This is a genomic window from Streptomyces sp. NPDC001880 (assembly GCF_053594575.1).
The window spans coordinates 1-44,671 of record NZ_JBSFET010000047.1; the positions used below are offsets into that span (position 1 = coordinate 1).

Below are 44,671 nucleotides of genomic sequence, written 5' to 3' on the forward strand. Positions count from 1 at the left end.
GAGTCGGCGGTGGCAGTACCAGTCGACCCACTCGGCCGTCGCGAGTTCGACTTGGCCCCTTCGCCGTGCGCCAGGAGGTCCGCGACGCTCAGCCGAGCAGGCCGCCGATGGGGTTCTGCCCGCCGCCGGACGTGCCACCGGTGGAGCCGCCGCTGTCCGAGCCGCCGGTGGAACCGCCGCCCGTGCCGGTGGTGCCGGAGGAGGACGGGCCGGAGCTGCTGGACGGGGGCTGCTGCGGGACCGTCTGCTGCGGGATCTGCCGACTGGTGCCGGTGCCCTGGGTCTGGCTGGGCTGACCGGCACCGGCCGCCTGGCCGGACTCGCGGACGGTGCCCGCGGCGGGCACGGACGGTGCGGTGGAGGGCGTCGTGGCGATGCCGCTGCGGGACGGCGAAGGGCGCCGGCCCTCCGGCGTGTGCGAGGCCCGGCCGCTGTGGGACTCCTGCGGGAGCGGGGAGCCGGGGAGTTGGTTGGTCGGGTCGCCGTTCGGGCCGGGCACGGTGACGACCTCGGAGGAACGGACCGCGCCGCCGAGCACGGAGCCCACGAGAAGGGTGAGACCGACGACGACGGAGGCGACGACGGCGCCCCGGCGCAGCACCCGGCGGCGCAGGTCCCAGATCGCCGAGCGCGGGCCGAGCCTGCGCCAGGCCTCACCGGCGAGCCGTCCGTCGACGGAGTAGACCGGCGCACCCGCGATGATCAGCGGGCTCCAGGCGGCGAGGTAGATGATGTCGGGCGCGTCGTAGGCGGCGACGGTGCGCCAGCTCACGGTGACCAGCAGGGCGGCGGACAGCAGCGCGCCGACCGAGGCGGCGACCCGCTGCCAGAGGCCGAGGACGGTGAGGACGCCGACGACGACCTGGAGGAAGGCGACCGTGAGTCCGGCACCGACGGGGTGGGAGAGCGCGAAGTCGCGCAGCGGCTCGGCCAGCGCCCAGGGGTGCAGCGAGGTCAGCCACTTGACCATGGAGCCGCGGTCGCCGCCGTCGAAGTAGACGGGGTCGCAGAGCTTGCCCATACCGGCGTAGATGGAGATGAAGCCGAGGAAGACCCGCAGGGGCAGCAGCACGACGCCGAGGTTCATCCGGCGGCCGGGGTAGTACGCGTTCCGTACGGAGTCGCTGCCCTGGCGCGCGCTCCGGGCCTCGGTCCCGTCGTCGAACCCGTCCTCGTCGTACGCGTCCTGTGCGTACGGGGCGCTGTCGGCGATGTCGTAGGCGCCGACCGCCTGGCGCATGGGCGGCAGCAGCGGTCCGTTGTCGTAGCGGCCCGGCTGGTGGGGGGTGGTGATGAGGGGGTTGGGCTGGGTCTCTTCGAGGAGGTCGAGGACCTGGGTGCTGCCCGTGCCGAGCCCGCCGTCGAACTCCGGGGCGGCGTAGGTGTCGTACCCGGTGGCCGGACGGCCCGCGGTCGAGTTCCGTACGGCCTGGAGGAGCCCGGTGGCGCCGGGGTCGCCGGGGGCGGACCTGCCGCTCCACACGACGGGCGAGCGCCTGCCGCGGGCCGCTCCTGCGCCGCTCATGGCGGGGATCCTGGGTGCGCCGGCGGGGGCCAGACCGCGCAGCCGCGGGCGCTGGCCGGGGGCTAGCTGCACCCGGAAGCTGGCGTGGTTGACGATGACCTGCGCAGGGTCGCAGTCCACCTTGGTCATGCTCAGGGCGGGTTGTTCGTCGAACCGAGGCGTTCTGGTGTCCACACTCATCTAACCGAGTGATGTGTGATTAGGACACTGCCTTGACGGGCCCGATCTGTCCGAGACCCGTCAATGGGTTCCGGCGGGGGCGCCAGGGCCCTGTCCGCCGGGCCGACCCTGGTCGGCCGCCCCCGGCCGGGCGGACTTCAGGCCCGGCGCCGTGCGACCTCGTACAGGACGATGCCGGCCGCGACGCCCGCGTTCAGCGACTCCGCGCCGCCCGGCATCGAGATGCGGACCCGGTAGTCGCAGGTCTCGCCGACGAGGCGGCCGAGGCCCTTGCCCTCGCTGCCGATGACGATGACGACGGGCCCGGCGAGCTCCTCCAGGTCCTCGACGGTGTGCTCGCCGTCGGCGGCGAGACCGACGACCGTGAGGCCGGCCTTCTGGTAGCCCTCCAGGGCGCGGGTCAGGTTCGTCACCCGGGAGACCGGCGTACGGGCCGCCGTACCGGCCGAGGACTTCCAGGCGCCCGCCGTCATCCCGGCGGCGCGCCGCTCGGGCACGACCACGCCGTGGCCGCCGAAGGCGGAGACGGAGCGGACGATCGCGCCCAGGTTGCGCGGGTCGGTGACGCCGTCGAGGGCGACGATCAGCGGGTCCTCGCCGTTGTCGTGCGCGGCGGCGGTGAGGTCCTCCGGGTGCGCGTACTCGTACGGCGGGACCTGGAGGACGAGGCCCTGGTGGTTCAGGCCGTTCGTCATCCGGTCCAGCTCGGGGCGCGGGGCCTCCATCAGGTTGATGTTGCCGCGCGCACCGGCGAGCTGGAGCGCGTCGCGGACCCGCTCGTCGTTGTCGATGTACTGCTGGACGTAGAGGGTCGTCGCGGGGACGCCGTCGCGCAGGGCCTCGTAGACCGGGTTGCGGCCGACGACCATCTCGGACGTGCCCTTGACGCCGCCGCGCCGGGGGGCGGGGCGGCGGGCCGCGGCCTGCTTGGCCTGGGCGTTGGCGATGCGGTTCTTCTTGTGTCCCTTGCGGGCGGAGGCGGGCGGCGTCGGGCCCTTGCCTTCGAGGCCACGGCGACGCTGCCCACCGCTGCCGACCTGCGCGCCCTTCTTGTTGGACGTGCGGCGGTTCCTGCGCTGGCTGTTCCCGGCCATGACCTACCTGTTTCGTTGCTTCTCAGACATGCGTACGTAAGTGAAGTGTGCCGCCCGGAACGCCGGACGGCACACGGTGGGGACTACTGGCGCGGGCCGAGTGTCCACCGCGGTCCGGTGGGGCTGTCCTCGATGACGAGTCCGGACTGGTTGAGCTGGTCGCGGATGGCGTCGGCGGCGGGCCAGTCCTTGCGATCGCGGGCCGACTGCCGCTGGTCGAGCACGAGGCGTACGAGCGTGTCGACGACGCCGTGCAGATCGTCGCCGCGGTCGCTCTCGCCCGCCCAGTGCTCGTCGAGCGGGTCGAGACCGAGGACGCCGAGCATCGCACGGACCTCCGCGAGCCGGGCGACCGCGGCCTCCTTGTCGTCGGCGGCGAGAGCGGAATTGCCCTGGCGAACCGTGGTGTGGACGATCGCGAGCGCCTGCGGGACGCCCAGGTCGTCGTCCATCGCCTCGGCGAAGGCCGGCGGCACCTCGGCGGCGGGCTCGACCGTCTCGCCCGCCTTCTCGGTGACGCGCTGCACGAAGCCCTCGATCCGCGCGAACGCGGACTCCGCCTCGCGCAGGGCCTCCTCGCTGTACTCGATCATCGACCGGTAGTGCGGGGTGCCGAGGTAGTAGCGCAGCACGATGGGCCGCCAGGTCTTGACCATCTCACTGACCAGCACGGAGTTGCCGAGCGACTTCGCCATCTTCTCGCCGGCGATGGTGACCCAGGCGTTGTGCACCCAGTACTTCGCGAAGTCGTCGCCGTACGCCTTGGCCTGGGCGATCTCGTTCTCGTGGTGCGGGAAGATCAGGTCGATGCCGCCGCCGTGGATGTCGAAGGCGGTGCCGAGGTACTTGTGCGCCATGGCGGAGCATTCCAGGTGCCAGCCCGGCCGACCGCGGCCCCAAGGGGTCTCCCAGCTCGGCTCGCCGGGCTTGGTCGCCTTCCACATCGCGAAGTCGCGCTGGTCGCGCTTGCCGGTCTCGCCCTCGCCGGACGGCTGGCGCAGATCGTCCAGCTCCTGGTTGGAGAGCTCCAGGTAGCCGGGGAACGAGCGCACGTCGAAGTAGACGTTGCCGTCGGCCGCGTAGGCGTGACCACGTTCGATCAGGCCGCGCATCATCTCGATCATCTCGGGGACGTGGCCGGTGGCACGGGGTTCGCAGGTGACCGGGAGGCAGCCGAGCGCGTCGTAGCCGGCGTTGAACGCCCGCTCGTTCTCGTACCCGATGGCCCACCAGGGGCGGCCCTGTTCCGCCGACTTCGCGATGATCTTGTCGTCGATGTCGGTGACGTTCCGGGCGAACGTGACGTCGTAGCCGCGGTACTCGAACCAGCGGCGCATGATGTCGAAGTTCAGCCCGGACCGGATGTGCCCGATGTGCGGGGCGGCCTGGACGGTCGCGCCACAGAGGTAGATCGAGACACAGCCCGCTGTGAGCGGTACGAAGTCACGGATCTGCCGGGCGCTGGTGTCGTACAGGCGAATAGTCACGCCTCAAGGGTAGTGGGCGCGCACCAGTGCCCCGCGACCCCTTGGGGGATCACGGGGCGAAGTTCGTGCCGGCGAAGCGTCTCAGATGCTTCCGACGACCTTGCGCGGGGTGATCCGGACGACCACGCGCTGGGCGTCGTCGGCGGAGGCGGGGTTGAACTCCGCGTACTTCCTGCCGGTGTACTTCACGGACAGCTCGTCGATGAGCTCCTCGCCGCCCTCGGTGGTCAGGGCGGCGGTGCCGCGGATCTCGGCGTAGTTGTACGGGGCGGCGAAGGGCTGCACGACGACGGAGACCCGCGGGTCGCGGTTCAGGTTGCGCTCCTTGCGGCGGCCGACCGTCGTCGAGATGAGCACGTCGTCGCCGTCGCGCTTGACCCAGACGGGGGAGACCTGGGGGCTGCCGTCGGGCTGGATGGTGGCGACGGTGACGAAGACGGGGGTGTCGAGAAGCGCCTTGAGCTCTTCGGAGAGTGCGGCGGTCATGGCGTACGTCCTCCCAGTGGGATCGGTGGTGCTTCTACCCGTACCCCAACCCCGTTTCATCGCTCCCGCTTCCCGCTCCTGCCCACCGGACGGGTCAAGGCGCGCGCGGCGCCCCGCCGGCGGCACGGCGGCGGGGTGACGCCCGGCGGACCGGGCCGGGCGGCTGGAGCGGCGCCCCGGTGGCGGCGCTGCCGCCGGGTGCAACAAGGTTGTGGACCCGGAGTACCGGCAGGTCAGGGCCGTGAAGGGGTCAGCCGGTGCGGTAAACCAGCGCGGTCGCTATCCCGGCAAGGCCCTCGCCCCGTCCGGTGAAGCCGAGCCCGTCGGAGGTGGCGGCGGAGAGCGAGACGGGCGCCCCCACGGCGGCCGACAGCACCTTCTGAGCCTCGTCGCGTCGCTTGCCGATCTTCGGCCGTGCGCCCACGACCTGGACGGCGACGTTGCCGATCTCGAAGCCCTCGGCCCGCACGATCCGCGCCGCCTCGGTCAGCAGGGTCACACCGGCGGCGCCGGACCACTCGGGCCGCCCGGTTCCGAAGTGCTGCCCGAGGTCGCCGAGCCCGGCGGCCGAGAAAAGGGCGTTGCACGCGGCGTGCGCGACGACGTCGGCGTCCGAGTGCCCGGCCAGACCCGGCCCCTCGCCCTCCCACCGCAGCCCCGCGCACCACAGCTCGCGGCCCTCTTCGAAGGCGTGGATGTCGGTACCGATCCCGACCTGCGGGATCACAGGACCGGTCCGTTCCTCAGAAGCCATCGTTCGCCCTCCTGCGTGCGAGTACCGCCTCGGCCAGCACCAGATCCAGCGGCCGGGTCACCTTGAACGCCTCTTCGTGCCCGGGTACGACCACGACGGGCGCCCCGAGCTGCTCCACCATGCCCGCGTCGTCCGTCGCGCCCTCACCGCTGACGGCGACGGTGGCGTGCGCCCGTACGAGCGTGTCGCGGTCGAAGCCCTGCGGGGTCTGCACGGCACGCAGCCTGGCCCGCACGGGCGTCCCGAGCACCGGCTCCGGCTCCCCCGGCGCACCGGGCTCGACCTCCTTGACGGTGTCGGCCAGCGGCAGCGCGGGGACGACGGCGGGCGCCCCGTCGCGTACCGCCTCGATCACCGCGTCCACCGTGTCGACCGGCACCAGCGGGCGCGCCGCGTCATGGACGAGTACGGCGGAGATGCCTTCCGGCAGCGCGTCGAGGCCGAGCCGTACGGATTCCTGGCGGGTGTCGCCGCCGGGCACGACGAGGTAGTCGGTGCGCTCGGGCAGGGCGTGCTCGTCGAGCAGGTTCTTGACCTCGGGGGCGCCGTCCGGCGGCGCGACGACGACGACCAGGGAGACGGAACGGGATGCCGCCATGGCCCGGACCGCGTGGATGAGCATGGGCGTTCCGCTCAGCGCGCGGAGCGCCTTGGGGGCGCCCGGACCGAGCCGTACACCGCGGCCGGCTGCGGGAATCACGGCGGCGGTGCGGTACGGACGCGATTGATCAGACATCGGTTGCACTCCGAAGCTTCGGCATGTTTGTTTCCACAGCCGACGTGGGTATGGCCAGAAGCGAGCCGGGCGCCACGCCCCGACTCGACCGGGCCCTTTCCGTGACAACCGGTCGATTCGGACAAGCCGCACCGGCCGCTCGGGATCGGCTACACAAGATCGCGAGCAACGTATCGGGGGTATCACCGATGAGGCCAACGCATCGGTGAGTCGAGACGTAATCCGGACAGGCCGCGTCAGAAATGAGACACGCCGCGGCCTGGTTCAGACATGCCGCGGCGCCCGACGACATACCGTGAATACGGTTGTCAGCGGGCACCGCGGCATATTGATTACGACACGGCACAAGCCGGTTCAGGACGCGAGAACCTCGTCGAGCAGAGCCTCGGCCTTGTCTTCGTTCGTGTTCTCCGCGAGAGCGAGCTCGCTCACCAGAATCTGGCGAGCCTTGGCAAGCATGCGCTTCTCGCCTGCGGAGAGTCCACGCTCGCGCTCACGACGCCACAGGTCGCGAACCACTTCGGCGACCTTGATGACATCGCCGGAGGCGAGCTTCTCGAGATTTGCCTTGTAGCGCCGGGACCAGTTCGTCGGCTCTTCGGCATACGGCGCGCGAAGCACCTCGAAGACCCGGTCCAGTCCCTCCTGCCCGACCACGTCGCGCACACCCACGAACTCCGCATTGTCCGCCGGCACACGAACCGTCAAGTCGCCCTGGGCGACCTTGAGCACCAAGTAGGTCTTGTCCACGCCTTTGATCTGGCGAGTTTCGATAGCCTCGATCAGCGCGGCCCCGTGATGGGGATAGACCACGGTGTCGCCAACCTTGAACGTCATGTGACAGGTACCCCTTCCGTGGCTATCAAGGGTAACACGAGAACTGCTTCTCCTGAATGGCGTTTTCGCAGGTCAGGGCATATCTCGGGGCTTGACAACAGCAACACGCACGTGCTGCGGAAGGTTCTCGGAGGGTGGTATTCGCAGGTCGGAGCGGTTGTGCGGGCAGGGCGAAACACACACGTCGCACACATCCGAACCACCCTCCAAAGGGGTCGAACGTCCCGTTTTGCCGGATTCCAGATGGTGAACTTTCCGTACTCCGTTCGGAGATCGATCACCCGTACGGAGGTAAGTGCCGTTGATCAATGGAATTGATCAACGGCCCCGCGCGATCGGTTATGCGCACAGAATGCGCCACGCTCCATGAATTGATCACCGGTGATATGTGAACGGCACCTGTCGGCCCGTTTCCGCATGCGCGGCACTCCGCCCATTACCGGATCCGCAGGCCCGGCCTGATCCAAACGAGACGCCGTAGGGGCGGGTCGGGTGCGAGGCGGGTAGGGCGGCTCGGTAGCCTAAGGCCGCTGACACACCCTTAGGGCGGCTTTACGTCGCCCACCTCCCGTCCGCAGTCCGAACGTTCAAGGAGTTGCCGCCGCCGTGAGCCGCAGCCTTCGACACGGCGCCCTCGCCGCCACAGCCATCGTTTTCTCGATCGCCTCGCTCACCGCGTGCGGTGCGGGCAATGACGCAGCGACGCTCAAGGTCAGGCCGGACTCTGCTGCCACCACCATCGGTGACATCAGCATCCAGAACGCGAACGTCATCACCCAGCCCGAGCTCACCGCCGAGGGCCCGGCCGTCGTCTCCGCGACGCTGTTCAACAACGGCACGAAGCCGCAGACCCTGGAAGCAGTCACGCTGCCGGGTTCGAGCGCCTCGGTCCAGCTGCACGCCGCCAAGGGCTCCGGACAGGTCGTGGTCCCGGCCGGCGGCTCGGTGGTCCTCGGCGGCAAGGGCAACGCCGCCGCCGTGATCGAGAACAGCCGCGAGGCCGCCAAGGCGGGCAATATGCAGCCCGTCGTCTTCAAGTTCAGCTCGGCCGGCGAGGTCCCGCTCAACGCGGCCGTCGTGCCGGCGGAGAGCTACTTCACGGACTTCGGCCCCAGCACGCTGCCGGTGGCTCCGCAGCAGTCGGCCGAGTCGACTCCGACCGACTCCGCCTCCGGCGCACCGGAGGGCGCCGGCGCCCCGGGAGAGTCGGGGAGCGACAAGACCACCCCGAGTGACGCCGCGTCCGCCTCGGCGGAGTCGAACTGACCGCACGCGAACCGCACGCGGGCGCATGACGCGCCGATACGCGGACGAACGGCGGAGGGCGCCCCCCTTTTTTTCGGGGGGCGCCCTCCGCCGTTCGCGTACCCGGGGGTCTACGGCTCGAACTTGTACCCCAGGCCCCGCACCGTCACCAGGAAGCGGGGAGCACCCGGGTCGGGCTCGATCTTGGCGCGCAGCCGCTTGACGTGGACGTCGAGGGTCTTGGTGTCGCCCACGTAGTCCGCGCCCCACACCCGGTCGATCAGCTGCATGCGGGTCAGGACCCGGCCCGCGTTGCGCAGCAGCATCTCCAGCAGGTCGAACTCCTTGAGCGGGAGGTCGACCTTGCCGCCGGCGACCGTGACGACGTGGCGGTCCACGTCCATCCGCACCGGGCCCGCCTCCAGGGCGGCCGGCGTGACCTCCTCCGGCTCGCCCCGGCGGCGCAGCACCGCGCGGATCCGGGCGACCAGCTCCCGCGAGGAGAACGGCTTGGTCACGTAGTCGTCGGCTCCTATTTCCAGGCCGACGACCTTGTCGATCTCGCTGTCCTTCGCCGTGACCATGATCACGGGGACATTGGACCTGCTGCGCAGCTGACGGCAGACCTCCGTGCCGGGCAGGCCCGGCAGCATCAGGTCGAGCAGCACGAGGTCGGCGCCGTTGCGCTCGAACTCGTCAAGCCCGTCCGGGCCCGTGGCCGCGATGGCGACCTCGAAGCCCTCCTTGCGGAGCATGTAGGACAGGGCGTCGCTGAAGGATTCCTCATCCTCGACGACGAGCACTCGGGTCACGGAAGGACCTCCGGGGCAGGGAATGGTTCAAGGGTGTCGGGGTGAGCGGGTCCACGGGGGCCCTCGTCGCCTTTGACGACGGGCGGTCCGTCCGAACTGCGGTCCCGTTCCCGTACGGAGCCCGCTTCGGGCAGCCGCAGGGTGAAGGTGGAGCCCTGGCCCTCCGAGCTCCAGACGGTGACCTCCCCGCCGTGCGAGGCGGCCACGTGCTTCACGATGGCGAGGCCGAGGCCGGTGCCACCGGTGGCCCGTGAGCGGGCCGGGTCGACGCGGTAGAAGCGTTCGAAGACCCGCTCGCGGTCCTTCTCCGAGATGCCGATGCCCTGGTCGGTCACGGCGATCTCGATCTGGTCCCCGCCCGGCACGGACAGTCGCCTGGCGGCGATGCCCACTCGGGTGCGGGCGGGGCTGTAGTTGACGGCGTTCTCGACGAGGTTGCCGAGCGCCGCGGCGAGCTGGCCGCGGTTGCCCCAGATACGGAGCTCCGCGGTGCCGCCCGCAGCCATGGTGATCTGCTTCGAGCCGGCCTGCTGGCGGCAGCGGTCGATGGCCTCGGCCACCAGCTCGTCCACCCGGACCGGTTCGGCGTCCTCCAGCGGGTCGTCGTTCTGCACCCGCGAGAGGTCGATGATCTCCTGTACGAGGTTGGTCAGCCGGGTCGCCTCGACCTGCATCCGGCCCGCGAAGCGTTCCACCGCCTCCGGGTCGTCGGAGGCGTCCATCACGGCCTCCGAGAGCAGCGAGAGCGCGCCGACCGGGGTCTTGAGTTCGTGGCTGACATTGGCGACGAAGTCGCGCCGTACCGCTTCTATCCGGCGGGCCTCGGTGAGGTCCTCGACCAGCAGGAGCACCAGCCGGGAGCCGAGCGGGGCGACCCGGGCGGAGACCGCGAGGGCCTCGCCCCGGCCCGTACCGCGCCGGGGAAGATCCAGTTCGACCTGGCGTATCTCGCCGTCGCGCCGGGTGTCCCTGGCCATGTTCAGCATCGCGTCGACGGCGAGCCGTCCGCCCCTGACCAGTCCCAGCGCATAGGCGGCGGAGCTGGCCTTGACCACGCTGTCGCTCTCGTCGAGCACGACCGCCGAGGAGCTGAGCACGGAAAGGACCGTGTCCACCCCGGGCGGCAGGGGCGCGTTGCTGTCGGGCCGCATGGAGGTCCGCGTCGGCTTCCTCTGGTCGCGCTCGCTCCAGCGGAACGCGAGCATGGCGATCACGCCGGTACACGCACCGCCGATCGCCGCAGCTGCGGCGACAGCCGCGTTCACGTCCATACGTCAAGGTTATGCGGGTCCGAGAGGACTCTCCCAGCCATCCGAGTGCGTATCCGAACACTCGTCGCCCAGAGTTCACCGAGGGGCAAATGTTGGTTCACTTGGGCGGCCGGAAGCCGACGCGTACACCACTCAGGGTGGCAGCGTGGGGTTCGAACCGTGCCCCGGCCTTACACAGAGGACTGGAGAGGGACTTCCATGCGTGACGCGTACCACGAGGAACTCGACTCGATCGGCGAGGGGCTGGTCGAGATGGCCCGTCTCGTCGGGTCGGCGATCGGCCGGGCGACGACGTCCATGCTCGATGCCGATCTCAAGCTCGCGGAGAGCGTGATCGCCGCCGACCAGAAGGTCGACGACCTGCAGCACGACCTGGAGGCGCGGGCCATCGCCCTGCTCGCACGCCAGCAGCCCGTGGCGACGGATCTGCGCATCGTGGTCACCTCCCTGCGGATGAGCGCCGACCTGGAGCGCTCGGGCGACCTCGCCCAGCACGTCGCCAAGCTGGCCCGGCTGCGGTTCCCGCAGTCGGCGGTGCCGCACGACCTGCACGCCACCATTCTGGAGATGGGGCAGCTGGCGCAGCGCCTGATGGCCAAGGCCGCCGAGGTGATCGTCACCAAGGACGTCGATCTGGCGCTCCAGCTGGAGCAGGACGACGACGAGATGGACCTGCTGCACCGCACGCTCTTCCAGCACCTGATGGACGACCGCTGGAAGCACGGCATCGAGACAGCCGTCGACGTGACCCTGCTCGGCCGCTACTACGAGCGCTTCGCGGACCACGCGGTGTCGGTCGCCAAGCGGGTCGTCTACCTGGTGACGGGCGAGTACGCCGACGAGATCCAGCAGCAGACGCCGGTGGAGGGCGCGTAGGCGCACATGGGCGCATCGGGTCGCACAAGTGTTTCTGCGCGCATGCGCCGTTGATGCGCCCGCCGGTGTGGGCATCCAATGGGGTGGGGCGGCACGCCTTTGTCCGTACGCCCCGGTCGTACGCGCGTCCTTGTGGCGTACGGCCCTGTTGTATGCCTTGAGGAGGAACCATGGCCGATTCCCCCACTACCGACCCCCAGCAGGAGGCGCCCGCCGAGGTGGTGCGCCTGACCCTGCTCGGCGCCTGCGGCTGCGGCTCGGGCTGCGGCTGCGGCTGCCAGTCCGGGGCCCCGTGCCAGTGCGGTGGCTGCTGCGGCTGACCGGCCGCAACGGTATGCCGGGGGCCTGTCCGGCCCTGATCCGCCGGACAGGCCCGAGTGCGCCCCGCGCGGGGCAGTTCGTCTCCGCGCGGGGCGCCGCCGTGTGCGGGGCGGCGTGTATGTGCGGGGCGACGCGTGCTGGGCGGGTGCGTGGGACGCCGTGTGCGGGGCGACGCCGTGTGCGGGGCGACGCGTACGGGGAGGCGGCTCTCAGACCGTCCGCTCGACGGCGGCCTCGGCCCCCGGAGCGGGCTCTCCCCCGCCGCTCTCCGCGACCCGGTCGGCCTCGGACGTGCCTCGGCCGACCTCGGTCGCCGCGCCGTCCCGGCCCGGAAGGTTCTCCCGGCCCGGAAGGTTCCGCATCAGCAGCCAGTACCCCAGCGCGGCCCCGGTCCCCAGCACGGCGCAGGCGCCCCACAGCCACTCGGCCCCGAAGCGGTCGATCACCAGGCCCGACATCAGCGGCGCGATCAGCGCGGCCGCGGACCACGACATCGTGTACATGCCCTGGTAGCGGCCGCGGCCCCGGGCCGGCGACAGCCGGACGACCAGACTGCTCTGGATCGGCGAGTTGACGATCTCGGCGACCGTCCAGACGCAGATGGTCAGCGCGTAGACCGCGACCGACCCGGCGAACACGGTCAGCCCGAACCCGTACCCCGCCAGCAGCGACGACACGACGAGCAGCCGGCGCGGGTCGCGGTGCTGGATGAAGCGGGTGACGGGGATCTGGAGCACCACGATCAGCACCCCGTTGACGGCGACCGCGGTGCCGAAGTCGGAGCTGGAGAACCCGTCGGCCCCCATGGCCACCGGCAGCCCCACGTACCCCTGCTGGAAGATCAGGGCGATGACGAAGGACAGCCCGACGACGCTCATGAACCGACCGTCGCGCAGCACCGTGGAGAGCCGGACCTCCTCCGCACCGTCGTCGACCGCGCGCCCGGACACCACCGGCTTGTCCGGCCGTGTCTCGGGCACCTTCATGAAGACGACCACGGCGCAGGCCAGCGTCATCGCGGCCTCTCCGAGGAACCCGGCGAGATAGCTGTACTCGGCGACGAACCCGGCACCGGCCGACGAGACGGCGAAGCCGAGGTTGATGGCCCAGTAGTTGAGCGAGAAGGCCCGCACCCGGTCCTCGGGCCGGACGATGTCGGCCATCATCGCCTGCACGGCGGGCCGCGACGCGTTGCTGGCCATGCCGACGAGGAAGGCGACCGCCGCGATCGCCACCGGGTGGACCATGAACCCGAGCACGGCCACGGACACGGCCGTCGACGTCTGTGCGATGAGCATGGTGGGCCGGCGGCCGAGCCGGTCGGTCATCACCCCCGCCCCGAGCGAGGAGACGACCCCGCCGAGCCCGTGCAGCGCGGCGACCAGGCCGGCGTACGAGGCCGAGTAGCCCCGGTCCAGGGTCAGGTAGAGCGCCATGAACGTGGCGACGAAGCCGCCGAGGCGGTTGACCAGCGTGCTGGTCCACAGCCACCAGAACTGTCTGGGGAGCCCGGACACGGATTCGCGGGCGGCCCGTCCGAGACCGGCGACAGACATACGGAATCCCCCCAGGGAAGTACGGAACGGACGCGGTGGGTAAGCGGCCCTGCTGCTGTCCGAACGTTACGAATCCTGGATTCCGGTCCGCCACTCAATTGACGCCGGCCGTCAATCGTCCCGCTCCCGGCCGCCCGCCGAGCCCGCCCCGTCCGCCCTGTCCGCCCTGTCCGTCCCGTCCGTCCTGCCCGCCCTGCCCGCCCTGCCCGCCCTGTCCACCCTGTGACCGGCCGTACGAAGCCCGTACGGGTTCGATTACGCTCGGGCCCATGGCCGACGCACCGTACAAGCTGATCCTCCTCCGCCACGGCGAGAGCGAATGGAACGCGAAGAACCTGTTCACCGGCTGGGTGGACGTCAACCTCACGGAGAAGGGCGAGAAGGAGGCAGTCCGCGGCGGTGAGCTGCTCAAGGACGCCGGTCTGCTCCCCGATGTGCTGCACACCTCCCTCCAGAAGCGCGCCATCCGCACCGCGCAGCTCGCGCTGGAGTCCGCGGACCGCCACTGGATCCCGGTCCACCGCACCTGGCGGCTGAACGAGCGCCACTACGGCGCCCTGCAGGGCAAGGACAAGGCGCAGACGCTCGCCGAGTTCGGCGAGGAGCAGTTCATGCTCTGGCGCCGCTCCTACGACACCCCGCCGCCCGCCCTGGAGGACGGCACCGAGTTCTCGCAGAGCGCCGACCCGCGCTACGCGACGATCCCGCCGGAGCTGCGCCCGCGCACCGAGTGCCTCAAGGACGTCGTCGCCCGCATGCTGCCGTACTGGTACGACGGCATCGTCCCGGACCTCCTCGACGGCCGGACCGTCCTGGTCGCCGCCCACGGCAACAGCCTCCGGGCCCTGGTCAAGCACCTCGACGGCATCTCCGACGCCGACATCGCGGGCCTGAACATCCCGACCGGCATCCCGCTCGTCTACGAGCTGGACGCCGACTTCCGCCCCCTGAAGCCGGGCGGCACGTACCTCGACCCGGACGCGGCGAAGGCCGCCATCGAGGCCGTGAAGAACCAGGGCAAGAAGAAGTAAGCAGCGCCGGAAGCGCCTGACGCTCCGGACGAGCCCCCTACCTGCGGTTTCTCCGCGAGTAGGGGGCTTGTCGCTGTGCTGGGGCCGTCCCTGGGCCGTCAGGCGTCATCCTGGCTTCTCCACACGGCACACCCCGCTCCGAAGGCCGACACGCAAGAGAGACGGACAGGGATGGCCGCCGTGAAGGACGCAGCACTCCTGGGACACGCTGAGATGTGCCAGTACGTCACAGTCGTCGTCGATGCCCTTCGAAAGGTCGGGGCCCCACCGAGCGAACGATGGGACGAAGCGCGATCCAGTGCCCTTTACTGGACGGAAGACGAACCCGTCCTGACCGGAGGACCGTGGACACATGGAACGGTCGTGTTCTGGCGGATGGCGGACGGCTGGCACTGCGCTCCCCTATGTGGCCGTCATCGATGACAACCAGGGCGACGTCACCCTGCGGCAGAAAGGGAGAGGCCCCCCGGAGACCTCGGGGAAGAGACCTCCGGGGCCCCGGGGAAGCGAAGGCGGGAGCCATCAAGCCCTCAAGCCCTCAGCCCTCAGCCCTTCTCGGTCGGGGTCTGCTTGATGTCGTCGACGAAGGCCCGCTTCATGATGGCGCTGGTGCCCAGCACCGTGCCGCGCTTGTGGAGGCCACTGTCCTCGACCACAACGGTGCGGGTGCCCAGGTAGACATGGGTCTTCTTGTCGAAGATCCACTCTTCGCGCACACCGGCGTCCTGCCGGGCCACCGCAACCCCGTGCCGGCCCGCCGCGTCCACCGCGTCGTCCACCACCACGACCCCGGGGATCTTCGCGGCGGCCTTGAACAGGGCGGAGTAGAGCTCGGCCGGCGGGTAGCTCTCGGTGAGCAGGTCGCCGATGGTTGCGAAGGCCTGCTGGTCGGGGTTCCTGCCCTGGCCCTTGGTCTCCTTGTAGATCATCTGCAGCAGCTTGTCGGGGTCGGTGGGCAGCTTGGCCAGGTCGTTGTAAGACGCCCCGTTAATCGGGTCCTTCGGTTCGACGGCCCGCCCGTCGTCGATGTCGTCCAGGCTCTGGCCCCCGGGGATCTTGTTGGCGACCGGGTCGATCAGCCACCCCTTGGTACCGTCGAGAGAATTCCAGACCTGACGCTTGTGCAGCTTGTGGTGGATCACGCTGGGCTTGCCGGGGCCGTCGACGCCCACGCCGGTGGAGGTCGCCTTCGACTCGATGTAGACGTACTGGCCCGCCTTCGGGTCGGGCACCTCGGCCGCCGCCAGCGAAATCTGGTCGAGCAACTGGGGCACGCCCTTGGTGGCGGCCCCGCCGGCCGACGTGGTCGGGACCGACCCGCCGGCCACCCGTGTGCCCTCGCCGCCCGAGTTGAACATCGAGGCTCCCACGACGACCGCCCCGGCCAGGGCGCATGCCATCGCGGGTACGACGAAGGCGCGGCGCGGCATCGTGAAGCGCCGCGTCTTCGGCTCGGCGGCGGCTGCCGTCGCGGTACGTTCTTCTTCTTGCTGGATCCGGGTCATCAGTTGCTCCTTGTGGAACTGGTGACGGCCCGGCGGAAGTTCGCGAGTCGTCAGCGGGAGCAGCTGTGCGCTCTCCTCCCACTCGGCCGGGCTCTGCCGGGACGGGTTCGCGTTCATCGGATTCCTTCCTGTACGGGCCGGATCGCGGTTCTGCGATCGCCTCTTATCTGTCCGAGACCTGCCACGGGTTCCCGATTTCTTTTCACCGATCCGGTTGCCGCCGAGGCCAGTTCGGTGTCGGCGAGCTTGCGCAGCTTCGCGCGGGCCCGGGAGAGGCGGGAACGGACTGTGCCGACCGGGATTCCGAGCGTCTCGGCGGCGGCCGTGTACTCCAGGCCCTCCCACAGGCAGAGGGTGAGGACCTCGCGCTCCGGTCTTCGCAGCGCGGCCAGCGCGGTGAGTGCGGCGGCGAGGCGCCGCCGGTCGTCGACCCGGCCCGCGACCTCCTCGGCGTGGTCCGGCACCGCCATCTCGGCCCGGGCGGCGGCACCGGCCGCGGCCCGGTAGCGCCGATTGCTCCGGGTCTGGTTGCGTGCGGTGTTGGTGGCGATGCCGAGCAGCCAGAGCCGCAACGAGCCGCCTTCGGGGTCGACCTTGTGACGCAGTCGCCAGGCCTCCATGAACGTCGCGGCCATCACGTCCTCGGCCGTTGCCCAGTCAGCGGTCAGCCGGAACGCATGGTTGTAAACCGTGCGGGCGTAGCTGTCGTACAGCTCCGCGAACGCGCTCGATTCCCCGGCCCGTATCCGGGTACGCATGTGTGTGCTCACCCCCCTCAGCTGTCCGGCACCTCACCGCGGGTTCCCGTGACGCGTGTCACATGTGATCGCCGACGGGCCGAGGAACAGCCCGTCGGCGATCGGGGACGGAATGGCGACCGGGCGCACCCGGTGAACGTGAACCTACGCGGTCACAGCAAAGCTCCCGCCCCGGTTCTCCCGGCGTCGCGGGTCCGGCGGGTCATTCACCTGACGGACGACAATCGCCGTTGGACTGCGCCTGATGTGCGCTCGCATCTGGTGGAGGACACAAGCGCCTGTAAGGATCAGAATGTGAATGATCCTTCGGTTCCCGAGAGATTGAACAAGGCCCTCGACTGGGCAGGGTTGGGCCTGGCCGCACTCCTGCTTGCGATCGGCATCAGGGATTACCGTGCCGGCGGATCCGCGGGTTGGCCAATCGGCGGAGCGCTGCTGGTCCTGGTCAGCCTCTGGGTGGTCTATCGCGGGACGGCTCGCCGGAGCGGCAGGAGCGCCCCTTCAAAGTAGGCGTACAGCAGCGCAGTACCGCAACCACAGCAACCGTCCCCGTCCGCTACCGTCTCTCAGGGGCCTCGTAGTAGCCGGTATGGCCGTCGCCGACCTTCTGGCCGGAGCTGCGGATCAGAAGGGTCGCAAGGCGTCTGCCGGGCCGTCTGTGGGCCGTCCGAGGACAACCCGCGATGGCCTCGGACCGGTGCCAACCACCTCTCGGGGCATCGGAACCGTCCGGACCTGCGAAAACCCTGGTCTCCAGGATCGGCAGCAAGACCCAGGGCAAGGAGAAGTAACCAGCGCCGGAGACTCCCGACGCTCATGACGTGCCCCCTGCCCGCGGTTGCCCCGCGGGCAGGGGGTTCCCGGTTTCCTCGCTTCCCCTCACCCGGGCTGTTCGCCCGGGTTGTCGCACAGTCCGCCGAGCTCGGCCGCGAGTGCCTCGTCGCGCATGCCCGGCAGGGCGTACCCCTCCGTCTCGTCCCACGGGACGTCGACGTCGTCGATGTGGACGTGCCACTCGGCTCCCCCGACGGCGTGGCGCAACTCGGTGACGGAGTCGAGCACATGGGCTGTCACCGGCAGCCACCGGCCGGGGTCGCGCGGCAGTTTCGTGGAGCCGGCGATGATCTGGTCGTCCTCGTTGTGGTCACCGCCGTACAAGTACAGGCTCTCCTCGTCGTCGTACGGGAACGACCGGGCGCGCGCGGCGACCACGTGCTCGACGGCGGCCGACTCGGCGGCGGTCAGCGGCTGTGCCCGGCGGGCGCTGTAGTAGATGGAGACGCTCATGGTCCGAGCGTAGGTGCGGGGTCTGACATCACCGGCCCGTACTGCCCCAACGCCCGTTCCACGCGCCCCGCGAGGCCGGTCCAGGGGCGGCATTCGACCACCGGCAGTCCGTGCCGGGCGGCCTGGCGGGACAGCCAGTGCGAGTACGCGGCGCTGACCTGTGCGCGGTGGCGCTGTTCGCCGCTGCCGGGTTCCCTGGCGGTGTAGTTGGCGAGGATCTGTTCCGGGTCCTGCTCGTGCAGGAACACCGCCCGCACCCGGCGGCCGGCCGCCCGTCCCTCGCGGACGGCTTCCGCCGCGGCGGCCGGGGTGAGGTAGTCGCCCTCGATCACGGCGGATACGTCGACGGTGAGCCGGTTGCGGACCACGCCCAGCACCGCGGGTTCGAGGGCCCTGGCGGTGGCGATCTGAAGGTCCAGCACCTGCTCGACGGTGAGCCGCGCCGCGTCGGGGATGCCCTCGAAGTGGTGGAGTGCGGGGTGGTGTTCGGCCGTCGTCATGGCCCCGACGGCGCTGACCACGTCGTCGAACTCGACCACGAACCCCTTCGACTCATCCGATTCAGCGGCCAGTTGGGCCGCCGCCCGGCTCTTTCCGACGCCCGAGGCGCCACCGATCAGCAATATGTCCCACGATGTCGCTGTCACGCGGCGAACGTATCGCGTGGGTTCCGTGTCCGCCGTCGGCACCGGCGTTACGGTGGCCCGAGTACCGGCCCTCGCAAGGGCGAAGCCGACCGGACGGGCCGTGCGAAGAGAGCAAGGAGAGCGGGGAGAGCAACCATGGGCGAGCCCCTGAAAACCTTCGTCGGCGGCGCAGAGGTCGACGTGCCCAACAGCATTCCGGCCATCCGGGCCACGCTGCCCGAGGAGCGGCGCGAGGAGTTCGACCGCGCCATCAACGAGGCGGGGGTGCACGAGATCCAGGCCGTGATGCGGCACTGGATGCTGGAGGCCGTACCCGATCCCGAGGCCGAGCGGATCCTGGACCGGCTGGCACAGGACGAGGCCGAGAGGCGGACCGTCGCTTGAGCTACCGCATCTCCTACGCACCGCCCGCCGACGACTCCCTGGCCAAGATGCGCGACGGCGAGAGATTCCGCGCCGAGATGGCACGCACCCTGGGCCTCGACCCGTACGGACACGGGTCGTCGGCCGTCAAGAACGAGCACGACCGCCGCGAGGCGACGGTCGCCGGGGCGATCGTGCTCTATTACGTCTCCGGGACCGTCCTGATCGTCACCGTGGTGAGGCTCGTCCCGCTGCCCTGAACCGGCAGCGGGCCCGGCACATCCCGGAGCCGGCCGCACCGGCCGCACCGGCCGGTGCGGACCGTACGGCAAGTCCTACGAACCGGCGGGGGCGCCGTGGACTCGTACGCCCCACGCCCCACGTCCCGCACCGGCAGGCGTCAGGCCAGCTTCGCGGCCTGCGCCTCGATCACCGCGGTCGGCAGCTCGAAGTCCCCGCCGCCGCCCATCGCGGCCAGGTTCAGCGAGGAGAACGAGGCGAACGAGGCGCCCTGGCGCATGGCGACGAGCTTGAGCTCGCCCTTCTCCCCGCCCTGTTCCAGCTGCACGGTCCAGGCGGCCGACTCCTCGCCGCCCTTGACCTGCTCCTCGGTGATCTTGGTGACCTTCTGCTTCTCGCCGGCCGCCGTGAACTCGAAGCCGCCGGCGCACTCGGTGGCCGCGGTGCGCAGCGAGGCGACCGACTCCTGCGCGCCCTTGCCGTCGTACGAGCCGAGGGCCAGCTGCGTCGTCGTGATGTCGAACGCCGCCTTGAACGCCTCCTCGGCGTCCCCGCTGTCCTGCTTCTCCAGGTTGCTCTTCTTCGGCTCGCTGACGACCGTGCGCTTGGTGAAGGCGCCCGGCTCGCCGACCTGCGCACCCATCAGCGCGTTGGCGAGCGGGGCGCAGACCTCCTTCTCGACCTTGATGTCGTCGACGGAGATCGTGTCCTTGGCAGCGGCCTTGGAGATCTTGTGGCCCTTGACGTCGCCCTGGGTCAGCGCGGCCTTCTCCAGTTCGGCGGCGCTCAGCGCCTTGGCCGCGGGCGCGGCGGCCGCGGACTCCTTGCCCTTGGCGTCCGCCCCCTTGTCCCCGGAACCGGAGTCCGAGCCGCCGCCGCACGCGGTGGCGAGCAGGGCCAGGGACACCGCGGTGGCGGCAACAGCGGTACGGCGTATGGCGGTGGAACGCATGGTCCGGTCCGTCTCTCTGAGCAGGGTCTTCGGTTTGCTCACTCTATGAGCGGAAAATGGTTTGATGATCAATCAAGTCGGGTACGCGATGTGATCGTGACGGCGCCGTGATCATCCTGTGAATGCGCTGTCCGGCACAGCAAGCTCACGCCGGGTCCGGAATCCGACACAGAGGTGCGATCACCCCATGCAGGCTGACGGAACAACCCAGGCCGTCCTCCGCTCCGTCGGTCTGACGGAGGACCGGATCGCCGCGTGCGCACCGCTCACCGGAGGCACGTTCAACACGGTCTCCCGGGTGAGGCTCACGGACGGCAGCGACTGGGTGGTGAAGATACCGCCGCCCACGACACCCGGAACGCTGATGGGCTACGAGCGCGATCTGCTGGTCAACGAGGCCACGTTCCACGCCTTGGCGGACGGTTCGGCTCCGGTCCCCCGCGTCCTGCACAGCGAGCTCGACCCGGCCGCGCCCACCGGCCCGTACGTGATCATGTCGGCCTGTCCGGGCCTGCCCTGGAGCGAGTTCGCTCCCGGCTCGCTGTCCGCTGCGGAAGAGCGCCGGCTCCGCAACGACCTGGGGCGGATCGCCGCCCGGCTGCATGCCGTCACCGCCCCGGCCGGCTTCGGCTATCCCTCCCTGGCGGTGGGCCCGTTGGCCCCGACCTGGCGGCAGGCGTTCACCGCGATGACCGACGCCGTCCTCGCCGACGCGGACAGCCACCGGGCCCGGCTGCCGCGCCCGACGGCCGGGATCCGTGCCCTGCTCGCCGCCGCGTCGCCGGTGCTCGACGACGTCGCGCGCCCCGCCCTGGTCCACTTCGACCTGTGGCGGGGCAACATCCTCGTCGACGGCGGGCCGGGGGCGCGGAGCATCGGCGGGATCATCGACGGCGAGCGGATGTTCTGGGGCGACCCGGTCGCCGACTTCGTATCACTCGCCCTGTTCGGGGACATGGAGCAGGACGAGGACTTCCTCGCCGGGTACGCGGAGGGCAGCGGGCGACCGGTGGTGTTCGACGCGTCGGTGCGGCTGCGGCTCGCGCTCTACCGCTGCTACCTCTACCTGATCATGCTGGTGGAGACCGTCCCGCGCCGCGCTCCCCAGGAGGACCTGGACTGGGCGTGGACGCATGTCGCCCCACAGCTCGAATCGGCCCTGGCGGACGTGGAGTCGGCGCTGCGGACCGGGGGTTGAGCTGCGGCGCCGGCCCCTGCCGGCCTCAGTCGGCCAGTGCCCGCTGGCCCTCGTACGGATGGGGCGGCCACGGCGCCTCAGGTGGGCCGTACTCGTTGATCGCGCTGATCACCATGAATCCGAGCCTGGTCTCACCCATGTGAACAACGTTCACGTCTGCATCGGCGGCGAGCATGCCACGGTGCCCCGGCGCGACGAAATAGGCGTGCGCCGGGGAATGTTCAGGCGGGGTCGGTCAGCTGCTGCGCTCGGCCGGGCGCTGGGTCAGGTGTGTGAACGCGTCCAGGTTCCGGGTGGATTCGCCGCGCGCCACCCGCCACTCGTACTCCTTGCGGATCGAGCTCGCGAAGCCCAGCTCCAGCAGGGTGTTGAAGGAACCGTCGGCCGCTTCGAGGACCGTGCCGAGCAGCCGGTCCAGCTCCTGCGGGGTGACCACGGAGAGCGGCAGCTTGCCGGCCAGATAGATGTCGCCGAGCCCGTCGATCGCGTAACTCACCCCGAAGAGGCGGAGGTTGCGCTCCAGCAGCCAGCGGTGGACCGCGGCGTCGTTCTCGTCCGGGTGGCGTACGACGAAGGCGTTGAGGGAGAGCGAGTGCTTGCCGACGCGCAGCGAGCAAGTGGTGGACAGCTTGCGCGTGCCGGGAAGTGTGACCACGTAGTCGCCCGGCCCGGGGCTCTCCCATGCGAGCCCGGCGTCCCTCAGGGTCGCCTCGATGACCTGCGCGACCTGCGTCGTCGCCGCTTCGGTCGGTGCCGCTCCGTCGGGTACGTCAGCCATGGTGCGAGCGTACGTCAGGCATGGAGCGGGCGTACGCGACGGCGGTGTTCGTGCATCGCAGCCGTGTACACGTCGGCGGTCGCGGAGGCGGCGGTGTCCCAGCCGAAGCCCTGGGCGTGCGCGGCGGCCGCCGCACCCATCCGGGCGACCAGTTCCGGCGCATCGGCGAACCGGGCCAGCGCCTGTGCGTACGCCTGCGGGTCGTGCCCGGGTATCAGGATGCCGCTGACGCCGTCCCGCACCGCCACCGGGAGACCGCCCACGGCTGCCGCGACGACGGGGGTGCCCGCCGCCTGCGCCTCGATGGCGACCAGGCCGAAGGACTCGCTGTGCGAGGGCATGACCAGCACGGAAGCGGCCCGGAACCAGTCGGCGAGCCGCTCCTGCCCGACCGGCGGCTGGAACCGTACGACATCGGCGATGCCCAGCCGCGCCGCCAGCTTCTGCAGCCCCTCCGGCTTGGCCAGCCCGCTGCCGCTCGGGCCGCCGACGACCGGTACGACCATCCGGGAGCGCAGCGTGGGGTCGCGGTCCAGCAGCACGGCGACCGCCCGCAGCAGCACATCGGGGGCCTTCAGCGGCTGGATGCGGCCCGCGAAGAGCGGGATCAGGGCGTCCTTCGGCAGTCCGAGGCGGGCCCGTGCCGCGGCCCGCCCGTCGGCGGGGCTGAAGCGGTCCAGGTTGACCCCGGGGTGGACGACGGCGACGGAGCCGGGATCGGCGTCGTAGAAGCGGACGAGCTCGTCCGCCTCCTCGGCGGTGTTGGCGATCAGCCGGTTCGCCGCGTCGACGATCTGGGTCTCGCCGATGACGCGGGCCGCCGGCTCGGGGGTGTCGCCCGCCGCGAGCGCCGCGTTCTTGACCTTCGCCATGGTGTGCATGGCGTGGACGAGCGGGACGCCCCAGCGCTGGGCGGCGAGCCAGCCGACATGGCCGGAGAGCCAGTAGTGGGAGTGGACGAGGTCGTAGTAGCCGGGGCGCTGGCCGGCCCACGCCTGCATCACGCCGTGCGTGAAGGCGCAGAGCTGGGCGGGCAACTCCTCCTTGGCCAGCCCCTCGTACGGCCCCGCGTCGACGTGCCGGACCAGGACGCCGGGCGCCAGCTCGACCACCGGGGGGAGCCCGCCGGTGGTGGACCGGGTGAAGATCTCGACCTCGATGTTGATCGCGGCGAGGCGCCTGGCCAGCTCCACGATGTAGACGTTCATGCCGCCCGCGTCGCCCGTGCCCGGCTGGTGCAGCGGAGAGGTGTGCACGGAGAGCATCGCGATGCGGCGGGGCTTGCGGTGACCGCCGGGAAACCTGAGGCGCGGCGCGACACGGCTGCTGCCGCGCCGGGAGACGTACTGACTCACGTCGTCCGGTCCTCCTCATTCAGGGCATGACACCGAAGGGACCCGTGCCCCTGCGAAGGGCTGCAACAGCGGAATCTCTCCTTTCATTTCCGCTTTACCAAATCATTACGGTGCGCGCGCCGCACCCCGGTGGCCCCCGGGCGCCCGTCACCCGCCTGCCGGCAGATCGTTACGCTCGCTGTCATGCGCCCCATCGGCACCGCGACCCGCGGGACCACCAACCCGAACCGGCTCCGCCGCATGGACCGCTGGATCGCCGCCACCCACGGCCCGGCCCTGCGCCGCGCCGACCGCCCCGTCGCCGTCGACCTCGGGTACGGCGCCGCGCCCTGGACCGCCGTCGAACTGCTGCACCGGCTGCGCACCGCCGAGCCGCGCACGTCCGTGGTCGGTGTCGAGATCGACCCGGAGCGGGTCGCGGCGGCGAAGCCGTACGAACGCGAGGGCCTCACCTTCCTGCACGGCGGCTTCGAGATCCCGCTCCCCGAGCCCCCCGACCTCATCCGGGCGGCGAATGTGCTGCGCCAGTACGACGAGGGCGAGGTCGCCGCGGTCTGGCAGCGGCTGTGCGCCCGCCTCGCGCCGGGCGGGCTGCTGGTGGAGGGCACCTGCGACGAGATCGGGCGCCGGCACGTATGGGTGGCGCTCGGCCCGGAAGGTCCGCGCACGGTCACGTTCGCGACCCGGCTCGCCTCCCTGGACCGCCCCTCCGACCTCGCGGAGCGCCTGCCCAAGGCGCTGATCCACCGCAATGTGCCGGGCGAGCCGGTCCACGCGTTCCTGCGGGACTTCGACCGGGCGTGGGCCGCGGCGGCCCCGTACGCCTCGCTGGGCGCCCGGCAGCGCTGGATCACGGCGGTGCGGTCGCTGTCGGGCGACTGGCCGCTGGCCGACGGGGTACGGCGGTGGCGCCAGGGCGAAGTCACGGTGAAATGGGCCGCTCTCCGGCCCAACCCGTAGCCCGAATCGGCTGAACGGAGCCGGCGGGGCGGTGTCCGGGGGAGGCGGACGGGAACGGGAACGCGGCATCGTTCGTCCAGAAGAGGGGAGCAGGGGGTGGCAGGGGGCGTCAGGGGGCGGCAGGGGAGCAGGGCGAGTCGGGGAACGCGATCCGTGTGACCGTCAGGACAGCGGGCGTGCGCCTCTGTTGATTTTCGGTACGGCATGGCACGATCTCGACACCGGCGAAAAGTTACTGACGGTAAATCAGATTCATTCGGGAGGGGAATCTCGTGAACCGACGTCACTGTGCCTCAGCCGCGATCACTCTGGTCTGCGCGCTGTCCGTACTCATCACGCCGGTCCAGGCCTTTGCCAAGCCCGCGCCCCCATCCCCCTCCGGCTCCGGGTCCACGGCGTCGAAGAAGAGCCTCGAAGAGGTACGCAAGGAGATCGACGCCCTCTACCGCAAGGCCGGGGCGGCCACCGACGCGTACAACCTCGCCGAGGAGAAGGCCGAGAAGCAGTCCGGCGAGATCGTGAAGCTGGCCCGCGCCATCGTCGTGGGCCAGGCGAAAATCGCCGAGCTCAAGAGCCAGGCGGGCGCCCAGGCCCGCGAGCAGTACCGCAGCGGCGGACTGCCGCCCGGCGCCCAGTTCATGCTCAGCGACGACCCGCAGCTCTTCCTGGACGGGGTGAGCCGGGTCAGGGAGGGCCAGCAGGCCACCAAGGGTGTGCTCGGCGAACTGACCAGGACCCAGCAGGACCTGGAGACGTACACCAAGGACGCGAGCGCCAACTGGAAGAAGCTCGAAGCCAACCGGATCAAGCAGGCCAAGGCCAAGAAGAAGATCAACGCGCAGATAAACGCGGCGAAGAAGCTGGAGTCGAAGCTCAAGAAGGAGGAGCTGGCCCGCCTGCTCAAGCTGGAGCAGGAGGCCGAGTACAAGCAGCAGAATGCCTGGCTCAGCTCCGGCGCCCTGAAGGACATCAACCGCGAGGCGAGCGCGAGCGGCAAGAAGGCGGTGGCCTTCGCGACCGCGCAGATAGGAAAGCCGTACGTCTGGGGCGCCGAGGGCCCCAAGTCGTACGACTGCTCGGGTCTCACCTCACAGGCCTGGGCGGCGGCGGGCCGGCCGATCCCCCGCACCTCGCAGGAGCAGTGGCGGCTGCTGCCGCACATCGCCATCAAGGACATGCGCCCCGGCGACCTGATCATCTACCACGGTGATGCCAGTCACGTGGGCATGTACGTCGGCGACGGCGCGATCGTGCACGCCCCCCGCCCCGGCCGCAACGTCACGCTGGCGGGCGCGGGCTCGATGCAGATTCTCGGCGTCGTACGCCCGGACAAGTAACCCAACGGGCTTGATCCCGCCCGGTCCGGCGCCGGATCGGGCGGGATCAAGCCTGTCCGGCGATTGCGGACAGAGCGTTCCCGGGGCGCACCCGGGCGCCCCACGACGCCCCGCACCCCCCCGCGGAGCGCTCCGCACCCCCACGGGCGTGACCCGCGCCACCCGCCGCCCGCCACCCCGCGTGACCTTTGTCATGTCCGGACACCCGCCCCCGCCCCGGCACATCTCGCCGGATCCGTGACCTGACGCGGCTTATGGCTGTGCATATGCCGGAGGCCGATCGCGGAACGCCATTCCGTTCCCCTGCCAGGGACCGCTATCGTCCCCGTCTGCGGGTCGTCGATCGTCGTCCCGCGCCCTCGGGGGGAGGGAAGGAAAACCGAACCGATGCCCGTATCCGAACCGCAGCAAGGCGCCGAAGCCGCTGCGGAGGCCTCCCACGGCGCAGACCTCACCCTGCTGGTGATCGAGGACGACCCGGCGGGCACCTTCACCGTCCCCGAGCTCCCGGCCGCGGCCGGCACGAGGGTGCGTATCCGTACCGCCCGCAATCTGACCGAGGCGGGCCGGCTCCTCACGGACGACGTCGACTGTGTCCTGCTGGACCTCGCGCTGCCCACCGGCAGCGAGACCCGTGCCTCCGGCCCCGGGGACGCGGGGGAGGCCGATGGGCTCGCCGCCCTCAAGCACGTGCTGCGGATCGCCCCGCGCCACGCCGTCCTCGCTCTCACGGCCGAGGACGACACCGAGCTGGCCGCCGCGGCGGTACGGGTCGGCGCCCAGGACTACCTCTGCCGCGACGAACTCGACGGACGGCTGCTCAGCCGCGCCATCCGGTACGCCGTCGCGCGCAAGCGCGCCGATGTCGCCCAGCGCCGGCTCACCGAGTCCACCCTGAGCGCCCAGGAGAACGCCCGCCTCGAACGCGGCCTGCTCCCCACTCCGCTGCTCGAAGGCTCCGATCTGCGCTTCGCGGCCCGCTACCGCCCCGGCCGCAGCCGCGCGCTGCTCGGCGGGGACTTCTACGACACGGTCCGCACGCCCGACGGCACCGTCCACGTAATGATCGGCGACGTCTGCGGGCACGGCCCCGACGAGGCGGCGCTCGGCGTGGAACTGCGCATAGCGTGGCGGGCGTTGACCCTGGCCGGGCTCTGCGGCGACGAACTTCTCTCCACCCTCCAGCAGGTCCTGGAGCACGAGCGGGAGAGCGAGGAGATCTTCGCGACGCTCTGCACCATCGACATCGCCCCCGACGGCCGGCGCGCCGGACTCTGCCTGGCGGGCCACCCCGCCCCGCTGATCGCCCGGCCCGGACGGGCCGCGCACCTTCTCCCGTACGAGGACGGCGGACCGGCCCTGGGCCTGCTGCCACGCGCTCGCTGGCCGCGCCGGCAGGTGGAGCTCGGCGGCTCCTGGAGCCTGATGATGTACACGGACGGACTGATCGAGGGGCGTGTGGGCCCGTCCGGCTCCCAGCGGCTGGGCCAGGACGGCATGGTCGCGATGATCAACCAGCAGCTGGCCCAGGGGCTCACCGGCGAGGATCTCCTGGAGGCCGCGGTCACCCAGGTGCGGGAGCTGAACGGCGGCGAACTCACCGACGATGTCGCGGTCCTCCTGCTCGACCGCGACGAGGAACGCGTACGCCGCCGGATCCCGAACGGCGACCGGGGCCGGAGCATCCCGCGCCCCCGCCCCGGATCGGCACCACCCACGGCCCCCGTGAGCGCCGCGAACCCGGCGAACGCTCAGCGCCCGCCGTTGTAGGGCCCGTACGGCCCGTCGCTGCTGGAGCCGCCGCGCCGGCCACCACCCGAGACCGCCCGGAGCGCGGGCCGCACGTCCACCAGGAAGACGATGGAGGCGACCGCACCCGCGAGCTGCAGGAACAGCATCGGCACGAAGAGATTCACGGCGACGGTGACGCCGAGGATGAGCAGCCAGAAGGACTTCTTCTGCTTGTCCGCGGCCCGGTAGGCGTCCTCACGGGCCATCGCGGCCATGATCAGTGCGACCACGGCCAGCGCGAGCATGACCATGTAGAGCAGCCAGACGAATGTGCTGAATCCTGTGAGCAACATGGTGTGTGCACCGCCTAGTGAGTGGATGAGCGCGCCTCACGGCCAAGGTACCGGGACAACGGACCCGGGCACCCCTGAAAGTGCCCGGCCCGCGCCCCGCTACACGCGGCGGCGCCACAGCACCGCCAAGGGTGCCGTGGCGCCTGGGTGCTACTTCGCGCTCGGCGGAGTGGTCTTCTTCGCGGCGGGCTTGCGCGCGGGCGTCGTCCTGGCGGGCGCGGCCGGGGTCTTGCTCTCCGGCTTGGCGGCCTTCGGCGCGGGCTTCGGTGCGGCCTTCGGCGCGGGCTTAGGCGCGGGTGCGGCCTTCGGCCGACCGGGCTTGGCGGCCGGCGCGGTCCTGGTGGTACCCGTCGGCCTGGACTCCTTGCGCGGCTCGACGACGACGGCGATCTCGACGATCTCCTCGGCCGTCTCGCCACGCCAGTGCTTCACGGTCTGCTCGCCGCGCTCGGCGACCTTCTCGTACGTCTCCCGGGCCCGCACCGCGTACTCCGCGGCCACGCCCAGACTCCGCAGCGCCAGGTCCTGGGCGTTCTCGCCCAGCTTCCGCAGGTCGCTGTCGAAGGATCCGATCACCTCGGTGACCTTGGCCTGGACGGTGGCCTGCGCCTCCTTGGCCTGCGCGGCCACCTTCTCCTGCACGGCCTTGGGGTCGGTGTTGCGCACGGCCTCGAAACGCTCCGGCGCCTCGGCACGCAGCTGCTCGATCAGCGCCGGGACCTTGCGCGCCTGCTCGACGGCGAGATCGGCCGTACCGGCGGCGAAGTAGAGGGGGGTCGGGTCGGTGAGGGTCTTGCGCAGGTCATCGGTGATGGCCATGACTGTGGTCCTCCCGGATCATCAGACTCAGTGTGAGGGTTTCTCTGGCGTTGAAGGCGTTGAAGGCGTTGAAGGCGTTGAAGGCTTCGGAGCCTTCGAAGGCTTTGAAGGAGTGGAAGGAGTGGAAGGAGTGGAAGGGGCTGACGGCTTCGGGGCCTTCGAAAGCTTCGAAGCCGTGTCGGCACCGGTGTCCGGTCCCGATTCGTCGCCGGTCTCCGATCCGGCCGCGACGCCGGATTCCGACCCGGGCACGAACCCGTTCTCCCTGCGGAAGGAGTCGTAGATCTGCAGCAGGACACTCTTCTGCCGCTCGTTTATGGACGGATCGGCCAGAATCACCGCCCGCGTCTCCAGCTCCTCCCGCTCCCGCTCGTCCAGAATCCCGGCCCGTACGTAAAGGGTCTCGGCGGAGATCCGCAGCGCCTTGGCGACCTGCTGCAACACCTCGGCGCTCGGCTTGCGCAGCCCGCGCTCGATCTGGCTGAGGTAGGGATTGGACACCCCGGCGGCATCGGCGAGCTGCCGCAGCGAAAGCTGCGCATTGCGCCGCTGCTCGCGCAGATACTCACCGAGATTGCCGACGTTGAGTGATGCCATACCCCTGATGGTGCGCCACCCTTGCTAACTTTTGCAAGCAGACGCTTGCAAAAGTGCGCCACACCACTCGCCCGGCCCCGCGCGACGCAGCTCACTCGTTGCCCGTTTCCCTGTCCCTGTGATGTCCGGGCAGCCTCGGAGATCTCCGGGCATCTGTGCTGACGTCTCAGTCATGTCTGGGCATTTGGTGAGGCGCCTCGGCCTCCTCCGGGTACGCCGCCTCTGCACTGTCTACGGTCGTCGTGGCTGGTCGGCGGCGTACCCGGAGACCCGGATGGGGTCGTCGCGGCGACGATGCCCGCCGTCAACTGCCAGCCGCCACCGAACCGAATGGCAGCGCAGTCACACTGTCCCGCAGCGACTGCGAAGGAGTTCCGCGCCGTCGCTTTCGAGTTCGTTGCAGTACGTCGCGCGTCCCGTCATGGCCATCACCAAAGCCAAGGTGGGGCCGGACACGAGCAGCCCCGAACCGGTCGTGAACGGGCTGTCATCCGCGACGAGCTTCAGCCCGTCGATGCGTCCCTTGGCAACGACCACAAGGTCCGAGCCCTGGTAGTACTCGGCCACCTGGGTGACGACCTCGACCGGGTAGTCCCGGCGGATGCCCAGCGGACGCCGGATGTCTTCTCCGTGCACGATCGTCTCGCCCAGCATGGCCATGGCAGGCAGGGGAGGCTTGGTGGTGCTCGGGATGATGCGCCGGAATCGCTCAAGGGTCTCGGCCGGGGTCGTGCCCAACTGCTCGGCCAGCCGCATGGCCACCTGCTTGTCGAAGTCGAACCGGCAACTGATCACCCCCGCCATCCAGCGCACGGCGTTGAGGCTCGCGCCCGCGGTGAGGTGCGCAAGCACCTCACGCACCGTCAAACCCGTGCAGAGCGAGGGAGTTTCCCATTGCTCGTCAGTCATGTCTGCGAGATCGACCGCCAACGCCGCTCGCTCGGCGCGGATCAAGGGCCAGACCCCGGTTCCGCGGCCGCGGGCCGCGGTCACTGCCGGATCAGTCATACGGGAGGGCCTCCTGTCACGGATCCCGATATGTGCGCAGGCGACCGCTGCGCACATACACGCTACTCATGGTCGCCTACGACAGCGGCTGGGTGTTGGCGGCCCTTGTCGGCCTTCTGATGGCGCGACAGGGCAGCAGCGCCGGGGGTGAGGTCTGGATCGGATACCAGACAGTCGCCCCCGTCGCGTTCGCCGCACTGCTGGTGGCCGCCGCCCCGACTCGGGTGGCCTCGGACACTCACGCAGAAGTCCCCGCCCACTCACGGCGGGATTGATCGCCACCAGTACCGGCTGAGAGATAAGGCCTTCAGCTTCCCGGTCCAGGCGGTGCCTCCTGAAGCGCTGCCCCTTCGGATTGAGCGAGACCGGACAGTCACTGGCCGCCGGCAGTCGTCGGCTGGTTGCGACTTCGAGTTGGGTGACACCCGATCTCGGTGGTCGGCGTCACCAGGAGAAACGCCGAAGCCGTACCAGGACCAGGACTCTGCTGTGCCCGTTCCCTCGGCCCGCACAGCGCCAGGCAGACAGACAGGGAGACAGGGAGGCAGGGACTAGCGTTGCCCCCATGATCGTATGGCTCAACGGCACCCACGGCGCAGGCAAGACGACGACCAGTGCGCTCGTACAGCAGCTGATACCGGATTCACGGGTGTTCGACGCCGAGAAGGTCGGCGAGACGCTCATGGACATCACGCCGGGGCTGCCCTGGACGGGCAACTTCCAGCACTGGCCGCCGTGGCGGCCGCTCGTCGTCGAGACCGCACGTCACGTACTCGACTACACCGGCGGCTCTCTGGTGATACCCATGACCGTCCTGGTCGAGCAGTACTGGCGCGAGATCAGCACGGGTCTTGCCCAACACGCCATTCCCGTGAGGCACTTCGTCCTCCACGCCGACCAGGACACCCTCCGCGGGCGCATCGAAGGGGACACCGTCATGGGTCCCTCCTCATTCCGTCTCGAACACCTTGAGCCCTACGCCGAGGCGGCTCGCACATGGCTGCACGACGAGGCCGAGGTCGTCGACACCACGCACCTCACGCCTGCCCAGGCCGCCCTGCAGATCGCGGAGGCCGTCAGGAGCTGAGGTCCGCGATGGTCGCGGCCTGCGCAGCGGGCGAGGGCGGCAGCGCGGGCCGCCACGGGCAGGGGCGCCGTATGCGGCTCGGCAGCTCCGAAGGCATGGCCGCACTCGCCGTCGGCCGGGACAGGACGGCTCGCCATCGGTCGGGACCGTCGGACGCAGCCGGGCAGAGCCCTTGGTTGACCTTCACCTTGGGGGAAGCCCCAGCATCGGTCGGGCCGGGCGGCGTGCTCGGCCCGAGGAGGAATGAGCATGGGGTTGCTGACCATCGGGGCGTTCGCGAAGGCGTCCCGGCTGTCGCCGAAGGCGCTGCGTCTCTACGACGAGCTCGGCCTGCTGCCCCCCACTCGCGTCGACCCGGTGACCGGCTACCGCCTCTACGCACCGGAACTGCTGGAGCAGGCCCGGCTGGTCGCCTGGCTCCGACGCCTGGGGATGCCCCTGGCCCGTATCCGGCAGGTCTGCGCGCTGGAGCCGGCCGCGGCGGCACAGGAGATCCGCGCGTTCTGGGCTCAGGCCGAGGCCGACACCGCCGCGCGGCGGGACCTCGCTTCCTTCCTCATCGACCATCTTTCCTGGAAGGACCCTGCCATGTCCGCGACCACCAAGCCCCTGGGAATCCGTTACGCCGCCCTTTCCGACAGGGGCCTCGTCCGCGAGAGCAACCAGGACACCGCCTACGCCGGGTCGCGCCTGCTCGCCGTCGCCGACGGCTACGGCAGCGCGGGAGCCCCGGCCGGTGCGGCCGCCATCGACGTGCTCAAGCGCCTCGAAACCGGCGGCATCCCGTCGGGCGAGCTCCTCAACGTCCTCGAAGACGCCGTCGAGCAGGCCAAGCAGGCCGTCAACGGCGTCGCCGGACCCGGCTCGTCACCCGAAGAGGCCGGCACCACGCTCACCGCGATGCTCTGGACGGGATCACAGCTGGCCCTCGTCCACATCGGCGACTCCCGCGCCCACCTCCTGCGCGACGGGGAACTGTTCCAGATCACCCACGATCACACCGTGGTGCAGTCGATGGTCGACGAGGGACGCATCAGTCCGGAAGAGGCCGCCTCCCACCCCCAGCGGTCACTGTTGATACGGGCCTTGGGCCACGGAGCCGACGGCACCCCCGACATGCGCCTGCACGACGCCCAGCAGGGAGACCGGTACCTGCTCTGCTCCGACGGCCTGTCGACCGTCGTGCGTGCCGAGGAGATTCGCCGGGTGCTCTGCGAGGTCGAAGAACCCGAGCAGGCGGTCCGCGAACTCGTCGCCCTCGCCAACGGCTCCGGCGGCCCGGACAACGTCAGCTGCGTGGTGGCCGATGTCGTGGATCTCCAGCGGTAGGAGCGAGCGGCATGCACTTCATGTTGCACCGGATCCGCTCCGAGGAACTCATCCGTGAAGCCGACCAATACAGGCTCGCCCAACTGGCCAAGGAATCCGAGCCGGCTCCCCGGGCCATGGCAGCCGCCACCCCGCAACCGCCTCCGCGGCGCCCGCCGCCGTAGTCCGGGCGCCGGGCGGGGCCGACCGCGCGCCCCGGGCCGGGAGAACCTCCCGCCGGAGAGAACTCCTCTCCGGCGGGAGCCGTTGTGGGCGAGCGGACCTGGGAGGACTTCCTGGCGGAGCGGGTGAACCAGGGCGGGGAGAGGCTCGGCTCTGGGTAACGTGTCCGGAAATATCCCCATGCTGGAAACGGATCCTCATGGATGACGCCATGGACGACGAGAACGCGGCCACCAGCCCCGCGGCGCAAAGCCGCGGGCACGGGCAGGGACACGGGCGCGGGCTCACGCGCAACGGTGCCCCGGTGGTGCCGAGAACCGCCGTGATCGCGGGTGGCGGAGCGCTGGCGGTCTGGGAGCCCGCGTTCACGCTCGGCGCCTACAACGTCATCTTCTACTACCAGATGCTCACCCTCTGGGCGGTGTCGACGGCCGTGCTGCTGGCCGGCTTCCTGATGCGCGAGCGCGGGCCGCGCCACGGCTGGGTGTACTGGGCCTGCCTGGCGCTGCCCAGCGCCTGGCTCGTCCTCGCCGCCGTCGTGCCGCGCAGCGGCAACTGGCAGGGCGAGGCGCTCTTCCTGATCGGCGGCATCATCAGCGTCATCGGCGCCCCGCTGTTGACCTGGGTGCTCCTCCAGCTCCTGCTGTTCGGGGAGTCGGAGCTCTCCGTGAACCAGCGCAGGACGGTCATCGGTGTCGTCGCGCTCGTCGGCGTACTGGCCTTCCTGCTCGGCAAGTTCAACGATGTCTTCCTCACCTGCGGGGACTTCGACATCAGCGGCAACAGCGTCCCCTCCGGCTGCCGGCCGGGCCACGCCTCGCCGCTCGGCTGACCCGCGGCGGCCGTTGCGGACCGGCCGGGGCCCACGCGTCCCGGCCGATCCGGCGTCGCCGACGAGAACCCAGGGCGTCCCGTTACGATCGCCGTACGTTCTCAGAGAGGCAGGCACGGCATGAAGGTCCTCATCGCCGGAGGCGCGGGGTACATCGGCAGCACGGTCGCGTCCGCCTGCTCGGACGCCGGGATCACCCCCGTCGTCCTCGACAACCTGGTCACGGGCAGGCGGGAGTTCGCACAGGGCCGGGCCTTCCACGAGGGCGACATCGCGGACGGCCCCCTGATCGACCGGATCTTCGCCGAGCACCCGGACATCGATGCCGTCGTCCACTGCGCGGCACTGATCGTGGTCCCGGATTCGGTCGCCGACCCGGTCGGCTACTACCGGGCCAACGTGGCCAAGTCCCTGGAGTTCGTCGGCCATCTGCTGCGCAACGGCTGCACCCGCATGATCTTCAGCTCGTCCGCCTCCATCTACGCCGCCGGTGCGGATCTGACCGTCGACGAGGACTCCCCCGTCGACCCGCAGAGCCCGTACGCGCGCACCAAGGCGGTGTGCGAGGCGATGTTCGCCGACATCGCCGCCACCCAGCCGCTCCGGGTGCTGTCCCTGCGTTACTTCAACCCGATCGGCGCGGACCCGAAGATGCGCACCGGACTCCAGCTACGGCGACCGAGCCATGCTCTGGGCAAGATGATCCAGGCGCAGGAGGAGGGCATTCCGTTCCGGGTCACCGGGACCGACTACCCCACGCGCGACGGTTCCGGCATCCGGGACTACGTCCATGTCTGGGACCTGGCCGCCGCACACGTGGCCGCGCTCGGCGCCTTCGACGCCGTCCTGCCGGAGGCCGGCTCCACCACCGTCAACCTGGGCACCGGCACGGGCACCACCGTGCGCGAACTCCTCGATGCCTTCAACGAGGTGGTCGACACCCCCGTGCCGTCCGTCGACGTCGAACCCCGGCCGGGCGACACCGCGGGGGCCTACACCCGGAGCGACCGGGCGGAGCGGCTGCTGGGATGGCGGCCGCAGTACTCGCTGACGGAGGGCATCCGCCACTCCCTGGAGTGGGCCGCCGTACGCGAGGACGTGCTCGGCGACTCCGCATAGGTCCGCGGCTCCGTACGCCCGCCGGGGATCAAGGGACAGCCCTTAGGATCCGCCCATGGCTATCGACCACGGCTACACCTGCTCCTGCTGCGGCGAACACCACGCGGAACTCCCGATGGGGTACTCGACCATGGCACCCGACGTCTGGGACGCGAGCCTGGAGAGCGACCCGGACAGCATGCTCTCCTCAGACCAGTGCATCGTCAGGCACGAGCACTACTTCATCAAGGGCCTGATCGAGATACCCGTGTTCGGCAGCGAGGAGCCGTTCTCCTGGGGCGTGTGGGTCTCGCTCAGCCGGGAGAACTTCGCCCGCGCCCTCGATGTGTGGGAGACCCCGGGCCGCGAGTCCGAGAAGCCGTACTTCGGCTGGCTGAGCACCGAGCTGGGGCTGTACTCGCCCCGGACGACCAACCTCAAGACCAACGCCCACACCCGTCCGATCGGCCTGCGCCCCCGCATCGAGCTGGAGCCCACCGACCACCCCCTCGCCGTGGAGCAGCGCACCGGTATCACGCGCGACCGGGTGCGGGAGATCGCCGAAGCGGTGCTGCACGCCGACGACGCCCGCGCCTGAGCGCCCGCGCCCCGCCCGGACCCGCCGTTAACGCTGTTCCCCGAGCCCCGTCCGCAGCTGCACGAAGGCGAGTTCGGCCGACTCGACCGCGTCCGCGTACACCTGTTCCGCGCTCTCCCCCGCGTCGATCCGCCGCCAGTTCTCCAGGGCCAGGATGCGCAGTACGGCAATGATCTGGCCCGCGGCCAGCCTGTCCTCCACCCGGCCGCCCAGCACACGGGCGAGCGCCGCCTCCGAGCGGCTCTGATAGGCGTACAGGCGGGCCACCACGGACGGCGTCCCGTACAGCAGTCGCTGGAAGGCCAGCACCTGCGGCACATCGCAGAGCCCGGTGACCGGGTCGCCCCGCTCCAGGCCGTCCAGGAAGTTGCGGCGCAGGGCGTCCAGGGGGGACTCGGTGTCCGCACGGGCGGCGACCACGCGGGCCGCCTCGTCCTCGTGGTCGGCAAACCGGTGCAGGACCAGGTCCTCCTTGGCCGGGAAGTACCGGAACAGTGTCGGCTTCGAGATGTCGGCCGCGGCCGCCACCTCCGCCACCGAGACCTTGTCGAAGCCCCGCTCCAGGAACATCGCGATCGCGGCCTCGGAGACCGCCTGATAGGTCAGCCGCTTCTTCCGCTCCCGCAGACTCATCTGCTCGTTCCCCGGCTTCTCTCCGTCCATGACCACGAAGCGTACGCCCCGGACTCCTACCGGACTCGGCCTCCGCAAGCGGTCGCACGCGCCCCCGACCGGCCGGGAACCGACAACTGGAGGGGAACAATCCGCATGTGTGGGGTGGTGACCGGGGCGAGCCACGTTGACGCGATGCGTAAACGGCTGCGCGTACCGGGCACCCGTCGTGCCCACCGACGACCGGGCGGGAGCGCCGCCGGGCGCACGGCGAGGAGCCCGGTCCGGCGGCGGACCTCAGAACTCGTCCGGGCACCACGCCCGCCGCCCCGCCCGCAGCATCGTCTCCGCCAGCGCCACCGCGCCCGGTGTGAGCTCCTCGACGCGGCCCAGGGCCGCCAGCCGGGTGGGGGACTCGTCGCCCAGGTAGAGGGTGCCCAGCTCCCGTACGTCCAGGGCGAGGTCGGCGCCGGACGTGGTGGGGGTGCAGGTGGCGCCGGAGGCGGTGGCTTCGAGGCGGTACCGGCCGGCGGTCAGGCCCGTGGCGTCGTGGATGTCGAGGGTGAGCGTGCCGGCTGCCGCGTAGGTGCGGGCCTCCAGGGCGCGTACGACGTCCAGGACGCGCACCCACAGCCAGTCCGCCTGGGTCACGACGCGGGCCGCGCGCGGATCCGGGAGCAGGAGGGGCAGCAGGTCATCGGGGGCGCGGTAGCCGGAACGGACCGTGGTGATCCAGTCGATCGAGCAGACGAAGTGCCACAGCGCACGCTCGGCGGCCGGGGTGACGGCGATCTGCCCGAGCACCGTGGCCCGGTTCAGCGGCTGCTTGGCGTCGCCCCACTTGTCGTCGGCGCGGTAGACGATCAGGCCGTCCACCTCGCCGGCCGCGTTGCTGTAGACCGCGAAGAAGGGCTCCGTCCAGGGCTCGGGGCCGGGCTGGATCTCGCCGGTGCTCAGGGCCCACCAGCGCTCGTCGCGGTTGATCACCCCGTGCTGCCGGGCGCGCAGCCGGTCGTGCAGCACCGGGCCCAGCTTGCGCACGTCCGCGCCGCTCACCAGGTCGATCCGGCCGCCGTCCTGCTCGGACGGGCCCGGCCAGTGCGGGTCGAGGCCCGCCCTCGGTACGTCGATCTCCCATTCGGTGGTCCAGGCCGCCGGGCCGAAGCCGTACCGCCCGTAGATCGGGTACTCGGCGGCGATCAGCGTGGCGACCACGTCACCGCGTTCCTTCGCCGCCGCGAGGTCTGCGGCCATCATCCGGTTGAGCAGCCCGCGGCGGCGGTGCGTCGGGGACACCGTGACGTTGGAGACCGCGTCGGCCGGGACCGTCGCACCGCCGACGACCGTGAGTTCCTGCGCGAAGGAACGGAACGTGGCCACGCACCGCCCACCGTCGAACGCGCCCTGCGTGCGGGCGAGATCCGTGTGCGGAAGGCGTCGTTCCGCCTCCTCTTCCGTCCCCGTCGGTACTTGCAGGAAACCGGTGCGCTTGGCGCGCAGCCAGTCGGGGAACTCGGCGGCGGTGATCGTACGGACGTCAGGAGCCATGCGGGCCACGCTAGGCACACAACGCGCGGGATGTCGCCCGGTTTTCCGCCAACGCCAGGGCGGGCGGGCCGGATCGGGTCAGAAGGCCGCCCGGATCTCGCCGACCTCCCCGCCACCGCCCAGCAGCGGCGTGTGTCCGATCCGGGAGACCACCGGGGCGTCGATGCCGAGCAGCCGCAGCGCTCGGGCCAGTACCGGACCGAGCGCCCGGGTCGCACCGTCGTCGATCTTGAAGGCCAGTGCCCGGCCGTCCGCCAGCGCCACCGCCTGCACCGCCTCGGCGCCCATCTTGGAGAGCGCGCCCGGCACCTCCCGCATCAGCCAGGTGTCGGGGCGCCTGGTTCCGGCCACGTACTCGGGGTGGGCCCGCATCGCGTCCCCCACCCGGCGCTCCGCCGTCCCCGGCTCGGCCAGCACGAAGGAGCGGAAGGCCCGTGCCAGGCCCACCAGGCTGATCGCCATCAGCGGCGCACCGCACCCGTCCGTCCCGACCGCCGTGACCGGCTCGCCGGCCGCCTCCTCGACGACCTGGTGGACCAGTTGCTGGAGCGGGTGCGACGGGTCGAGGTAGGTCTCCCGGTCCCAGCCGTTCACCGCGCACACCGCGAGCATCGCCGCGTGCTTGCCGGAGCAGTTCATGGTGATCCGCTCCCGCACCCGGCCCGCGGCGAGGTACGTCTCCGCCTCCGCCGGGTCCAGCGGCAGATCCGGCGGGGTCTGCAGATCGCCGGGGGTCAGCCCGTGCTCGGCGAGCATCGTGCGGACGAGTTCCAGGTGGAAGCCCTCGCCGGAGTGGCTCGCGGCGGCCAGCGCCAGCCGCTCCCCCGACAGGTCCAGCCCGGCCCGCAGCACGGCCGCGGCCTGCATCGGCTTGTTGGAGGAGCGCGGGAAGACCGGCACCGTCGGATCGCCCAGCGACCGTTCCACGCTGCCGTCGGCGGCCAGCACGACCAGCGAACCCCGGTGACGGCCCTCCACGAAACCGGACCGCACGACCTCGGCCAGGACGGGGAGGGCGGGGGATATCGCGGATGGGGCAGCGGGGGCGGCGCTGGAGGTCATGGTGGCCTTCCGGGGACGGGCGGAACCCGCCCCCGGAAGGATCGCTTCAGGCGAGCAGGTCGTCTACTTGTGCTTCCCCGTCACGGTACCTGCGGGCGATCTCCGCGCTGCAATCGTCAGTGGTGCGTTGCAGCTGGTGACGGCGGCGGGAGACCTGCTGTTCGTAGCGGACCAGGCGTCCCATCGCGGTGTGCAGCTCCTCGTCCGTACGGGCGTCGAGATCGGAGAGTTCGACCTCGGCGAGCGTCTCGGCGGCCAGTCGGCGGTACTCGTCGCTGCGCGGCGTGGTGAGCGTGACGTGCCGGGCGGAGGAGCGGTGCTGGGGCGGAGGGTCGGCCAGGATCTCCGAGAGCCGGTCCACCACCGGTGCCTCCGGATCCAGCCGCCGGGCCAGTTCGGCCCGCAGGATGTCGATCCGGCCCTGGACGAGCCTGCGCACATAGCTGAGGTCGGCCTCGTCGCGCTGCGAGTCGCGGCGCAGCGTGCGCAGCTCCGGCAGCCGCAGGGCGCCCAGCTCGGGCTGCGGCCCGGCGGACAGGCCGTCCTCCAGCCCGTGACCGGTCCGCTGCACCGGTGGGCGCATGATGCTGGCGCCGGTACGCGCGGCCGGTACGGCACCGGGGGACTGCCCGGTTCCATAGGTACTCATGCTTGTGTCCATCCCCTCGACCGGTGCGTCGGCACACCGCCTTGCGAGCATGGTGCCACTCCAGTGGCCCTGTGTGGATGCTCTGTACCCGTTCAGCCCAAGATAGGTTGGTCTGTATGCGTGCAGTGGTGCAGAGGGTGGACGGCGCGAGCGTCACGGTGACCGACGGTGCGGACGGGTCCGGTGGGCCCGATGTGGTCGGCGAAATAGTCGGCGAGGGGCTGTGTGTACTGGTGGGAGTCACCCACGGGGACACCCCGGAGAAGGCGGCGCAGCTCGCCCGCAAGCTCTGGTCGCTCCGTGTCCTGGAGGGCGAGAAGTCCTGCTCCGATGTGAATGCACCACTTCTGGTGATTTCGCAGTTCACTCTCTACGGGGACGCCAGGAAGGGCCGCCGCCCCACCTGGAATGCCGCGGCGCCCGGCGAGGTCGCCGAACCTCTGGTGGACGAGGTGGTGAAGCAGCTGCGGGCACTGGGCGCGCAGGTGGAGACGGGCCGGTTCGGAGCGGACATGCGGGTCTCGCTCACGAACCACGGCCCGTTCACCGTCCTCGTCGAGGTCTGAGGACCGACCGGCAATCGGGGGGTACCGCGGCCCCGGACGGCCCTATGGCTCGACGACCGTCTCCTGGGACGCGGCAGTGTCCCCCGCGAGCAGTTCGGCGTCCACCGCGACGTTCCGCTTGACCAGGGCCAGCGCGATCGGTCCCAGCTCGTGGTGGCGGGCGGACGTGGTGACGAAGCCCAGCTGGCGCCCTTCGGCACCGTCCGCGGCGAGCCGCACCGGTGTGCCGTGTCCGGGCAGCACGACCTCGCTGCCGTCGAGGTGCAGGAAGACCAGCCGGCGCGGCGGCTTGCCCAGGTTCTGCACCCGGGCCACCGTCTCCTGGCCGCGGTAACAGCCCTTCTGAAGGTGTACGGCGGTGCCGATCCAGCCCAGCTCGTGCGGGATGGTGCGGTGGTCGGTCTCGAAGCCGAGGCGCGGGCGGTGCGCCTCCACGCGCAGTGCCTCGTACGCCAGGATGCCGGCCACCGGGCCGTGCGCCGCCGCGTACGCCTCCAGGTCCGCTCGGGGCAGGAAGAGGTCCCGGCCGTACGCCGTCTCCCGTACCGTCACGCCGTCCGGGACCTCCGCGATGGAGCCGGCCGGCAGGTACACCACGGCGAAGTCCTCGGTGCGGTCGGCGACTTCGACCCGGTAGAAGAACTTCATGGACTCCAGGTAGGCGATGAGGTCGCCCTGGGTGCCCGGTTCGGCGTGCATCCACACGGTCTCGCCGTCGTCGACGAGGTAGAGGGCGTGCTCGATGTGCCCGTTGGCGGTGAGGATCAGGGCCTCGGTGGCCTGGCCCGGGGCGAGTTCGCTGACGTGCTGGGTGAGCAGCAGGTGCAGCCAGGCCAGCCGGTCGCTGCCGGTGACGGTGACGACGCCGCGGTGCGAGAGGTCGACGAGGCCGGAGCCGTCGGCGAGGGCGCGCTGCTCGCGGAACAGGTCGCCGTAGTGCGCGGCGACGCCTTCGTCGCGGCCTTCGGCGGGGACGGCGCCGGGCAGGGACAGCAGGGGGCTCTTCATGCGACCAGCGTACGACGCGGTACGAACGAGGCCGCTGGAGAGGCCCCCGGGCCGACGGGCCCAGGACTTGGGGCCGACGGGCCCAGGACTTGGGGCCGACGGGCCTAGGACTTGGGGCCGGCCGCCTCGTCGGCGGGCGTCCGGCCGGCTTCCGCCTTCGCCGTGCATCCGGCACAGCGGCCGAAGATCGCGAAGTGCTTCATGTCCGTGTCGAACCCGAAGCTGCCCTTCAGCTTCGCGGTGAACTCGGCGACGACGTCGACATCGGCCTCGATGACGTCCGTGCAGTCACGGCAGACCAGATGGATGTGGTGGTGACGGTCGGCCAGGTGGTACGTGGGCGCCCCGTGTCCCAGATGGGCGTGGCTGACCAGACCCAGCTCCTCCAGGAGTTCGAGGGTCCGATAGACGGTGGAGATGTTCACGCCGGACGCGGTCCTGCGGACCTCGGAGAGGATGTCGTCGGGTGTCGCGTGTTCCAGCGTGTCGACGGCTTCCAGAACAAGCTGCCGCTGCGGCGTCAGCCGGTAGCCGCGCTGCCGGAGATCGGTCTTCCAGTCGGTGCTCACCACACGCCCAGTGTAGGACCGGGTGAGCACCCGCCCGCGGACTACTTGCGGACTACTTGCGGACTACTTGAAGAAGGCGATGCCGTCGTCCGGCAGGTCGCCGAGGCTCTTCGCCATCGCCTCGACCTCTTCCGGGCTGACGACCTTCTTGAGGTGCGCCGACATGTACGGACGCAGCTCCACCTCGGGGGTGGCCTTCTCGCCGACCCACATCAGGTCGCTCTTCACATAGCCGTACAGCCGCTTGCCACCGCTGTACGGGCCGGAGGCCGCGGTCCGGGCCACCGCGTCGGTGACCAGGTCGATCTGCGGCTTCTGGTCGGCCAGCTCGCCGTACCAGATCTCGATGACGCCCTGGTCGCGGGACATGACGACCTCGACCTTGCGGTCCTTGTCGATGCGCCAGTAGCCGGACTCGGACTCCAGCGGCCTGACCTTCTTGCCCTCGGAGTCGAGCACCCAGGTGTGCGAGACGTACTCCAGGAAGTCCCGGCCGTCGTGGCTGAAGGAGACTTCCTGGCCGAAGTTGCACTGCTCGGCGCCGGGGAAGTCGGAGACACCCGCGCCCGCCCAGTTGCCGAGGAGGAAGGCCAACGGGACGAGGTCCGGGTGGAGGTCGGACGGGATCTCGATCATGAGCGGCTCAGACGATCTGTGAGGTGGGGTGGCTGCGAACGTGACACATCGGGTGCGAAGTGTCACCTTGCCGTGACGGGGCACCCGCGCGAGCGGAGGCGGGGCGTGCGCGCAGTGGTCAGCGCTGACCCTGGTAGAGCTTCTTCACGGTCACACCTGCGAAGGCGAGCACGCCGACGCAGACCAGGACCAGCAGGGCGGAGAAGAATGCCTCAAGCACGGGAACTCCTTGCAACGAGCGTTATGGCAGCAGTACGGGGCCGGGCCCCAGCCTAATGGGTTGGGGCCCGGCCCGCCGGTCCGGGGCTTGCCCGGGGACCGCCGTGGGGGCAGGTCAGCCCAGCAGCTGGTTCTGCAGGATCAGCGCCTGGTGGAACGGGACGGTCCGGGTGTCCTCCCGGCCCTTGCGGGACTGGACGACGAGGGCGAGCGTGTCGCCGGCGACCACGTAGCCCTGGCGGACCCGTGCCTCGCCGTACGGCTTCACCTCGTCGTACACGTAGGACGAGGTGCCCTCCACCTTGCTGCCGGCCCATTCCTCGTCGAGCACCGTCTCGGACGTCCCGACGAGCGGCACCGCGGAGCCGGTGACGATGATCGAGTCCAAGAGGCCCTGGGCGAAGGCCGTCGAGTTGAACCGGATGAGATAGATCCGGGTCGATGTGCCGTCCGGCATGGTCCAGCCGCGCGCGGCGATGTGCCGCGGGGCCGAGTCGTCGAGCAGCCGCCCGAGGGCGGGGCGCTCGCTCCTCGCGTACTCGGAGAGGTACTGCTCCGTGCTCACCCAGCCGCCGTCGAGCTTCTTGTCCACGGTCGCCCCGGCCGGGGCGGGCAGCAGCAGGCGCCGCAGGTCGGCGTGGTGGATCTCGGCGACGTTGCCGTCGCTGTACGGGCGGGGCGCGCCGGCCGGGAGCGCGGGCAGGCTGAGCTCGGGATAGTCCCAGCGGCCGTCGCTCCTGGTGGCCAGACCGGGCACGTCGGTGCGTTCCATCGACGTGATGCCGAAGGCCGTACCGGCGCCGAGCCCCCCGAAGACCAGGGCGGCGACGGCCCACCGGGCGACGGCCCGCAGGACCCGCCGCGGCGGCTTCGGCGCCGGTGGCACGGGGGCGGCCCCGGCGGGTGCGCCGACCGTGTCCGGCGAGGTCGTGGCGGACGTTTCCGCCGTCTGCACGGTCATACGTACTCCCCCGGGGACGCGATGTGGTCGAGCTGGTCCTTCAGGAGTTCGGCGACGGCCGCCCTGTCGAACGGCCCGGTCCCGGACGCCGTGACTTCGATGCTCAGTTCGCCGTCGTACGCGAGGCAGTTCATCGACTCGATCTCGTCCCCGCTGTCCTTGGGCGGGACGTAGCACCTGGCGTTCCTGGTGTGCCCCTCGATCCGGGGCTCCGCGCGGAAGGCGTCGATGGACTCCAGGAGGCCCGTCCTGAAGGTGTGGAGGTTGCGGACGGCCTTCTTGTCCTTCATCCGCATGATCTCGGTGCCGATCACCAGGGTGTTGCCGTCGTCGGCGTACGTACGGGTGGCGATGCCCTCGATACGGAGCTCGTCGACCCGCTTCTCGTAGGCCCGGCGCTCCCTGCCCGCGAGGCCTCGGGCGCTCTGCTTCATGGCGGCGGCCGCCTTCTTGCCGCTCAGCTCGCCGTCGTTGCCCAGCTCCCCGTTGTCGGGGCCGAGCCGGTAGCCGGCGGGGACCGGCAGCAGCAACTTGCTGAGCGCGGTGGAGGCCCGGCCCCGGGACACGTCGCCGGCCGGGTCCTTGCCCGGCTCGTGCGCGGGCTTCTCCCAGAGACGGGTCCTGGTGCCGCGGTCGGCGCCGTCCACCACGCTCCCGGTGTACGCGGCGGCGCCCCCGACTGCTGCGAGCACCAGCACGGCGGGGAGCGCCGTGAGGATCACCCGGCGCGGACGGCCCGAGGGGGCTGTGGTGGCTGTGGTGGTGGTGTTCTCGTCGGGCGCGGCTGCCTGTGTGCCCGCCTCGGTGGTCACGTCGTTCACAGGCGCTCCAGCTGTCTCTCGGCCAACGTCCGGATGTCGTTCTTGCTGATCGGAACGGTGTCGGAGAGGTAGATGTCGGCCATGATGTCACCGCGGTACAAGGTGGCCCTGGCGCGGTAGAAGGGCAGATGGCCCGGGTTCCGCTCGACCTCGTAGACGTAGTAGCGGCCGTTGCCGCTGCCCTCGATCGCACCGCCGTTGCCGCCCGCACCGGTCCCGGTTCCGGGCATGTACCTGGTCTGCTCCTCGGCGAAGTCCTTGGCCCCATGGAAGGTTGTCGAGCCGAACTGCACGAGAAATGTCTCGGCGGTGCGGTTCTGCCCACGCGTCCAGGCGGCGCTCGCTACCCGGCGGATGCCGGCCTGCAGGAGGTACTCGTACATGGAGCCCTCCTCCTCGTAGAGGCCGGCGTAGACGTCCGTGTCCAGCCAGCCGTCGTCGTTGCCCAGCACCGAGCTGTCGTCGTCGCTCCAGCCCGCGGGCCGGTCGGCGATCAGCTTGCGCAGGTCGCCGTCGGTCCTGACCCGGCGGTCCTGGGACGCGGGCAGCGGGTCGGGAGCCTTGCCCGGGGGCAGCGCCTTCGCCGGGTACGCCAGATCGGGCTGCGACAGGGCGGGCAGCGGGGTCGGGGCGCGTTTGGCCTGTACGTCGTAGCCCACGGCGGTGCCGCCCGCGATGCCGAGCACCGCGGCAGCGGCCACGATCAGCGCGGTACGCCCGCGCGGGCGCTGATCCCGGCCTCCTTCAGGGCGCGCTCGATGGTGGGGACCATCGCCTCCAGATGGGCGCGGGAGGCGATCTCCGGGACGACGCCG

At 70.8% G+C, this 44,671-nt stretch carries 49 protein-coding genes and 1 pseudogene; 18 read left to right on the top strand and 32 right to left on the bottom strand.

Translation table 11 applies throughout. The annotated features are described in order from the left end of the window. Nucleotides 1-88 precede the first annotated feature (88 nt). The 7 genes from ACWCQ6_RS23255 to ACWCQ6_RS23285 all read right to left on the bottom strand — a co-directional run bounded on the left by ACWCQ6_RS23255 (nt 89) and on the right by ACWCQ6_RS23285 (nt 7,099). Nucleotides 89-1,705 (bottom strand): DoxX family membrane protein, encoded by a 1,617-nt coding sequence (locus ACWCQ6_RS23255; RefSeq protein ID WP_451092079.1) that lies wholly within the window; start codon nt 1,703-1,705, stop codon nt 89-91. Between the two features lie 137 nt (nt 1,706-1,842). Further along, the gene (gene rlmB, locus ACWCQ6_RS23260; protein ID WP_189545694.1) at nt 1,843-2,799 is read right to left on the bottom strand and encodes a 23S rRNA (guanosine(2251)-2'-O)-methyltransferase RlmB; all 957 of its coding nucleotides are present in this window, start codon (nt 2,797-2,799) and stop codon (nt 1,843-1,845) included. A gap of 83 nt (nt 2,800-2,882) precedes the next feature. Next, nucleotides 2,883-4,286: a cysteine--tRNA ligase gene (cysS, locus tag ACWCQ6_RS23265; protein ID WP_451092081.1), complete on the bottom strand. Its 1,404-nt coding sequence runs from the start codon at nt 4,284-4,286 to the stop codon at nt 2,883-2,885. An 81-nt stretch (nt 4,287-4,367) separates the two neighbouring features. Next, on the bottom strand, nt 4,368-4,772 hold the full coding sequence (locus tag ACWCQ6_RS23270) for a PPOX class F420-dependent oxidoreductase (protein WP_451092083.1): 405 nt from the start codon (nt 4,770-4,772) through the stop codon (nt 4,368-4,370). A gap of 250 nt (nt 4,773-5,022) precedes the next feature. Next, nucleotides 5,023-5,526 carry a 2-C-methyl-D-erythritol 2,4-cyclodiphosphate synthase gene (ispF, locus tag ACWCQ6_RS23275; protein ID WP_451092085.1) on the bottom strand — a complete coding sequence of 168 codons (504 nt, stop codon included), beginning with the start codon at nt 5,524-5,526 and terminating at the stop codon, nt 5,023-5,025. After that, entirely contained in the window at nt 5,516-6,262 is a 747-nt protein-coding gene (gene ispD, locus ACWCQ6_RS23280) for a 2-C-methyl-D-erythritol 4-phosphate cytidylyltransferase (RefSeq protein ID WP_451092087.1), read from the bottom strand. The genes ispF and ispD overlap by 11 nt, the downstream gene beginning before the upstream one ends. Nucleotides 6,263-6,616: 354 nt before the next feature. Then, complete coding sequence (locus ACWCQ6_RS23285; RefSeq protein ID WP_006380568.1) at nt 6,617-7,099, bottom strand: CarD family transcriptional regulator; 483 nt, start codon at nt 7,097-7,099, stop codon at nt 6,617-6,619. Nucleotides 7,100-7,705: 606 nt separating this feature from the next. On the opposite strand from ACWCQ6_RS23285, the gene ACWCQ6_RS23290 reads away from it, so the two are divergent. Continuing rightward, nucleotides 7,706-8,365: a copper chaperone PCu(A)C gene (locus tag ACWCQ6_RS23290; RefSeq protein ID WP_451092089.1), complete on the top strand. Its 660-nt coding sequence runs from the start codon at nt 7,706-7,708 to the stop codon at nt 8,363-8,365. A 110-nt stretch (nt 8,366-8,475) separates the two neighbouring features. Here ACWCQ6_RS23290 and ACWCQ6_RS23295 read toward each other — a convergent pair whose 3' ends face one another. Further along, nucleotides 8,476-9,156 (bottom strand): response regulator transcription factor, encoded by a 681-nt coding sequence (locus ACWCQ6_RS23295; protein ID WP_072487966.1) that lies wholly within the window; start codon nt 9,154-9,156, stop codon nt 8,476-8,478. Continuing rightward, a complete protein-coding gene (locus ACWCQ6_RS23300) occupies nt 9,153-10,427 on the bottom strand; it encodes a sensor histidine kinase (RefSeq protein ID WP_451092091.1) in 1,275 nt (424 codons plus the stop codon). Before ACWCQ6_RS23300 ends, ACWCQ6_RS23295 begins: the two co-directional genes overlap by 4 nt. Before the next feature lie 198 nt (nt 10,428-10,625). Here ACWCQ6_RS23300 and phoU point away from each other — a divergent pair, with 198 nt between their 5' ends. Next, the gene (gene phoU / locus ACWCQ6_RS23305; RefSeq protein WP_451092093.1) at nt 10,626-11,303 is read left to right on the top strand and encodes a phosphate signaling complex protein PhoU; all 678 of its coding nucleotides are present in this window, start codon (nt 10,626-10,628) and stop codon (nt 11,301-11,303) included. Between the two features lie 170 nt (nt 11,304-11,473). Further along, nucleotides 11,474-11,623, top strand: a complete 150-nt coding sequence (locus ACWCQ6_RS23310; RefSeq protein WP_451092095.1) for a hypothetical protein — start codon at nt 11,474-11,476, stop codon at nt 11,621-11,623. 210 nt (nt 11,624-11,833) lie between these two features. Here the strand turns inward: ACWCQ6_RS23310 and ACWCQ6_RS23315 are convergent, their stop codons facing one another. Next, nucleotides 11,834-13,180, bottom strand: coding sequence for an MDR family MFS transporter (locus tag ACWCQ6_RS23315; RefSeq protein ID WP_451092097.1), 1,347 nt, complete (start codon nt 13,178-13,180; stop codon nt 11,834-11,836). A gap of 269 nt (nt 13,181-13,449) precedes the next feature. Here ACWCQ6_RS23315 and ACWCQ6_RS23320 point away from each other — a divergent pair, with 269 nt between their 5' ends. After that, complete coding sequence (locus tag ACWCQ6_RS23320; RefSeq protein WP_451092099.1) at nt 13,450-14,211, top strand: phosphoglyceromutase; 762 nt, start codon at nt 13,450-13,452, stop codon at nt 14,209-14,211. Nucleotides 14,212-14,756: 545 nt separating this feature from the next. On the opposite strand, the gene ACWCQ6_RS23325 is transcribed toward ACWCQ6_RS23320, so the two are convergent. The 4 genes from ACWCQ6_RS23325 to ACWCQ6_RS23340 all read right to left on the bottom strand — a co-directional run bounded on the left by ACWCQ6_RS23325 (nt 14,757) and on the right by ACWCQ6_RS23340 (nt 18,408). Beyond that, on the bottom strand, nt 14,757-15,833 hold the full coding sequence (locus tag ACWCQ6_RS23325; RefSeq protein WP_451092101.1) for a CU044_5270 family protein: 1,077 nt from the start codon (nt 15,831-15,833) through the stop codon (nt 14,757-14,759). After that, nucleotides 15,830-16,474, bottom strand: a complete 645-nt coding sequence (locus ACWCQ6_RS23330; RefSeq protein ID WP_451092103.1) for an RNA polymerase sigma factor — start codon at nt 16,472-16,474, stop codon at nt 15,830-15,832. The genes ACWCQ6_RS23325 and ACWCQ6_RS23330 overlap by 4 nt, the downstream gene beginning before the upstream one ends. An 879-nt stretch (nt 16,475-17,353) precedes the next feature. After that, nucleotides 17,354-17,761 (bottom strand): hypothetical protein, encoded by a 408-nt coding sequence (locus ACWCQ6_RS23335; RefSeq protein ID WP_451092105.1) that lies wholly within the window; start codon nt 17,759-17,761, stop codon nt 17,354-17,356. Further along, nucleotides 17,758-18,408, bottom strand: coding sequence for a hypothetical protein (locus tag ACWCQ6_RS23340; protein ID WP_451092107.1), 651 nt, complete (start codon nt 18,406-18,408; stop codon nt 17,758-17,760). The genes ACWCQ6_RS23335 and ACWCQ6_RS23340 overlap by 4 nt, the downstream gene beginning before the upstream one ends. 135 nt (nt 18,409-18,543) lie before the next feature. On the opposite strand from ACWCQ6_RS23340, the gene ACWCQ6_RS23345 reads away from it, so the two are divergent. Then, complete coding sequence (locus tag ACWCQ6_RS23345; RefSeq protein WP_451092109.1) at nt 18,544-18,792, top strand: hypothetical protein; 249 nt, start codon at nt 18,544-18,546, stop codon at nt 18,790-18,792. Then, nucleotides 18,789-19,031, top strand: a complete 243-nt coding sequence (locus tag ACWCQ6_RS23350; RefSeq protein ID WP_451092111.1) for a hypothetical protein — start codon at nt 18,789-18,791, stop codon at nt 19,029-19,031. Before ACWCQ6_RS23345 ends, ACWCQ6_RS23350 begins: the two co-directional genes overlap by 4 nt. Before the next feature lie 140 nt (nt 19,032-19,171). On the opposite strand, the gene ACWCQ6_RS23355 is transcribed toward ACWCQ6_RS23350, so the two are convergent. Next, the gene (locus ACWCQ6_RS23355; protein ID WP_451092168.1) at nt 19,172-19,963 is read right to left on the bottom strand and encodes a hypothetical protein; all 792 of its coding nucleotides are present in this window, start codon (nt 19,961-19,963) and stop codon (nt 19,172-19,174) included. Nucleotides 19,964-20,150: 187 nt separating this feature from the next. Here ACWCQ6_RS23355 and ACWCQ6_RS23360 point away from each other — a divergent pair, with 187 nt between their 5' ends. Then, nucleotides 20,151-21,161, top strand: a complete 1,011-nt coding sequence (locus tag ACWCQ6_RS23360; protein ID WP_451092113.1) for a phosphotransferase family protein — start codon at nt 20,151-20,153, stop codon at nt 21,159-21,161. A 235-nt stretch (nt 21,162-21,396) separates the two neighbouring features. On the opposite strand, the gene ACWCQ6_RS23365 is transcribed toward ACWCQ6_RS23360, so the two are convergent. Together ACWCQ6_RS23365 and mshA are read right to left on the bottom strand one after the other, a co-directional pair. Then, a complete protein-coding gene (locus ACWCQ6_RS23365) occupies nt 21,397-21,939 on the bottom strand; it encodes a YbjN domain-containing protein (protein WP_451092115.1) in 543 nt (180 codons plus the stop codon). 14 nt (nt 21,940-21,953) lie between these two features. After that, a complete protein-coding gene (mshA, locus tag ACWCQ6_RS23370; protein WP_451092117.1) occupies nt 21,954-23,294 on the bottom strand; it encodes a D-inositol-3-phosphate glycosyltransferase in 1,341 nt (446 codons plus the stop codon). Between the two features lie 183 nt (nt 23,295-23,477). Here mshA and ACWCQ6_RS23375 point away from each other — a divergent pair, with 183 nt between their 5' ends. The 3 genes from ACWCQ6_RS23375 to ACWCQ6_RS23385 all read left to right on the top strand — a co-directional run bounded on the left by ACWCQ6_RS23375 (nt 23,478) and on the right by ACWCQ6_RS23385 (nt 27,361). Then, entirely contained in the window at nt 23,478-24,254 is a 777-nt protein-coding gene (locus tag ACWCQ6_RS23375; RefSeq protein ID WP_451092119.1) for a class I SAM-dependent methyltransferase, read from the top strand. A gap of 272 nt (nt 24,255-24,526) precedes the next feature. Beyond that, nucleotides 24,527-25,591: a C40 family peptidase gene (locus ACWCQ6_RS23380; protein WP_451092121.1), complete on the top strand. Its 1,065-nt coding sequence runs from the start codon at nt 24,527-24,529 to the stop codon at nt 25,589-25,591. Between the two features lie 387 nt (nt 25,592-25,978). Then, the gene (locus tag ACWCQ6_RS23385) at nt 25,979-27,361 is read left to right on the top strand and encodes a PP2C family protein-serine/threonine phosphatase (protein WP_451092123.1); all 1,383 of its coding nucleotides are present in this window, start codon (nt 25,979-25,981) and stop codon (nt 27,359-27,361) included. On the opposite strand, the gene ACWCQ6_RS23390 is transcribed toward ACWCQ6_RS23385, so the two are convergent. The 4 genes from ACWCQ6_RS23390 to ACWCQ6_RS23405 all read right to left on the bottom strand — a co-directional run bounded on the left by ACWCQ6_RS23390 (nt 27,343) and on the right by ACWCQ6_RS23405 (nt 30,099). Beyond that, on the bottom strand, nt 27,343-27,675 hold the full coding sequence (locus ACWCQ6_RS23390; protein ID WP_451092125.1) for a DUF2516 family protein: 333 nt from the start codon (nt 27,673-27,675) through the stop codon (nt 27,343-27,345). The genes ACWCQ6_RS23385 and ACWCQ6_RS23390 overlap by 19 nt on opposite strands. A 150-nt stretch (nt 27,676-27,825) precedes the next feature. Further along, nucleotides 27,826-28,494, bottom strand: coding sequence for a hypothetical protein (locus tag ACWCQ6_RS23395; protein ID WP_451092127.1), 669 nt, complete (start codon nt 28,492-28,494; stop codon nt 27,826-27,828). A 27-nt stretch (nt 28,495-28,521) separates the two neighbouring features. Further along, complete coding sequence (locus ACWCQ6_RS23400) at nt 28,522-29,091, bottom strand: helix-turn-helix domain-containing protein (protein ID WP_451092129.1); 570 nt, start codon at nt 29,089-29,091, stop codon at nt 28,522-28,524. Nucleotides 29,092-29,433: 342 nt separating this feature from the next. Beyond that, nucleotides 29,434-30,099 (bottom strand): maleylpyruvate isomerase family mycothiol-dependent enzyme, encoded by a 666-nt coding sequence (locus ACWCQ6_RS23405; protein ID WP_451092131.1) that lies wholly within the window; start codon nt 30,097-30,099, stop codon nt 29,434-29,436. A 32-nt stretch (nt 30,100-30,131) separates the two neighbouring features. Between ACWCQ6_RS23405 and ACWCQ6_RS23410 the strand changes: the two genes are divergently transcribed. The 7 genes from ACWCQ6_RS23410 to ACWCQ6_RS23440 all read left to right on the top strand — a co-directional run bounded on the left by ACWCQ6_RS23410 (nt 30,132) and on the right by ACWCQ6_RS23440 (nt 35,205). Beyond that, nucleotides 30,132-30,374, top strand: coding sequence for a hypothetical protein (locus tag ACWCQ6_RS23410; RefSeq protein WP_451092133.1), 243 nt, complete (start codon nt 30,132-30,134; stop codon nt 30,372-30,374). Between the two features lie 290 nt (nt 30,375-30,664). Then, the gene (locus ACWCQ6_RS23415; RefSeq protein ID WP_451092135.1) at nt 30,665-31,186 is read left to right on the top strand and encodes an ATP-binding protein; all 522 of its coding nucleotides are present in this window, start codon (nt 30,665-30,667) and stop codon (nt 31,184-31,186) included. A 249-nt stretch (nt 31,187-31,435) separates the two neighbouring features. Beyond that, the gene (locus tag ACWCQ6_RS23420) at nt 31,436-32,515 is read left to right on the top strand and encodes a MerR family transcriptional regulator (RefSeq protein ID WP_451092137.1); all 1,080 of its coding nucleotides are present in this window, start codon (nt 31,436-31,438) and stop codon (nt 32,513-32,515) included. Between the two features lie 11 nt (nt 32,516-32,526). Then, complete coding sequence (locus ACWCQ6_RS23425; protein ID WP_451092139.1) at nt 32,527-32,679, top strand: hypothetical protein; 153 nt, start codon at nt 32,527-32,529, stop codon at nt 32,677-32,679. Between the two features lie 209 nt (nt 32,680-32,888). Next, the gene (locus ACWCQ6_RS23430) at nt 32,889-33,509 is read left to right on the top strand and encodes a hypothetical protein (protein ID WP_451092141.1); all 621 of its coding nucleotides are present in this window, start codon (nt 32,889-32,891) and stop codon (nt 33,507-33,509) included. Between the two features lie 120 nt (nt 33,510-33,629). Then, complete coding sequence (gene galE, locus ACWCQ6_RS23435; protein WP_451092143.1) at nt 33,630-34,628, top strand: UDP-glucose 4-epimerase GalE; 999 nt, start codon at nt 33,630-33,632, stop codon at nt 34,626-34,628. Between the two features lie 115 nt (nt 34,629-34,743). After that, entirely contained in the window at nt 34,744-35,205 is a 462-nt protein-coding gene (locus ACWCQ6_RS23440) for a DUF2199 domain-containing protein (RefSeq protein WP_451092170.1), read from the top strand. A 27-nt stretch (nt 35,206-35,232) separates the two neighbouring features. On the opposite strand, the gene ACWCQ6_RS23445 is transcribed toward ACWCQ6_RS23440, so the two are convergent. From ACWCQ6_RS23445 to ACWCQ6_RS23460, 4 genes are all read right to left on the bottom strand, one after another. Continuing rightward, a complete protein-coding gene (locus ACWCQ6_RS23445) occupies nt 35,233-35,868 on the bottom strand; it encodes a TetR/AcrR family transcriptional regulator (protein ID WP_451092145.1) in 636 nt (211 codons plus the stop codon). A 246-nt stretch (nt 35,869-36,114) separates the two neighbouring features. Further along, nucleotides 36,115-37,365, bottom strand: a complete 1,251-nt coding sequence (locus ACWCQ6_RS23450; protein ID WP_451092147.1) for a GNAT family N-acetyltransferase — start codon at nt 37,363-37,365, stop codon at nt 36,115-36,117. Nucleotides 37,366-37,443: 78 nt separating this feature from the next. After that, a complete protein-coding gene (locus tag ACWCQ6_RS23455; protein ID WP_451092149.1) occupies nt 37,444-38,427 on the bottom strand; it encodes an asparaginase in 984 nt (327 codons plus the stop codon). A gap of 46 nt (nt 38,428-38,473) precedes the next feature. Further along, the gene (locus ACWCQ6_RS23460; protein WP_451092151.1) at nt 38,474-39,076 is read right to left on the bottom strand and encodes an RsiG family protein; all 603 of its coding nucleotides are present in this window, start codon (nt 39,074-39,076) and stop codon (nt 38,474-38,476) included. A 116-nt stretch (nt 39,077-39,192) separates the two neighbouring features. Between ACWCQ6_RS23460 and dtd the strand changes: the two genes are divergently transcribed. Continuing rightward, nucleotides 39,193-39,642 (top strand): D-aminoacyl-tRNA deacylase, encoded by a 450-nt coding sequence (dtd, locus tag ACWCQ6_RS23465; RefSeq protein WP_451092153.1) that lies wholly within the window; start codon nt 39,193-39,195, stop codon nt 39,640-39,642. A gap of 42 nt (nt 39,643-39,684) precedes the next feature. Here dtd and ygfZ read toward each other — a convergent pair whose 3' ends face one another. From ygfZ to ACWCQ6_RS23500, 7 genes and pseudogenes are all read right to left on the bottom strand, one after another. Then, nucleotides 39,685-40,650, bottom strand: coding sequence for a CAF17-like 4Fe-4S cluster assembly/insertion protein YgfZ (ygfZ, locus tag ACWCQ6_RS23470; protein ID WP_451092155.1), 966 nt, complete (start codon nt 40,648-40,650; stop codon nt 39,685-39,687). Nucleotides 40,651-40,754: 104 nt separating this feature from the next. Then, nucleotides 40,755-41,222, bottom strand: a complete 468-nt coding sequence (locus tag ACWCQ6_RS23475) for a Fur family transcriptional regulator (protein ID WP_451092158.1) — start codon at nt 41,220-41,222, stop codon at nt 40,755-40,757. 60 nt (nt 41,223-41,282) lie between these two features. Then, entirely contained in the window at nt 41,283-41,855 is a 573-nt protein-coding gene (locus tag ACWCQ6_RS23480; protein ID WP_451092160.1) for an FABP family protein, read from the bottom strand. 334 nt (nt 41,856-42,189) lie between these two features. After that, nucleotides 42,190-43,035 (bottom strand): hypothetical protein, encoded by an 846-nt coding sequence (locus tag ACWCQ6_RS23485; RefSeq protein WP_451092162.1) that lies wholly within the window; start codon nt 43,033-43,035, stop codon nt 42,190-42,192. After that, nucleotides 43,032-43,856 carry a hypothetical protein gene (locus ACWCQ6_RS23490; RefSeq protein ID WP_451092164.1) on the bottom strand — a complete coding sequence of 275 codons (825 nt, stop codon included), beginning with the start codon at nt 43,854-43,856 and terminating at the stop codon, nt 43,032-43,034. The genes ACWCQ6_RS23485 and ACWCQ6_RS23490 overlap by 4 nt, the downstream gene beginning before the upstream one ends. Then, nucleotides 43,853-44,557, bottom strand: coding sequence for a hypothetical protein (locus ACWCQ6_RS23495; RefSeq protein ID WP_451092166.1), 705 nt, complete (start codon nt 44,555-44,557; stop codon nt 43,853-43,855). The genes ACWCQ6_RS23490 and ACWCQ6_RS23495 overlap by 4 nt, the downstream gene beginning before the upstream one ends. Before the next feature lie 20 nt (nt 44,558-44,577). Further along, a pseudogene (locus ACWCQ6_RS23500) lies at nt 44,578-44,671 on the bottom strand (hypothetical protein); the annotation flags it as partial.

Excerpts from the sequence above, each read along its gene's own strand:
- ACWCQ6_RS23255 (WP_451092079.1), bottom strand. The coding sequence starts at position 1,705 with ATGAGTGTGGACACCAGAACGCCTCGGTTCGACGAACAACCCGCCCTG.
- rlmB (WP_189545694.1), bottom strand. The coding sequence starts at position 2,799 with ATGGCCGGGAACAGCCAGCGCAGGAACCGCCGCACGTCCAACAAGAAG.
- ACWCQ6_RS23270 (WP_451092083.1), bottom strand. The coding sequence starts at position 4,772 with ATGACCGCCGCACTCTCCGAAGAGCTCAAGGCGCTTCTCGACACCCCC.
- ispF (WP_451092085.1), bottom strand. The coding sequence starts at position 5,526 with ATGGCTTCTGAGGAACGGACCGGTCCTGTGATCCCGCAGGTCGGGATC.
- ispD (WP_451092087.1), bottom strand. The coding sequence starts at position 6,262 with ATGTCTGATCAATCGCGTCCGTACCGCACCGCCGCCGTGATTCCCGCA.
- ACWCQ6_RS23285 (WP_006380568.1), bottom strand. The coding sequence starts at position 7,099 with ATGACGTTCAAGGTTGGCGACACCGTGGTCTATCCCCATCACGGGGCC.
- ACWCQ6_RS23300 (WP_451092091.1), bottom strand. The coding sequence starts at position 10,427 with ATGGACGTGAACGCGGCTGTCGCCGCAGCTGCGGCGATCGGCGGTGCG.
- phoU (WP_451092093.1), top strand. The coding sequence starts at position 10,626 with ATGCGTGACGCGTACCACGAGGAACTCGACTCGATCGGCGAGGGGCTG.
- ACWCQ6_RS23310 (WP_451092095.1), top strand. The coding sequence starts at position 11,474 with ATGGCCGATTCCCCCACTACCGACCCCCAGCAGGAGGCGCCCGCCGAG.
- ACWCQ6_RS23315 (WP_451092097.1), bottom strand. The coding sequence starts at position 13,180 with ATGTCTGTCGCCGGTCTCGGACGGGCCGCCCGCGAATCCGTGTCCGGG.
- ACWCQ6_RS23320 (WP_451092099.1), top strand. The coding sequence starts at position 13,450 with ATGGCCGACGCACCGTACAAGCTGATCCTCCTCCGCCACGGCGAGAGC.
- ACWCQ6_RS23325 (WP_451092101.1), bottom strand. The coding sequence starts at position 15,833 with ATGAACGCGAACCCGTCCCGGCAGAGCCCGGCCGAGTGGGAGGAGAGC.
- ACWCQ6_RS23330 (WP_451092103.1), bottom strand. The coding sequence starts at position 16,474 with ATGCGTACCCGGATACGGGCCGGGGAATCGAGCGCGTTCGCGGAGCTG.
- ACWCQ6_RS23335 (WP_451092105.1), bottom strand. The coding sequence starts at position 17,761 with ATGAGCGTCTCCATCTACTACAGCGCCCGCCGGGCACAGCCGCTGACC.
- ACWCQ6_RS23345 (WP_451092109.1), top strand. The coding sequence starts at position 18,544 with ATGGGCGAGCCCCTGAAAACCTTCGTCGGCGGCGCAGAGGTCGACGTG.
- ACWCQ6_RS23355 (WP_451092168.1), bottom strand. The coding sequence starts at position 19,963 with ATGCGTTCCACCGCCATACGCCGTACCGCTGTTGCCGCCACCGCGGTG.
- ACWCQ6_RS23360 (WP_451092113.1), top strand. The coding sequence starts at position 20,151 with ATGCAGGCTGACGGAACAACCCAGGCCGTCCTCCGCTCCGTCGGTCTG.
- ACWCQ6_RS23365 (WP_451092115.1), bottom strand. The coding sequence starts at position 21,939 with ATGGCTGACGTACCCGACGGAGCGGCACCGACCGAAGCGGCGACGACG.
- ACWCQ6_RS23375 (WP_451092119.1), top strand. The coding sequence starts at position 23,478 with ATGCGCCCCATCGGCACCGCGACCCGCGGGACCACCAACCCGAACCGG.
- ACWCQ6_RS23385 (WP_451092123.1), top strand. The coding sequence starts at position 25,979 with ATGCCCGTATCCGAACCGCAGCAAGGCGCCGAAGCCGCTGCGGAGGCC.
- ACWCQ6_RS23390 (WP_451092125.1), bottom strand. The coding sequence starts at position 27,675 with ATGTTGCTCACAGGATTCAGCACATTCGTCTGGCTGCTCTACATGGTC.
- ACWCQ6_RS23395 (WP_451092127.1), bottom strand. The coding sequence starts at position 28,494 with ATGGCCATCACCGATGACCTGCGCAAGACCCTCACCGACCCGACCCCC.
- ACWCQ6_RS23400 (WP_451092129.1), bottom strand. The coding sequence starts at position 29,091 with ATGGCATCACTCAACGTCGGCAATCTCGGTGAGTATCTGCGCGAGCAG.
- ACWCQ6_RS23405 (WP_451092131.1), bottom strand. The coding sequence starts at position 30,099 with ATGACTGATCCGGCAGTGACCGCGGCCCGCGGCCGCGGAACCGGGGTC.
- ACWCQ6_RS23415 (WP_451092135.1), top strand. The coding sequence starts at position 30,665 with ATGATCGTATGGCTCAACGGCACCCACGGCGCAGGCAAGACGACGACC.
- ACWCQ6_RS23420 (WP_451092137.1), top strand. The coding sequence starts at position 31,436 with ATGGGGTTGCTGACCATCGGGGCGTTCGCGAAGGCGTCCCGGCTGTCG.
- ACWCQ6_RS23425 (WP_451092139.1), top strand. The coding sequence starts at position 32,527 with ATGCACTTCATGTTGCACCGGATCCGCTCCGAGGAACTCATCCGTGAA.
- ACWCQ6_RS23430 (WP_451092141.1), top strand. The coding sequence starts at position 32,889 with ATGGACGACGAGAACGCGGCCACCAGCCCCGCGGCGCAAAGCCGCGGG.
- galE (WP_451092143.1), top strand. The coding sequence starts at position 33,630 with ATGAAGGTCCTCATCGCCGGAGGCGCGGGGTACATCGGCAGCACGGTC.
- ACWCQ6_RS23440 (WP_451092170.1), top strand. The coding sequence starts at position 34,744 with ATGGGGTACTCGACCATGGCACCCGACGTCTGGGACGCGAGCCTGGAG.
- ACWCQ6_RS23445 (WP_451092145.1), bottom strand. The coding sequence starts at position 35,868 with ATGGACGGAGAGAAGCCGGGGAACGAGCAGATGAGTCTGCGGGAGCGG.
- ACWCQ6_RS23450 (WP_451092147.1), bottom strand. The coding sequence starts at position 37,365 with ATGGCTCCTGACGTCCGTACGATCACCGCCGCCGAGTTCCCCGACTGG.
- ACWCQ6_RS23455 (WP_451092149.1), bottom strand. The coding sequence starts at position 38,427 with ATGACCTCCAGCGCCGCCCCCGCTGCCCCATCCGCGATATCCCCCGCC.
- ACWCQ6_RS23460 (WP_451092151.1), bottom strand. The coding sequence starts at position 39,076 with ATGAGTACCTATGGAACCGGGCAGTCCCCCGGTGCCGTACCGGCCGCG.
- dtd (WP_451092153.1), top strand. The coding sequence starts at position 39,193 with ATGCGTGCAGTGGTGCAGAGGGTGGACGGCGCGAGCGTCACGGTGACC.
- ygfZ (WP_451092155.1), bottom strand. The coding sequence starts at position 40,650 with ATGAAGAGCCCCCTGCTGTCCCTGCCCGGCGCCGTCCCCGCCGAAGGC.
- ACWCQ6_RS23480 (WP_451092160.1), bottom strand. The coding sequence starts at position 41,855 with ATGATCGAGATCCCGTCCGACCTCCACCCGGACCTCGTCCCGTTGGCC.
- ACWCQ6_RS23485 (WP_451092162.1), bottom strand. The coding sequence starts at position 43,035 with ATGACCGTGCAGACGGCGGAAACGTCCGCCACGACCTCGCCGGACACG.